Source organism: Limimaricola cinnabarinus (genome assembly GCF_002723615.1).
Taxonomy (GTDB): Bacteria; Pseudomonadota; Alphaproteobacteria; order Rhodobacterales; family Rhodobacteraceae; genus Limimaricola; species Limimaricola cinnabarinus_B.
In genome coordinates, this window is sequence record NZ_KZ304962.1 from 1 (window position 1) to 54,527 (window position 54,527).

The 54,527-nt window shown below is 69.0% G+C and carries 51 protein-coding genes, 2 tRNA genes and 2 pseudogenes (1 of these 55 running past the window's edge); 26 read left to right on the top strand and 29 right to left on the bottom strand.

Annotation, left to right across the window (positions count from 1 at the left end; translation table 11 throughout):
• The 6 genes and pseudogenes from CJ301_RS11870 to CJ301_RS11895 form a co-directional block, all read right to left on the bottom strand.
• Positions 1 to 1,182: hypothetical protein (locus CJ301_RS11870; protein WP_162620511.1), on the bottom strand; the 1,182-nt coding region annotated here is incomplete at its 3' end.
• A gap of 6 nt (positions 1,183 to 1,188) precedes the next feature.
• Positions 1,189 to 1,410 (bottom strand): annotated as a pseudogene (locus tag CJ301_RS19300) (DUF6538 domain-containing protein); the annotation flags it as partial.
• 89 nt (positions 1,411 to 1,499) lie between these two features.
• A tRNA-Gln gene (locus CJ301_RS11880) sits at positions 1,500 to 1,574 on the bottom strand.
• Between the two features lie 141 nt (positions 1,575 to 1,715).
• Positions 1,716 to 2,549: a 3-deoxy-8-phosphooctulonate synthase gene (gene kdsA / locus CJ301_RS11885; RefSeq protein WP_099277569.1), complete on the bottom strand. Its 834-nt coding sequence runs from the start codon at positions 2,547 to 2,549 to the stop codon at positions 1,716 to 1,718.
• Positions 2,550 to 2,628: 79 nt separating this feature from the next.
• A complete protein-coding gene (locus tag CJ301_RS11890; RefSeq protein WP_173812358.1) occupies positions 2,629 to 4,296 on the bottom strand; it encodes a capsule biosynthesis protein in 1,668 nt (555 codons plus the stop codon).
• Positions 4,280 to 4,933 carry an ABC transporter ATP-binding protein gene (locus CJ301_RS11895; protein ID WP_099277573.1) on the bottom strand — a complete coding sequence of 218 codons (654 nt, stop codon included), beginning with the start codon at positions 4,931 to 4,933 and terminating at the stop codon, positions 4,280 to 4,282. The genes CJ301_RS11890 and CJ301_RS11895 overlap by 17 nt, the downstream gene beginning before the upstream one ends.
• A 371-nt stretch (positions 4,934 to 5,304) precedes the next feature.
• Between CJ301_RS11895 and CJ301_RS11900 the strand changes: the two genes are divergently transcribed.
• Positions 5,305 to 5,892 (top strand): uracil-DNA glycosylase family protein, encoded by a 588-nt coding sequence (locus tag CJ301_RS11900; RefSeq protein ID WP_099277575.1) that lies wholly within the window; start codon positions 5,305 to 5,307, stop codon positions 5,890 to 5,892.
• Positions 5,893 to 5,894: 2 nt separating this feature from the next.
• Positions 5,895 to 6,674, top strand: a complete 780-nt coding sequence (locus tag CJ301_RS11905; protein WP_099277578.1) for an SseB family protein — start codon at positions 5,895 to 5,897, stop codon at positions 6,672 to 6,674.
• A 3-nt stretch (positions 6,675 to 6,677) separates the two neighbouring features.
• Here the strand turns inward: CJ301_RS11905 and CJ301_RS11910 are convergent, their stop codons facing one another.
• The 8 genes from CJ301_RS11910 to CJ301_RS11945 form a co-directional block, all read right to left on the bottom strand.
• A complete protein-coding gene (locus tag CJ301_RS11910; RefSeq protein WP_099277580.1) occupies positions 6,678 to 7,604 on the bottom strand; it encodes a 2-hydroxyacid dehydrogenase in 927 nt (308 codons plus the stop codon).
• Position 7,605: 1 nt separating this feature from the next.
• Entirely contained in the window at positions 7,606 to 8,745 is a 1,140-nt protein-coding gene (gene rodA, locus CJ301_RS11915; RefSeq protein ID WP_099277583.1) for a rod shape-determining protein RodA, read from the bottom strand.
• Position 8,746: 1 nt separating this feature from the next.
• Positions 8,747 to 10,687: a penicillin-binding protein 2 gene (gene mrdA / locus CJ301_RS11920; RefSeq protein WP_099277586.1), complete on the bottom strand. Its 1,941-nt coding sequence runs from the start codon at positions 10,685 to 10,687 to the stop codon at positions 8,747 to 8,749.
• The gene (locus tag CJ301_RS11925) at positions 10,684 to 11,214 is read right to left on the bottom strand and encodes a rod shape-determining protein MreD (RefSeq protein ID WP_099277588.1); all 531 of its coding nucleotides are present in this window, start codon (positions 11,212 to 11,214) and stop codon (positions 10,684 to 10,686) included. The genes mrdA and CJ301_RS11925 overlap by 4 nt, the downstream gene beginning before the upstream one ends.
• Complete coding sequence (gene mreC / locus CJ301_RS11930) at positions 11,207 to 12,160, bottom strand: rod shape-determining protein MreC (protein WP_099277590.1); 954 nt, start codon at positions 12,158 to 12,160, stop codon at positions 11,207 to 11,209. The genes CJ301_RS11925 and mreC overlap by 8 nt, the downstream gene beginning before the upstream one ends.
• Positions 12,161 to 12,234: 74 nt before the next feature.
• Positions 12,235 to 13,272: a rod shape-determining protein gene (locus CJ301_RS11935; protein ID WP_099277592.1), complete on the bottom strand. Its 1,038-nt coding sequence runs from the start codon at positions 13,270 to 13,272 to the stop codon at positions 12,235 to 12,237.
• Positions 13,273 to 13,454: 182 nt separating this feature from the next.
• On the bottom strand, positions 13,455 to 15,038 hold the full coding sequence (locus CJ301_RS11940; protein ID WP_099277593.1) for a 2-isopropylmalate synthase: 1,584 nt from the start codon (positions 15,036 to 15,038) through the stop codon (positions 13,455 to 13,457).
• A gap of 192 nt (positions 15,039 to 15,230) precedes the next feature.
• The gene (locus tag CJ301_RS11945; RefSeq protein ID WP_099277595.1) at positions 15,231 to 16,031 is read right to left on the bottom strand and encodes a glutathione S-transferase family protein; all 801 of its coding nucleotides are present in this window, start codon (positions 16,029 to 16,031) and stop codon (positions 15,231 to 15,233) included.
• A gap of 92 nt (positions 16,032 to 16,123) precedes the next feature.
• Here CJ301_RS11945 and CJ301_RS11950 point away from each other — a divergent pair, with 92 nt between their 5' ends.
• The gene (locus tag CJ301_RS11950; RefSeq protein WP_099277597.1) at positions 16,124 to 16,837 is read left to right on the top strand and encodes an SDR family oxidoreductase; all 714 of its coding nucleotides are present in this window, start codon (positions 16,124 to 16,126) and stop codon (positions 16,835 to 16,837) included.
• The gene (locus CJ301_RS11955) at positions 16,827 to 17,492 is read left to right on the top strand and encodes an SDR family NAD(P)-dependent oxidoreductase (RefSeq protein WP_099277598.1); all 666 of its coding nucleotides are present in this window, start codon (positions 16,827 to 16,829) and stop codon (positions 17,490 to 17,492) included. Before CJ301_RS11950 ends, CJ301_RS11955 begins: the two co-directional genes overlap by 11 nt.
• Positions 17,493 to 17,496: 4 nt before the next feature.
• Here the strand turns inward: CJ301_RS11955 and CJ301_RS11960 are convergent, their stop codons facing one another.
• A complete protein-coding gene (locus CJ301_RS11960; RefSeq protein ID WP_099277599.1) occupies positions 17,497 to 19,095 on the bottom strand; it encodes a 2-isopropylmalate synthase in 1,599 nt (532 codons plus the stop codon).
• A 193-nt stretch (positions 19,096 to 19,288) separates the two neighbouring features.
• On the opposite strand from CJ301_RS11960, the gene CJ301_RS11965 reads away from it, so the two are divergent.
• Positions 19,289 to 19,717, top strand: a complete 429-nt coding sequence (locus tag CJ301_RS11965; protein ID WP_099277720.1) for a DUF1801 domain-containing protein — start codon at positions 19,289 to 19,291, stop codon at positions 19,715 to 19,717.
• A 26-nt stretch (positions 19,718 to 19,743) separates the two neighbouring features.
• Entirely contained in the window at positions 19,744 to 21,189 is a 1,446-nt protein-coding gene (locus CJ301_RS11970; RefSeq protein ID WP_099277600.1) for an MFS transporter, read from the top strand.
• Here CJ301_RS11970 and CJ301_RS11975 read toward each other — a convergent pair whose 3' ends face one another.
• Both CJ301_RS11975 and CJ301_RS11980 read right to left on the bottom strand, forming a co-directional pair.
• Positions 21,190 to 22,119 (bottom strand): MBL fold metallo-hydrolase, encoded by a 930-nt coding sequence (locus CJ301_RS11975; protein ID WP_099277602.1) that lies wholly within the window; start codon positions 22,117 to 22,119, stop codon positions 21,190 to 21,192.
• Positions 22,120 to 22,202: 83 nt separating this feature from the next.
• On the bottom strand, positions 22,203 to 22,622 hold the full coding sequence (locus CJ301_RS11980; RefSeq protein ID WP_099277605.1) for a metallopeptidase family protein: 420 nt from the start codon (positions 22,620 to 22,622) through the stop codon (positions 22,203 to 22,205).
• Positions 22,623 to 22,683: 61 nt separating this feature from the next.
• On the opposite strand from CJ301_RS11980, the gene gltX reads away from it, so the two are divergent.
• Entirely contained in the window at positions 22,684 to 24,003 is a 1,320-nt protein-coding gene (gltX, locus tag CJ301_RS11985; RefSeq protein WP_099277610.1) for a glutamate--tRNA ligase, read from the top strand.
• A gap of 68 nt (positions 24,004 to 24,071) precedes the next feature.
• Positions 24,072 to 24,962, top strand: a complete 891-nt coding sequence (locus tag CJ301_RS11990; protein WP_099277611.1) for an NAD(P)/FAD-dependent oxidoreductase — start codon at positions 24,072 to 24,074, stop codon at positions 24,960 to 24,962.
• A gap of 1 nt (position 24,963) precedes the next feature.
• On the opposite strand, the gene CJ301_RS11995 is transcribed toward CJ301_RS11990, so the two are convergent.
• Both CJ301_RS11995 and CJ301_RS12000 read right to left on the bottom strand, forming a co-directional pair.
• Positions 24,964 to 27,489, bottom strand: a complete 2,526-nt coding sequence (locus CJ301_RS11995; RefSeq protein WP_099277612.1) for an ABC transporter permease — start codon at positions 27,487 to 27,489, stop codon at positions 24,964 to 24,966.
• A complete protein-coding gene (locus CJ301_RS12000) occupies positions 27,486 to 28,157 on the bottom strand; it encodes an ABC transporter ATP-binding protein (RefSeq protein WP_099277613.1) in 672 nt (223 codons plus the stop codon). Before CJ301_RS12000 ends, CJ301_RS11995 begins: the two co-directional genes overlap by 4 nt.
• Positions 28,158 to 28,209: 52 nt before the next feature.
• On the opposite strand from CJ301_RS12000, the gene CJ301_RS12005 reads away from it, so the two are divergent.
• Positions 28,210 to 28,881 carry an arylesterase gene (locus CJ301_RS12005; RefSeq protein ID WP_254050144.1) on the top strand — a complete coding sequence of 224 codons (672 nt, stop codon included), beginning with the start codon at positions 28,210 to 28,212 and terminating at the stop codon, positions 28,879 to 28,881.
• 120 nt (positions 28,882 to 29,001) lie between these two features.
• On the opposite strand, the gene CJ301_RS12010 is transcribed toward CJ301_RS12005, so the two are convergent.
• Positions 29,002 to 29,208, bottom strand: coding sequence for a cold-shock protein (locus CJ301_RS12010; protein WP_099277615.1), 207 nt, complete (start codon positions 29,206 to 29,208; stop codon positions 29,002 to 29,004).
• A gap of 329 nt (positions 29,209 to 29,537) precedes the next feature.
• On the opposite strand from CJ301_RS12010, the gene CJ301_RS12015 reads away from it, so the two are divergent.
• On the top strand, positions 29,538 to 30,164 hold the full coding sequence (locus tag CJ301_RS12015) for a nicotinate-nucleotide adenylyltransferase (protein ID WP_099277616.1): 627 nt from the start codon (positions 29,538 to 29,540) through the stop codon (positions 30,162 to 30,164).
• Positions 30,165 to 30,223: 59 nt separating this feature from the next.
• Complete coding sequence (gene dacB, locus CJ301_RS12020; protein ID WP_254050145.1) at positions 30,224 to 31,744, top strand: D-alanyl-D-alanine carboxypeptidase/D-alanyl-D-alanine endopeptidase; 1,521 nt, start codon at positions 30,224 to 30,226, stop codon at positions 31,742 to 31,744.
• Between the two features lie 27 nt (positions 31,745 to 31,771).
• On the opposite strand, the gene CJ301_RS12025 is transcribed toward dacB, so the two are convergent.
• Both CJ301_RS12025 and CJ301_RS12030 read right to left on the bottom strand, forming a co-directional pair.
• A complete protein-coding gene (locus CJ301_RS12025) occupies positions 31,772 to 31,951 on the bottom strand; it encodes a PLD nuclease N-terminal domain-containing protein (RefSeq protein ID WP_099277619.1) in 180 nt (59 codons plus the stop codon).
• A 60-nt stretch (positions 31,952 to 32,011) separates the two neighbouring features.
• Entirely contained in the window at positions 32,012 to 32,428 is a 417-nt protein-coding gene (locus CJ301_RS12030; RefSeq protein WP_099277621.1) for a tellurite resistance TerB family protein, read from the bottom strand.
• A gap of 90 nt (positions 32,429 to 32,518) precedes the next feature.
• Between CJ301_RS12030 and CJ301_RS12035 the strand changes: the two genes are divergently transcribed.
• From CJ301_RS12035 to CJ301_RS12055, 5 genes are all read left to right on the top strand, one after another.
• Positions 32,519 to 34,099, top strand: coding sequence for a lysine--tRNA ligase (locus tag CJ301_RS12035; protein WP_099277623.1), 1,581 nt, complete (start codon positions 32,519 to 32,521; stop codon positions 34,097 to 34,099).
• Between the two features lie 156 nt (positions 34,100 to 34,255).
• Positions 34,256 to 34,666, top strand: a complete 411-nt coding sequence (locus CJ301_RS12040) for a DUF4864 domain-containing protein (RefSeq protein WP_099277625.1) — start codon at positions 34,256 to 34,258, stop codon at positions 34,664 to 34,666.
• A 177-nt stretch (positions 34,667 to 34,843) separates the two neighbouring features.
• Complete coding sequence (locus CJ301_RS12045) at positions 34,844 to 37,120, top strand: glycosyl hydrolase family 28-related protein (RefSeq protein ID WP_099277627.1); 2,277 nt, start codon at positions 34,844 to 34,846, stop codon at positions 37,118 to 37,120.
• An 80-nt stretch (positions 37,121 to 37,200) separates the two neighbouring features.
• Positions 37,201 to 37,521: an antifreeze protein gene (locus tag CJ301_RS12050; RefSeq protein WP_162620512.1), complete on the top strand. Its 321-nt coding sequence runs from the start codon at positions 37,201 to 37,203 to the stop codon at positions 37,519 to 37,521.
• Between the two features lie 160 nt (positions 37,522 to 37,681).
• The gene (locus CJ301_RS12055) at positions 37,682 to 37,927 is read left to right on the top strand and encodes a hypothetical protein (protein ID WP_099277631.1); all 246 of its coding nucleotides are present in this window, start codon (positions 37,682 to 37,684) and stop codon (positions 37,925 to 37,927) included.
• Between the two features lie 143 nt (positions 37,928 to 38,070).
• On the opposite strand, the gene CJ301_RS12060 is transcribed toward CJ301_RS12055, so the two are convergent.
• The 3 genes from CJ301_RS12060 to CJ301_RS12070 form a co-directional block, all read right to left on the bottom strand.
• Positions 38,071 to 38,146, bottom strand: a tRNA-Ala gene (locus tag CJ301_RS12060).
• A 112-nt stretch (positions 38,147 to 38,258) separates the two neighbouring features.
• Entirely contained in the window at positions 38,259 to 38,927 is a 669-nt protein-coding gene (locus CJ301_RS12065) for a hypothetical protein (RefSeq protein WP_162620513.1), read from the bottom strand.
• A 62-nt stretch (positions 38,928 to 38,989) separates the two neighbouring features.
• Complete coding sequence (locus CJ301_RS12070; protein WP_099277635.1) at positions 38,990 to 39,472, bottom strand: YdcF family protein; 483 nt, start codon at positions 39,470 to 39,472, stop codon at positions 38,990 to 38,992.
• 114 nt (positions 39,473 to 39,586) lie between these two features.
• Between CJ301_RS12070 and CJ301_RS12075 the strand changes: the two genes are divergently transcribed.
• Positions 39,587 to 39,859, top strand: coding sequence for a GlsB/YeaQ/YmgE family stress response membrane protein (locus CJ301_RS12075; protein WP_099277637.1), 273 nt, complete (start codon positions 39,587 to 39,589; stop codon positions 39,857 to 39,859).
• 13 nt (positions 39,860 to 39,872) lie between these two features.
• On the opposite strand, the gene uvrB is transcribed toward CJ301_RS12075, so the two are convergent.
• Positions 39,873 to 42,080 (bottom strand): excinuclease ABC subunit UvrB, encoded by a 2,208-nt coding sequence (gene uvrB / locus CJ301_RS12080; RefSeq protein ID WP_099277639.1) that lies wholly within the window; start codon positions 42,078 to 42,080, stop codon positions 39,873 to 39,875.
• A gap of 131 nt (positions 42,081 to 42,211) precedes the next feature.
• Between uvrB and CJ301_RS12085 the strand changes: the two genes are divergently transcribed.
• The 7 genes from CJ301_RS12085 to CJ301_RS12115 all read left to right on the top strand — a co-directional run bounded on the left by CJ301_RS12085 (position 42,212) and on the right by CJ301_RS12115 (position 50,680).
• Positions 42,212 to 42,523: an ETC complex I subunit gene (locus CJ301_RS12085; protein WP_099277721.1), complete on the top strand. Its 312-nt coding sequence runs from the start codon at positions 42,212 to 42,214 to the stop codon at positions 42,521 to 42,523.
• Between the two features lie 153 nt (positions 42,524 to 42,676).
• Complete coding sequence (locus CJ301_RS12090; RefSeq protein WP_099277641.1) at positions 42,677 to 43,639, top strand: MYG1 family protein; 963 nt, start codon at positions 42,677 to 42,679, stop codon at positions 43,637 to 43,639.
• A gap of 165 nt (positions 43,640 to 43,804) precedes the next feature.
• Entirely contained in the window at positions 43,805 to 45,136 is a 1,332-nt protein-coding gene (locus CJ301_RS12095) for an aspartate aminotransferase family protein (protein ID WP_099277643.1), read from the top strand.
• Positions 45,133 to 45,675: a carboxymuconolactone decarboxylase family protein gene (locus CJ301_RS12100; RefSeq protein ID WP_099277645.1), complete on the top strand. Its 543-nt coding sequence runs from the start codon at positions 45,133 to 45,135 to the stop codon at positions 45,673 to 45,675. The genes CJ301_RS12095 and CJ301_RS12100 overlap by 4 nt, the downstream gene beginning before the upstream one ends.
• A gap of 111 nt (positions 45,676 to 45,786) precedes the next feature.
• Entirely contained in the window at positions 45,787 to 46,755 is a 969-nt protein-coding gene (locus CJ301_RS12105) for a TAXI family TRAP transporter solute-binding subunit (protein ID WP_099277647.1), read from the top strand.
• 108 nt (positions 46,756 to 46,863) lie between these two features.
• Positions 46,864 to 49,503 (top strand): TRAP transporter permease, encoded by a 2,640-nt coding sequence (locus CJ301_RS12110; RefSeq protein WP_099277649.1) that lies wholly within the window; start codon positions 46,864 to 46,866, stop codon positions 49,501 to 49,503.
• A gap of 127 nt (positions 49,504 to 49,630) precedes the next feature.
• Entirely contained in the window at positions 49,631 to 50,680 is a 1,050-nt protein-coding gene (locus tag CJ301_RS12115) for a YihY/virulence factor BrkB family protein (RefSeq protein ID WP_162620514.1), read from the top strand.
• 57 nt (positions 50,681 to 50,737) lie between these two features.
• Here CJ301_RS12115 and CJ301_RS19015 read toward each other — a convergent pair whose 3' ends face one another.
• Positions 50,738 to 51,127 (bottom strand): septal ring lytic transglycosylase RlpA family protein, encoded by a 390-nt coding sequence (locus CJ301_RS19015; protein WP_216823289.1) that lies wholly within the window; start codon positions 51,125 to 51,127, stop codon positions 50,738 to 50,740.
• A 404-nt stretch (positions 51,128 to 51,531) separates the two neighbouring features.
• Between CJ301_RS19015 and CJ301_RS12125 the strand changes: the two genes are divergently transcribed.
• Together CJ301_RS12125 and xylA are read left to right on the top strand one after the other, a co-directional pair.
• Positions 51,532 to 52,572, top strand: coding sequence for a LacI family DNA-binding transcriptional regulator (locus tag CJ301_RS12125; protein ID WP_099277653.1), 1,041 nt, complete (start codon positions 51,532 to 51,534; stop codon positions 52,570 to 52,572).
• A gap of 141 nt (positions 52,573 to 52,713) precedes the next feature.
• A complete protein-coding gene (gene xylA, locus CJ301_RS12130; protein WP_099277655.1) occupies positions 52,714 to 54,015 on the top strand; it encodes a xylose isomerase in 1,302 nt (433 codons plus the stop codon).
• A 39-nt stretch (positions 54,016 to 54,054) separates the two neighbouring features.
• Here the strand turns inward: xylA and CJ301_RS12135 are convergent, their stop codons facing one another.
• Together CJ301_RS12135 and CJ301_RS12140 are read right to left on the bottom strand one after the other, a co-directional pair.
• The gene (locus CJ301_RS12135; protein WP_099277657.1) at positions 54,055 to 54,348 is read right to left on the bottom strand and encodes a hypothetical protein; all 294 of its coding nucleotides are present in this window, start codon (positions 54,346 to 54,348) and stop codon (positions 54,055 to 54,057) included.
• Positions 54,348 to 54,527, bottom strand: a pseudogene (locus CJ301_RS12140) (ATP-binding cassette domain-containing protein) (its annotated part continues 165 nt past the right edge of the window); the annotation flags it as partial. The gene CJ301_RS12135 and the pseudogene CJ301_RS12140, both read right to left, overlap by 1 nt.

Here is a 54,527-nt window from a genome sequence, read left to right on the forward strand (position 1 = left end):
GCGCAGGCGGCGGGTGGATCCGTGGCAGCCCGTCCAGACAGGATGCTCAAAAACCTTGCGGATCTCGCTAAGACTAAATGGCTTTCGGTCGTCCCGGGCTCGACGGTGGGATCGAACACGCAGCTTGTCTAGCTTAATGCTTGAGCTGACCGGAATGCCGTCGCTTTCCGCTCTGTCGAGCAACTGTTTCAGCAGGCCAAGATTGCGGTTGATCGTTGCAGCGCTCAGACCTCTTTTCTCGGCGGGCAGGTCCGCTGCAGCCTCGATGATCTGCGGCACCGTGAGGTCACGATCCTTCGGGCTTTTTCCCCAGCTTTTGGGAAGCTTGTAATGGGAATCCCTGAAGCGCGCGCAATGCCTATGGTTCAGGTTTCGGATATCGCTGATCCCTGTGACCTGCTGCAGGATTCGGGCTGCGGTCATGATCTGCGTTTGAAACTTCTCGTCGACGCCGTCACGACTTTTGTCATCGACCAAACGAGCACAGACTGCGTCAATCCGACTATCGTATTCGAGGTCATCGGAAGGCACGTCTTCCTTGGTTTCCATGGTCGTCAATGCAATGTCCGAGCGCTCAGTCGTGCAAGCCTCGTTACCTGCTGCGGGCTGGACTGGTAACGGGTTGGTACCGCGATCCATCGCAGGATCCGCGCAAGGAGGGGCATAGGCTGCGGTCATGGCCTCCCTCCTGATTTCAGCAGCGAGAGTGATCTCGGGGCTGATGTCGTCGGAAGCGTTCGCGGCTGCGCTTTCGAGGTAAGCCGCAGCGCGCCCCTTTAGAATGATCTGGCGGGCAGTGATCAAGTCGAGGGCTGACAGGTTCCGCCGACCAATGGCCTCGGAGGTCTTGCGACCGATCAGGCCCGTCCATGATCGAGAAAAATACGCGTCCCGCAGAACGTCCATATGGGCGACGACGGAGTTGCATTCCTCCTCGCTCAGTCCCTCCTGCGCAAGCGATTGCCGGTCCTGTTCGCTGAAGTGTGCCGACTGGCCACGGGTCGCCACTAGCCTATGCGCATGTCCCGATACGAGATCGGCCCGCCGTTCCGCCTCGACCGCGTTCGGCGCGCCATCTGCGAGAGCGAGAAGCTCATGCTTTGCAATCTGAGCCTGCGCGTCGCGCAAGCTATGCTCCAGCAGACGCCGGGCCTCTTCGGGGGAAAGGTTTTCGTGTTCCATGGCCCAAAATACAGCTTCGCTCTGCGCTGTCACAATAGCGGCGAGACGCCTAGCGGCCGGTAATCCACAGGTTTGTAAGCTCAATTGCATTACGGCAGGCGCTCCACGCCTGACCAGCGTGCGAGGCAGTCGACGGCGCCACGTATAGACGGCGCCTCTTCGGAAGACATGGTTCATTGCGGTCATGCCACCCTCCATCGAGAGCAGGCCGTCCGAGATCCCCGTCATCCAGTGCTGCACCGTGGTGTGACAGCTCTGTGTGACATGCCCCAGTCACGTTTAGGGGCATCAACAATATCAATGACTTAGGAAAAACCTGGCTGGGGTGGTAGGATTCGAACCTACGGTACACGGTACCAAAAACCGCTGCCTTACCACTTGGCTACACCCCAGCAGGTGTGGCGGCTGTCTAACCTTGTCCTGCGGGGGGTTCAAGAGCGGAAATCGCGGTTTGTGCAGCTTCCGCGAGGGCAATTTCACGGTGGCGGGGCGGGGGATCCTAGCTGGCGGAGTCCCCGCCCCGTATGGCGGGGTCAGACGCGGATCGGGTCGGTCTTGGCCAGCCGGTCGAACCCCATCAGCGTCTCGATCAGACGCGGCATCTGCTCCAGCGGCACCATGTTCGGCCCGTCGGAGGGCGCGGTATCGGGCGCTTCGTGCGTCTCGAGGAACACCGCCGCGATGCCCAGGGAGACGGCGGCGCGGGCCATGACGGGGGCGAACTCGCGCTGACCGCCCGAAGCGCCGCCAAGACCGCCGGGCTGCTGCACCGAATGGGTCGCGTCCATCACCACCGGGTAGCCGGTCTTCATCATCGTCGGCAGGGAGCGCATGTCGGCCACCAGCGTGTTGTAGCCGAAGGAGACGCCGCGCTCGGTGAGCAGGATGCGGCTGTTGCCGGTCGAGGCGATCTTCTCGGCGACATTGGCCATGTCCCAAGGTGCCAGGAACTGGCCCTTCTTGACGTTGATCGCGGCGCCGGTCTCGCCCGCGGCGATGAGCAGGTCGGTCTGGCGGCACAGAAAGGCCGGGATCTGCAGGATGTCGGCCACTTCGGCCACCGGCGCGCAGTGATCGGCGGCGTGGATGTCGGTCAGCACCGGGCAGCCGATGGCGCGCTTCACGTCGTCGAGCACCTTGAGACCGGCCTCCATGCCGAGCCCGCGCTTGCCCGAAAGCGAGGTGCGGTTGGCCTTGTCGTAGCTGCCCTTGAACACGAATTGCGCGCCATGCGCGGCGCAGGCCTCGGCCAGTCGGCCCGCGATCATCTGCGCATGGTCCGAGGATTCGAGCTGGCAGGGCCCGGAGATGAGGGTGAGGGGGCGGTCATTGCCGACCGTGAGGGGGCCTACTTGGACGTCGATCATGGGGCAGGGCCTTTCGCGTGCTGTCTGGCCCCGGTCTAGCGCGCAAGGCGGGCGGCGTCACGCGCCGCCCGCCGCCCGCTCAGCTCGAGACCTGCTCGCGCAGGATCGAGACGGTGAGCGACAGCATCAGGTAGATGCCCGAAAAGATCAGCAAGGCCAGCGCCGTGTTCTCGAGCGCCTTGGGATAGGTCGCCTCGTCGGGCGCCACCGGCTCGACCCCGAGCGACAGGTAGCGCACCTGCCGGTTGGCCTCGATCTGCGCGGCCTCCATCTGCTGCAGCGCCTGCTGCACCAAGAGCGTCTGGAAGCCGTAATCCTCCTCGGCCAGCCGCAGCTCGGTGTTGCGCGCGGCGAGCGATGAGCCCGCCTCCGAGGCTTCGGTCATCTCGCGGCGCAGATCGGTGATCAGCTCCTCGATGCCCGCGATCTGGCTCTTGATCGAATTCACCTGCGCCTCGTTGGGGCGACGCACGGCGAGCCGGGTCTGCAGCTCCAGCTGCAGCTGCTGGCGCTGCGTCTCGAGCGCCGAGATCTGCTGGGTGCGCGCCGCCGTCTCGCCCACCGGGTCGATCTGCTGCACCTCCTCCTGGATGCGCAGCCAGTTGGCCAGCGCCTCGGCCCGGCGCGCCTCGGCCGCCTCGTAGCTGTCGCGCGCGCCCTGCATCTGGTCGTTGCGCAGCCGCGCGGTGAGCTGGTCGACCTGCTCCTCGGCATAGCCCAAGAGCGCCTCTGAAAACCGCTGCGAGGTTTCGGGGTCGGGCGCGATCACCTCCATCTTCACGATCCCCTCGGTCGGATCGTAGGAGATCTTCACATGGTCCTGGTAGAGGTCGTAGGCGGCCTCGTTGGTGGCGGGCTGGTGGAGGCGTTGCAGCGGGTCGATCGCCGGGTCGGAGAACACCTGCTTGAAGCCTTCCTCCTCGTCGAGCCGCACCATCGCGGCGCGCGAGGTGAGGTAGGACTGCACGGTGATGCTGTCCTGCTGGGTCGCCATCGAGGTGCCCTGGAACAGCCCGCCCAGCCCTGCGCCGCTTTGCGGCTCGGCCTGCTGGATGACGAATTCCGAGCGGGTGGCGAACATCGGCGTGGCGACGGCGAAGAAGTAATACCCCGCCAGAACCGTCGGCAGCAGCACGAAGAGCATCAGCCGCAGGCCCAGAAGCGCCATCCGACGACGACGACGACGGGCGAGATCGCGCTGGATGCCGCGGATCTCGGAGGCGCGCTGCTCGGCCGGGTCGGCCCGCTCGGTCGAGGGCAGCTGCCGGTCGCCCTCCGGCACGGTCGAGGGCAGCTGCACGCGCGGCGCGGGCACGGGGGCGGACGCAGACGCGGACGCAGTCTTGTCCTGCTCCTGCTCGGGCACGACCAGCTCGATGATGTTCGAGCGCTGGAACGGGTCCACCCCGAGCGCGCGCAGCTGGCGCACCGCGTCGAAATCCGACGCCACCTCCAGCCCCTGCTTTTGCGCCACCCGTCGGGCCATGCGCAGCTGCCGGCCGGTCAGCCCCTCGCGGCGGATCTTGTCGATGTCGTGCTCGGCCTCGGTGGCGACAGCTTCCTCGACCGAGGCCTCCTGCTGCGGCAGGCGCTGCTGGAGCGGGTGCATCGTCACGGCGGCGGGGGCGGGGCGGGCCTCCATCGCGGCGGCGGCGGCGGCGCGCGCGGCCTCGGGATCGGCGGGCCGGGGTGCGAGCGGCGCGCCGGCGCGCAGCCGGTAACGGGTCACCTTAGGCGTGGTAGTCATAAAGCTCGCGCGCCTCCTCGAGACTGTCGAACATGTGCAGACGGCCATGCCGCAGCACCGCGGCCTGCCGGGCAAAGCGCTCCAGCGTCTGCGGCTGGTGCGAGACGATGATCACCGTCGTCGTCTCCAGCCGCTCGCGCAGGATTTCGCCGGCCTTGCGGTTGAAGGCGGCATCCGTGGTCTGCGGCATGCCCTCGTCGATCAGGTAGATGTCGAAATCCAGTGCCAGCATCAGCGAGAAGGTGAAGCGCGCGCGCATCCCCTGGCTGTAGGTGCCGACGGGCCGGTCGAAATATTCCTCGATGCCGCAGAGCCAGCGGCAGAAGGCCTCGACGTAGTCGGGATCGAGCCCGTAGAGCCGGGCGATGTAGCGCGCGTTCTCGCGCGCGCTGTGGCGCGGCACCACCCCGCCCATGAAGCCCAGCGGAAAGGAGATCCGGCAGCCGCGGATGATCTTTCCCTCGTCGGGCTTTTCCAGCCCGGCCATCATGTTGATCAGCGTGGTCTTGCCGGTGCCGTTGGAGGCAAGAATGCCGAGCGAGCGGCCCAGCTCGACCCGGAACGAGGCCCGGTCGAGGATGATCTTGCGCTGCTTGCCGGTCCAGAAGGACTTGCTGACCTGGTTGAATTCGAGCATGTGCTCCCCGCTTCGGCACCCGGCTGTCAATGCCACGACCGACCTTCGGGGTCGATCCGGGCTTCCATGATTCCGATCTAGGACCGGTTTATGGCGAAACGACGCCTAAATCCTTACCAAATCGGGGGAATGTTTCCGCGCAGGGGCGCATCCCGCGGCGGGGCCGCCCGGCGCCTGCCGTCCCGATGCGGCGAAACTTCCGCACCGCTCATGCGTTTGGAGGGCGAACCCCCTTCAGCCGAAAGGAACGTCATCATGCGCAAGTTCGTCAAGTATTTCGCCATCTGGAAGCTGGCTCGCAAGGTGCTGCGCGGCGGTCGCCGGGCGTGAGCCCGCATGTCGGCGGCGGGCGGGCCGCGAGGTAGGCGGCGATGGAGAAGCTGCATGCCGAGCTTTCCGCCTGCCGCCTGTGCGCCGACCGTTTCGCCGCCACCGCGACGCGGCACGCGCCGCGCCCCGTCGTCTGGTTTCGCCCCGGTGCAAGGCTCCTGATCGCGAGCCAGGCGCCGGGGCTTCGTGTGCACGAGGCGGGCACGCCCTTCTGGGACCGCTCGGGCAAGCGGCTGCGCGACTGGCTCGGCATGGACGAAGAGACCTTCTACGACCGCAGCCGCGTCGCCATCGTGCCGATGGCCTTCTGCTTTCCGGGATATGACACCAAGGGCTCCGACCTGCCGCCGCCGCCCATCTGCGCGCAGGTCTGGCGCGATCGCGTTCTGTCGGAACTGACCGACATCCGCCTCACCGTGCTGATCGGCGGCGCGGCGATGAACTGGCATCTGGGCCGCGGGCCGGGCGTGACCGAGCGGGTGCGGCAATGGCGCGACTTCGGCCCCGGCCTCTTTCCCTTGCCTCATCCCTCGTGGCGCAATACCGCGTGGATCAAGCGCAACCCGTGGTTCGAGGCGGAGGTTCTGCCCGCGCTCAAGGCGCGCGTGCGCGAGGTGATGGAGGATTGAGCATGGAAACCGGACTGGACGTGGCCTCGGCGGCCATGCAGGCCGCCCCCGAGGACGACGCGGCGCGGCTGCGCTATTACGGCCGTCTCGCGGATGCGGAGCTTTACCTGCTGCTCGCCGACGAGGCGGGCGAGGAAAGCGTGACCCCGGTGACCATCGAGGAGGCGGGGCAGAGCTATGCCGTGGCCTTCGACCGCGAGGAGCGGCTGTCCGAATACGCGGGCGCCGCCGCCTTTCACGCCGCCGTGCCGGGCCGGGCGCTGGCGCAGATCCTCGGCAGCCAGGGCCTCGGCCTCGCGCTCAACCCGCGCGTGGCCCCCTCGGCGCGGCTTTTGCCGCCCGAGGCGCTGACATGGCTGGCCGAGACGCTGACCCATGCGCCGCAGGAGGCGTCAGAGCGCCCCGTCGCGGTGAACCCGCCGCGCGACGTCTCGGAGGCCCTGCTCGCCGCGCTCGACGAAAAGCTGACCTCGGCGCGCGGGCTGGCGCGCGAGGCGTTCCTCGTCCGGGTCGAATATGCCGATGGCCGCGAGGCGCCGCTCCTGGCCTTTCTCGACCCCGCGCCCATGGCCGAGCGCGGCCTCGCCGTCGCGGTGGGCGAGGCGCTGACCTTTTCGGGGCTGGAGGAGGGCGCGCTCGACGTGACCTTCCTCGAAAGCCAGACGGAGACCGCGCGCCGCATCGCCCGCGCCGGGCTGCGGTTGAAGCTGCCGCAGCCGCATGTCACCCCCGGCCCCAAGGCGCCCGGCACCGACCCCGAAAAGCCGCCCCGCCTGCATTGAGGCTCAGTAGCCGCGCGCCCGGTCCACGAGGTGCAAAAGCGGCTCGCCCGCCTCGGCGCGGCGGATGTTCTCGACGATCACCTGTGCTGCGGTGGCGGGCCGCGTGGCCGAGGCGACATGCGGCGTCACGGTGACGCGCGGATGCGCCCAGTAGGGGTGGTCGCGGGGCAGCGGCTCGGTGCGGAACACGTCGAGCGTGGCATGGCCGATCCGGCCCGTGTCGAGCGCCGCGAGCAGCGCGTCATCGTCGATCAGCGGGCCGCGGCCGGGGTTGATCAGCGCGGCCCCCCGCGCGGGCAGGGCGAGGCGCGCCGCATCGAGCAGGTTCTCGGTCTCGGGCGTCAGCGGCAGCAGCGTCACGACGATCTGCGCGCCCTCCAGCGCCTCCGAAAGCCCATCCTCGCCCGACAGGCAGCGCAGCCCCTCGATCCGCTTTTGCGTCCGGCTCCAGCCCGTCACCGGAAAGCCCAAGCCCGCCAGCGCCTGCGCGCAGGCCCGGCCCAGCGCGCCGAGGCCCAGCATGGTGACGGGCCGGTCGGCGGCGAGAGGCGGCGCTTCGGGCGTCCAGTCCTGCTCGGGGTTCACCACATGCGCGTCCATCCCCAGATGATGGCGCAGCGCGTGGCCTGCCACGTATTCGACCATGCCGCGCTCCAGCCCGTCATCGACCATGCGGGCGAGCGGCTGGGTCAGCGTCGCGTTGCCGACGATCCGCTCCACCCCGGCCCAGAGCGACAGCACGGCGCGGGCGCGGATGAAGGGGGTGAAGTCGCGCAGATCGTCATTGGGCGCATAGACGATGTAATCGACCGTCCCGGGCGCGGCCTCGCGCACGACCTCGGCCTCGATGCCGGCGCGGGCCAGCGCGGAGGGGAGCAGGTCGCGGTAGTCGGCCCAGTTGCTTTCGGGGGCGGAGAACAGGATCTTCATGTTACCTCGGCTTGTGGACATGCGCGCTCTGCACCAGCCCGAAGGCCAGGAGCAGCACCAGCATCGCAGAGCCGCCATAGCTCACCAAGGGCAGCGGCACGCCGACGACGGGGGCAAGGCCCATCACCATCGACATGTTCACCGCGAAGAACAAAAAGAACGTCATGGTGATGCCGATCGTCAGCAGAGAGGCGAAGCGGTCGCGGTTGTTCACCGCGGAGGCGACGCAGAAGAAGATGATCAGCGCGTAGAGTGCCAAGAGCGTCGAGGCGCCGACGAAGCCCAGCTCCTCGGCCAGCGTGGTGAAGATGAAATCGGTGTGCTTTTCGGGCAGGAAATTGAGCCGGCTCTGCGTGCCCTGCATGAAGCCGCGCCCGGTCCAGCCGCCCGAGCCCAGCGCGATCTTGGCCTGTGTGATGTGGTAGCCCGCGCCCAGGGGGTCGTTCGAGGGGTCGAGAAAGGTGTCGATCCGGCGATACTGGTAGTCCTTGAGGAGCTGCCACGACGTTCCCCGTGAAACGAAGACGGCATAGACCGTGCCGACGCCGGCGGCGATCACGGTGGCGAAATAGGCCCAGTGGACGCCGGCGGCGAACATCACCGTCGCCCCGCCGATCAGCAGCAGAAGCGCGGTGCCGAGATCGGGCTGCGCCAGCGTCAGCAGCGTCGGGATCGAGATGAAGACCACCGGCAGCAGCACCCAGAAGATATGCGAGGTGCGCCTGAGCGGCAGCCAGTCGTAATAGGCGGCCAGCAGCATCACGAGGCTGACCTTCATCAGCTCGGAAGGCTGCAACCGGATCGGGCCGAGGTCGATCCAGCGCTGCGCGCCCATGCCGACCGTGCCGAACATGTCCACCGCCACCAGAAGCGCGAGCGAGCCGCCATAGGCCAGGAGCGCCATGTTGCGCCAGAACCAGATCGGCACCATGGCGACGATGATCATCGCCACCATGCCGACGCCGAAGCGCTTCATCTGCGGCTCCATCCAGGGCGTGGGCGAGCCGCCGGCCACCGAGTAGAGCATCAGGAAGCCGAAGCCGCAGACCGCCGAGATCAGCAGGATCACCGGCCAGTTGAGGTAAAGCAGCTTGCGAAACCCGGTGGGGACGAACTTGGCATTGGCTTCGAGGTAGCTCATCTCAGGCCCTGTCCGAGGAGGTCGTGCCGCGCGCGACGTGGTTCTCGATCCGCTTTTGCTGCGCGGCGATCTCGTCGCGCAGGTTCGACGGGTAGGCCTCGAGCGGCGGCGGGCCGTCATAGAGCGCCTGCAGCGTCACGTCCCGCGCGATCGGGGCCGCGACCGAGGAGCCGCCGCCGCCATGTTCGACGATGACCGACACCGCGAAGCGCGGGTTGTCATAGGGCGCGAAATTGACCCACAGCGCGTGGTCGCGCCGTTCCCATGGCAGGTCGGCGTTCGAGGTGACGCCGCGCGCGCGCTCCTCGGCGGTGATGCGGCGCACCTGGCTGGTGCCCGACTTGCCCGCCATCTGCATCCCCTCGGCCACGATGCGCGAGCGAAAGCCGGTGCCGCGCCGGGCGTTGGAGACGTCGTTCATCGCCGCGCGCACCCGGCGCAGGTAGTTCTCGTTGAGCCCCATCGGCTCGCCCGCGCCCGAAGGCTGGATCACGCCGCCGACCGAGTGGATCAGCCGGGGCCGCACGTCGCGCCCCGTCGCCAGCCGCGCCGTCATCACCGCGAGCTGCAAGGGTGTCGCCAGAACATAGCCCTGTCCGATCGAGGCGTTGACCGTGTCGCCGATGCGCCAGGCCTGGCCATAGCGGTCGCGCTTCCATTGGGTGTCGGGCGCCACGCCCGCGCTCACCGCCGACATCGGCACGTCATGCGCCACGCCGACGCCGAGCCGCCGCGCCATCTCGGCGATGCGGTCGATGCCGATCTTCTGGCTGACCTCGTAGTAATAGACGTCGCAGCTTTCCTGAAGCGAGCGGTGCATGTCGACATTGCCGTGCCCGCCGCGCTTCCAGCAGTGGAACCGCGTGCCGCCCACCTCGGTGTAGCCCGGGCAATACTCGGTGTCCTCGGGGCCGACGAGCCCCGATTCCAGCGCCGCCAGCGCCACCACCATCTTGAAGGTCGAGCCGGGCGGATAGGCGCCCTGCACGGTCTTGGCCGAAAGCGGGCGGTACTTGTTTTCGTTGAGCGCGCGCCAGTCTGGCCCCGAGATGCCGCGCACGAAGAGGTTCGGATCGAAGGTCGGGGCCGAGGCCACGGCGCGCAGGTCGCCGGTCTCCAGGTCCATCACCACCACCGAGGCGCTTTCGCCCTCGAGCCGCGCCTCGGTATAGCTTTGCAGCTTGCTGTCGAGGGTGAGCTGCAGGTCGGCGCCCGACTTGCCCTCCTCGCGGTCGAGCTCGCGCATCACCCGGCCCGTCGCGTTGACCTCGATCCGCTTGGTGCCGGCCGAGCCGCGCAGCTCCTCCTCGAACTTCGCCTCCACCCCGGTCTTGCCGATCTGGAAGCGCGGGATCTGCATGAGCGGGTCGGGGTCGTCCATCTTCGACAGGTCGTAATCCGAAACCGGCCCGACATAGCCCACCACATGCGCCGTGTCCGAGCCGCGCGGATAATGCCGCGACAGGCCCACCTCGGCGGTGATGCCGGGCAGGGCGGGGGTGTTGACGGTGACCTTGGCCACGTCGTCCCACGGCACGCGCTCGGCCACGGTGACGGGGACGAAGCCGGGGCGGCGCGCCATCTCGGCCTTGGCGTCCTCGATCGCCTCCTCGGGCAGCGAAATGAGCCGCGCCAGCCGGTCGAGCGTGTCGTCGACATCGCCCGCATCCTCGCGGGTGATGATGATGCGGTAATTCTGCTCGTTGACCGCGAGCGGCACGCCGTTGCGGTCGAAGATCAGCCCGCGCGAGGGCGGGATGAGCCGCATGTTGATGCGGTTTTCCTCGGCGAGATTGCGGTAGATCTCGCCCTCCTCGACCTGCATGGAGCGCATCCGCCAGCCCAGCACGCCGATCATGCCGAGCTGCGCGGTGCCGATCAGCAGGCTGCGCCGGGCGATGCGGCGGGTGCTTTCGGCGGTTTCCTTGGGCGGGCGTTTCATGCGGAGATCCTCCGGGTGTCGATCGGGCCGCGGGCGATGCCGAACAGCCAGCGCGCGGCAAAGGCGGCGAGCGGATAGGCCAGCGCCGTGGCGAGCGCCTGGCTCGCCACCAGCCCCGGCGGCGGGGCCGGGATCATGGCGATCAGCATCACCGCCTGCGCCGTGGCCAGTATGCCCGCCACCGCCAGCGCCGCCGCCGCCCATTCGACGCCGAAACCGCCGGCGCGCAGCCGCGGCTGCCTGCGGCGCAGCATCTCGGTGGCGATCACCGTCAGCGCGGCCATGAGACCGGGCGGGCGCTGGAACAGGAAATCGGCCAGCAGCACCACGCCCGCGATCAGCCAGACCGGCGCCAGCCGGGGGCGGCGCAGCGTCCACAGCAAGAGCACGGCAAGCAGCAGATCCGGCCCCGCCCAGCGCGGCGGCAGCGTGTCGAGCGGCAATAGCCGCGCGATGATCAGCACCAGCGCCAGCGCCGCAAGGCCCGCCCGGCCAAGCCAGAGCCGCGTGGGCCTCGGGCTAGCCATCCTGCGTCTCCGCATCATCGGCCGCCGTCTCGCCCACGGGCACGAGGCTCTCGGGCGCGGGGGCGGGCGGGCCAAAGACCTCGCGCGGCTCGGGCACGATCAGCCGGCCGGCCTCGTCCAGCACCTCGGCCTCGTGGCTCCTGAGCACGCGCAGGAACTCCAGCCGCTCGTAATCGGCGGCGAGCCTGATCCTGAGCCGCCCATCGGCGCTCATGGTCACCTGTCCCACCAGCAGGTCGGCGGGGAACATGCCGCCATCGCCCGAAGAGACGACACGGTCGCCGGGGCGCACGAGATCGGGGTTTTCCAGAAAGTCGATCGGCGGATAGATCGTGTTGTCGCCCGCGAGGATCGCGCGCTGCCCCGAGGGCTGGATCGTCACCGGGATGCGGCTCGAGGTGTCGGTGAGCAGCAGAACCCGGCTGGTGGACTGCCCCACGCCGGAAATCCGGCCAACGAGCCCGATCCCGTCCATCGCCGGCCAGCCATCGAGCACGCCGTCGCGCGCACCGACATTGAGCAGCACCGATTGCCGGAAGGGCGAGCCGCTGTCGGCCATGACTACGCCGGTGATGTAGGTCAGCTCGGGGTCGAGCCGGACCTTGTTGAGATCGAGAAGCTTGGCGTTCTCCTGTTCGAGCTGCAGCGCCGCCTCGCGCCAGGCGCGCATCTGCTGCAATTCGCGCCTGAGCTGGCGGTTCTGCTCGTGCAGATGCGCGTAGCTCTGGAAGTTGGACGCCATGGTGGCAAGCCCCGTGACCGGGGCGAGCGCCCAGTCGAAGGAGGGCAGCACCCGGTCGATCACCTCGGCGCGCATCCTCTCGACCCGCGGGCTGTCGATGCGCCACAGCGCGAAGAGCGCCAGAAGCGCAAGCACCAGGAGCCCGACCAGCAGCCTGCGGATCGGGCGGGCGAACTCCTCGCCGCTGTGACGTGATCTGGCCAAGGAGCGCGTACCCCCCCCGTGATATGGCATGTCGCCCCAATGCGGGGCAGGGCGCCCGCGGGCGGGCGCCGCGGTCAGCTGTCGTAGTCTATCACATGGCGCAGCTGTTTCTCGTATTCCAGCGCCTTGCCGGTGCCGAGCGCCACACAGTTGAGTGACTCGTCGGCCACCGAGACGGCAAGCCCGGTCTGCTCCCTGAGCGCAAGGTCGAGCTGGCCCAGCAGCGCGCCGCCGCCCGTCAGCATCACGCCGCGATCGACGATGTCGGCGGCGAGATCGGGGGGCGTGGCCTCCAGCGCGGTCATCACCGCCTCGCAGATCTGCTGCACCGGCTCGGCCAGCGCCTCGGCGATCTGCGCCTGTGAGATCTCGGTCTCCTTCGGCACGCCGTTGAGAAGGTCGCGGCCCCGGATATGCATCGACTGGCCGCGCCCGTCATCGGGCATGCGGGCGGTGCCGATCTGGGTCTTGATCCGCTCGGCCGTGGCCTCGCCCACCAGCAGATTGTGCTGGCGGCGCAGGTAGCTGATGATCGCCTCGTCCATCCGGTCGCCGCCCACCCGCACCGAGCGGGCATAGACGATGTCGCCGAGCGAGAGCACCGCCACCTCGGTGGTGCCGCCGCCGATATCGACGACCATGTTGCCGGTCGGATCGGTGATCGGCATGCCCGAGCCGATGGCGGCGGCGATCGGCTCGGCGATCAGGCCCGCGCGCCGCGCGCCCGCCGACATCACCGATTGCCGGATCGCGCGCTTTTCCACCGGGGTCGCGCCATGCGGCACGCAGACGATGATCTTGGGCTTGGAGAAGGTCGTCCGCTTGTGCACCTTGCGGATGAAATACTTGATCATCTCCTCGGCCACGTCGAAATCGGCGATGACGCCCTCGCGCATCGGCCGGATCGCCTCGATCGAACCGGGGGTCCGGCCCAGCATCAGCTTGGCGTCCTCGCCCACGGCGAGCACCTTCTTCACGCCGTCCTTGACGTGATAGGCCACGACCGAGGGCTCCGACAGCACGATGCCGCGGCCCTTGACATAGACCAGCGTGTTCGCCGTGCCGAGGTCGATCGCCATGTCAGACGAAAACAAGCTGCCCAATCCGAACATGGCGTGATCTATCCCGTAACCAGTGCTGTGATGATCCGCGACTCCGGCCTGCGGACCTCGGGCCTTATAGGCATGAGCGCCCGGCGCGGAAAGGCCCTGCAACCCAGACGGTCAGCGCATTTTCGCCGCCGCGACGCGGCGTTCGGGGGGCAGGGCCCGCATGGCCCCGCCCCCCGGCGCGCTCACTCGCCCGCATCCATGTAGCCCACGCCCTTGACGTCGGCATTCGGCGCGGTCTTCTCGCGCCGCACCAGCAGACGGTTGACCGCGTTGATATAGGCCTTGGCGGAGGCGACCACGGTGTCGGTGTCGGCGGACTGGCCGGTCGCGATCCGCCCGTCCTCCTCGAGCCGCACCGAAACGGTGGCCTGCGCATCCGTCCCTTCGGTCACGGCGGCCACCTGGTAGAGCTGCAGCCGCGCCTCATGCGGGAACAGCGCCTTGATCGCGTTGAAGGTGGCGTCTACGGGGCCGTCGCCGGTGGCGTCGACCGACTTCTCCGCGTCGTCGATGGTCAGCGTCATCTCGGCGTGCTGCGGGCCTTCGGTGCCGCAGATCACCTTGAGCGACTTGAGCCGGACCCGGTCGGAGACCGCCTCGTTCTGGCGCACCAGCGCGATCAGGTCGTCGTCATAGACCTCCTTCTTGCGGTCGGCCAGCTCCTTGAACCGCACGAAGGTGTCGTTGAGCTGGTTCTCGGCCATCTCGAAGCCCAGATCCTTGAGCTTGGCGCGCAGCGCCGCGCGGCCCGAATGCTTGCCCAGAGGCAGCGAGGTGCCCGCGAGGCCCACATCCTCGGGGCGCATGATCTCGAAGGTCTCGGCGTTCTTGAGCATCCCGTCCTGATGGATGCCGGACTCGTGCGCGAAGGCGTTCTTGCCGACGATCGCCTTGTTGAACTGCACCGGAAAGCCCGAAACGGTGGCGACGCGGCGCGAGATGTTCATGATCCTGCGGGTGTCGACGCCGGTGTCCCAGGGCATGATGTCGTGGCGCACCTTGAGCGCCATCACCACCTCTTCGAGCGCGGTGTTGCCCGCGCGCTCTCCGAGCCCGTTGATCGTGCATTCGATCTGCCGCGCGCCGCCCTCGACGGCGGCCAGCGAATTGGCCGTCGCCATGCCCAGATCGTTGTGGCAGTGGGTCGCGAAGATGATCTCGTCCGCGCCCGGCACCTCGGCGATCAGCCGGCGGATCAGGTCGGCGCTCTCGACGGGGGCGGTATAGCCCACCGTGTCGGGGATGTTGATCGTCGTCGCCCCGGCCTTGATCGCGATCTCGACCACGCGGGCGAGATAGTCCCACTCGGTGCGCGTCGCGTCCATCGGCGACCACTGCACGTTGTCGCACAGGTTGCGCGCATGGGTCACCGTGTCGTGGATGCGCTGGGCCATCTCGTCCTGGCTCAGGTTCGGGATGGCGCGGTGCAGCGGCGAGGTGCCGATGAAGGTGTGGATGCGCGGCGAGCGGGCCTGCTTCACCGCCTCCCAGCAGCGGTCGATATCCTTGTAGTTGGCGCGGGCGAGGCCGCAGATCGTGGCCTGCTTCGACTGGCGGGCGATCTCGCTCACCGCCTTGAAATCGCCCTCCGAGGCGATCGGAAAGCCGGCCTCGATGATGTCGACGCCCATCTCGTCGAGCAGCTCGGCGATCTCCAGCTTCTCGGCATGAGTCATGGTGGCACCGGGCGATTGCTCGCCGTCGCGCAGCGTCGTGTCGAAGATCAGGACGCGGTTCTCGGGGCGGGTGTCGGGCGTGGTGGTCATGTCGGAAATTCCTTCTGGTCCGGGTGCTTGGTCCGGCGCGTTCATCCCCTCTGAGCGGTCGCGCCGAATGGCACGCTCAGAGGCGCGTAAGGAGAAGGAGGGTCCGAAGCGCGGGCAGGGCCGCGGGGGACGAAAGGGTGACGTTCCGGCTCATGGGGCGGACTATATCGACCGAATCCGCGATGAAAACCCCTAAGCGTCCAGAAGTCCCAACTCCGCGTCAGAGGCCACGCGGTCATACTTGTCGGCGGGCGGCATGGGCCGGTCGCGCCAGTCGGGCGCGAAGGCGAAGCTCGACCTTTGCCGCCCCTCGGGCAGCGCGCCGTTGCCCGCGCCCACCGCGTAATCATAATAGAGCTTCACGATCTGATCATAGCGCACCTGCTGCGCCGCCTCGTGGCCGAGGCAGGCCGCGCGCCAGCGCGCGACGCGGGCAAATTCGGGCGTGTCGGGCAGGGCGAAGCCCTCGTAATGCTCCAGAAACCAGAACCGCATCATCAGCGGCGTGTAGACGATCTCGGCAAGGCCGAAGCGGTCGAACAGCCACGTGCCCTCCGGGTTGTGCCGCTCCAGCATCTCGTTCAGCCAGCGGTAATGCCCGAGCAGCGCCTCGCGCTTCTCGTCGGTCTTCGCACGGTCGGTGTTCATCACGTAGAGATATCCGGCCATGCCGAACGGCCCCTCGCGGGTGATGAAGAGCCGCTCGATCCCGCGCTCGAACGGGTCTTCGCGGGCGGTGCGCGGCTTGGCCCAGCGCTCCTCGACATAGCGCAGCAGGACGAGGCTTTCCTTCAGCACGCCGCCATTTTCGGTCTCCAGAACGGGAAGCGCCGTGGTGCCGCCGGTCTTTTCCAAAAGCCAGTCGGGCCGCGGTTCGGTGATGTCGATGACGTGGAACTCCACCGCCTCCGACAGCCCCTTGAGCGCCAGCAGGATCTCGACGCGCTGCGAAAACGGGCAGACGGGGATGTGGTAGATGACGGGGCGGTCCATGGCGATCCTCCTGCTTGCGGGCCCGATCATGCCACGCGCCGGGCGCTCCGTCACGGATTGACCGCGCGCCGCGCCCGGCTAGGTCGCGGCGCATGGCAGATGACATCAAGCGGGCGCTCGTCACCGGCGGCGCGAAGGGGATAGGGCGCGGCGTCGCGTGCCGGCTGGCGCGGGAAGGCTGGCAGGTCGCGGCGCTGGACCGCGACGCGGAGGCGCTCGCCGCCCTGCCGGACGGGGTGCGCGGGCTGGAGGCGGACGTCTCGGACGAGGGCTCGGTGCAGGACGCCGTGGCGGCGACCGGCTGGGACGGGCTCGATCTTCTGGTCAACAATGCGGGCATTGCCGACCCGGAGGTCGGCCCGGTCGAGGAACTGGCGCTCGAAATCTGGCGGGCCTATCTCGACACCAACCTCACCGGCGCGCTGCTGATGAGCAAGCATTGCGTGCCGCTGTTGCGCGCGCGGCGCGGCGCCATCGTCAACGTCACCTCCAGCCGCGCGCATCAATCCGAGCCGCAGACCGAGCCCTATGCCGCCGCCAAGGGCGGGCTGACGGCGCTGACCCACGCGCTCGCCGTCTCATTGGGCCCCGAGATCCGCGTCAACGCCATCGCCCCCGGCTGGATCGTCACCGAGGGCTGGGAGGAGCTGCGCGAGATCGACCACGCCCAGCACCCGGCGGGCCGGGCGGGCCGCCCCGAGGACGTGGCCGAGGCGGTGCTCTGGCTGGCGCAGGCGGGCTTCATGACCGGGCAGGAGGTGCTGCTCGACGGCGGCATGACGCGCAAGATGATCTATGCCGGGTGAGCGCGCGCTGGTGATCGGCGCCTCCGGCGGCATCGGCGCGGCGCTGGCCGAGGCGCTGGAGGCGCGGGGCGCGCAGGTCACCCGGCTGTCGCGCCGCGAGGACGGGTTCGACATCACCGATACGGGTTCGGTCGAGCGGAGGCTGGGCGCTCTGGAGGGGCCATATGATCTGATCCTCGTCGCCACCGGCATCCTCGCGCCCGAAGGGCAGGGGCCGGAGAAATCCCTTGCCGCGATCGATGCGCGCGCCATGGCCCGCCTCTTCGCCGTCAACGCCATCGGCCCGGCGCTGATCCTGCGGCATCTGCCCCGGCTTCTCGCTTCCGGCGGGCGGGCGGGGGTGCTTTCGGCGCGCGTCGGCTCGATCGGCGACAACGCGATCGGCGGCTGGCATTCCTACCGCGCCTCCAAGGCGGCGCTGAACCAGGTCGTGCATGGCGCGGCGATCGAGCTTGCGCGCCACGACCGCGCGGCCATTCTCGTGGCGCTGCATCCCGGCACGGTCGAGACGGGCTTCACCGCGGCCTATGCCGGGCGGCACCGCATGGTGCCCGGGGCGGAGGCGGCACGAAACCTGCTCGCCGTGATCGACGGGCTGGCGCCCGCGCAGTCGGGCGGGTTCTACGACTGGCGCGGCGAGGCGGTGCCCTGGTAGCGGCTCACTCCCGCGCCGGCGTGGTCTCGATCGTGACAGCGCCCGCATCGGGCGCGGCCTCGATGATCTGCGGGGCCTCCGGCGCGTCGGCATCCGGCTCCGCCTCGCCCGTCTCGCCCGTCTCGCCCGTCTCGGCCTGCGCGGCCGCCGCGTCGCCGCTCGTCTCCGCGTCGCCGCTCGTGTCCTCCTCGGGCAGGGTCACCCGCGGCCGCTCGACCGGCGCGTCGCCGACAAAGGCGCCGTCGCTCCAGCCGCCTTCCTCGGTCTCGCCTGTGGCATAGCGCATCACGCCCTGGCCCTGCCGCCGCCCGCCGCGGAACATGCCCTCATAGACGTCGCCATTGGCATAGGTCGCGACACCTTCGCCCTCGATCTCCCCATTCGACCATTCGCCCTCATAGGTGAAGCCGTCGGGCATGGTGATCTTGCCGGTCCCGTGCCGCTGCCCGTCCTCGAAGCCGCCCTCGTAGACGGTGCCGTCGGCATAGGTGGCGACGCCCTGTCCCTCGCGCTGGCCCTCGACCCAGTCGCCCTCGTAGCTGTAACCGTCGGCATAGGTCATCCTGCCCTGCCCGTGGTTCTGCGCATCGCGGAACTCGCCCTCATAGACGAGGCCGTTGGCATAAGTGGCCACGCCCGTCCCCTCGATCACGCCCTCGGACCAGTCGCCCTCATAGGTCGAGCCGTCGGTATAGGTGATCTTGCCGGTGCCATGGGCGAGGTCGTTCTCGAACTGGCCCACATAGACCGAGCCGTCGGGATAGGTGACCTCGCCCTCGCCCTCGATCCGCCCCTCGACCCAATCGCCCTCGTAGCGGTAGCCGTCGGTGCCGGTGAAGCTGCCCGTGCCGTGGCGGCGATCGTTCTCGAAGGCGCCTTCGTACACGTCGCCATTGGCGTATTCGACCCGGCCCTGTCCCTGCCGCTTTCCGGCGCTGAAGCTGCCGGTATAGACATCGCCGCCCGGCTGCTCCAGCCGGCCTTCGCCCTCGATCCGCCCATCGACCCAGCCGCCCTCATAGACCAGACCGTCGGGCATGGTGAGCCGGCCCTCGCCGTCGCGCTCGCCGCCCTTGAGCGTGCCTTCGTAGACCGCGCCGTCGGGATAGGTGATCTTGCCTTCGCCCTCCTTGACGCCGTTGATCCACTGGCCCTCGTAGACATAGCCGTCGGGGCTGGTCAGCGTGCCGATGCCGTGATGCATGGCGTTGCGGAATTCGCCCTCGTAGCGGCTGCCATTGGCGTATTCGGCGGTGCCGCGGCCGGTGATCTTGCCGTCCTCCCATTCGCCCTCATAGGTGCCGCCATCGGCGAAGGTGATCCGGCCCACCCCCTCGGGCTTGCCGCGCGCGAACTGGCCCTCATAGACCGAACCGTTGGGAAAGGTGGCCTGGCCCTCGCCGCGGATCTCGCCCTCGAACCATTCGCCGACATATTCGTAGCCATTGGGCAGCCGGTAGCTGCCCTGGCCGTGCTGGCGGCCATTGAGGAAGGTGCCCTCATAGACGCCGCCATCCTCGTATTGCTTGGTGGTGATCTCCTGCGCGAGGGCGAAAGGCACCTGCGCGAATCCCATTGCCGCCGCGAGAGTGAACGCGCGCATGGCTCCTGCCGACATGACCGATTGCCCCCGATCGCCGGGACCGGTTCGCCCGGGCCCTGTTTCCGCTTTGGCGACAGAGTAGCCGCGGGCCGGGGGCAAGACAACCTGCGCGGCACGCCGGGCGGCGCGGTCTTGCACCGTTGCATCGGCCCGCTAGGCTGGGCCCTGTGCCCGGCGGCAAAGGGGGATGGAGATGAGCGGAAACAAGACCATGCCCACGCAAGAGAGCGTCGCGGCGTTTCTCGGCGCGGTGACGCCCGACCGCCGGCGCGAGGACGCCCAAGCGCTCGATGCGCTGTTTCGCGAGGTGACCGGTTTCGTGCCACAGATGTGGGGGCCCTCCATCATCGGCTACGGCGCTTACGACTATGTCTATGACAGCGGCCGCTCGGGGCGCTTTCTCGCCACCGGGTTTTCGCCTCGAAAGGCGCATCTGGTGCTCTACATCATGCCCGGCTACGACGAGGCCAACCCGATCCTTGCCCGCCTGGGCAAGCATCGCACGGGCAAGTCGTGCCTTTACATCAACAGGCTCGCCGATGTGGATCGCGGCGTTCTGGCGGAGCTGATCCGGCACGGGCTCGACCGGCTGGAGAGCTACTGGCCGGTGCATCCGATCTGAAGGCCGGGCGCAGGCCGGGACAAGAGATGACCGAGGACGACACACCGCTCAGGGGCCGCTGGATCGCCATGGCGGCGCTTCTGGTGGCGGGCTTCATGAACCTGATCGACGTGACCATCGTCAATGTCGCCATCCCGTCGCTGCAGGCGGCCTTCGACGCCACCGACAGCCAGATCGAATGGGTCGTCGCCGCCTATATCCTGAGCTTCGCGCTGTTCCTGCTGCCCGCGGGCCGCTTGGGCGACGTGGTGGGCCGCAGGCGGATGTTCGTGATCGGGGTCACGGTCTTCACCATCGCCTCGGCGCTGTGCGGCCTCGCACCCGGCATCGGCAGCCTCGTGGCGGCGCGCGTCCTGCAAGGCATCGGCGGCGCGATGATGACGCCGCAGACGCTGGCGCTGGTGCCCGCGCTGTTTCCGCCCCGCGAGCGCGGCGCGGCCTTCGCGCTGTTCGGGCTTTCGGCGGGGCTGGCGAGCGTGACCGGGCCGGTGCTGGGCGGGTTCCTGATCGGGGCCGACATCGCGGGGCTCGACTGGCGGCCGATCTTTCTCGTCAACATCCCCGTCGGCGTGATCGCGGTTCTGGGGGCGATGCGATACGTGCCGAAGATCCCCGGCGACGCGGCGCTGCGGCTCGATCTCGTCGGCATGGCGCTGGCGGGCACGGGGCTGATGCTCCTGCTGTTTCCGCTGATCGAGGGGCGGCAGCTCGGCTGGCCGGCCTGGATCTTCGCGATGATGGCGGCGGCGCTGCCCATGGGCGTGGCCTTCGTGCTGTGGCAGCGCCGGCAGGCGCGCAATGGGGCGCCGCAGCTCATCCCGGCGAGCCTTCTGGCCAATGCCGATTACGTCACCGGCTCCGCGCTCGCCACGCTGCTCTTCGCGGGCATCCCCGGCTTCTTTCTCGTCTTCGCGATCTTTTTGCAGGTCGGCTTCGGGCTGACGCCGCTGGAATCGGGGATCACCACCATGCCGTTTTCGCTCGGCGTGCTGGGGGCTTCGGCCCTGTCGGGGCGGCTTGGCACGCGCTGGCCGCGCCTGCGGATCACGGCGGGGGCGATACTCTTGGTGATCGGCATGACCGCGCTGGGGCTGGTGCTGCCCGAGGCGGGCGGGGCGCTGTCGCGCATGGCCTTCATCGCGCCGCTCGGGATCGCGGGGCTGGGGCTCGGCACCGCCGTCTCGCCGCTGTTCCAGACGGTGCTGGCCAATGTCGCCGACCGCGACACCGGCGCGGGCTCGGGCGCGCTGCAGAGCTTCCAGCAGGTCGGCGGCGCGCTGGGCGTGGCGGTGATGGGGCAGATCTTCTTCGGCATGCTGCGCGGCGGCGGCGATTACCCGGAGGCGATGGCGGCCGCGCTGTGGTTCAACGCGGCCGCCTTCGTCGCCGTGGCGCTTCTGGTCTGGCGGTTGCCCGAGCCGCGCCTCGTGCCCGATACCGGGCAGGAGGCGGACCCGACCCCGGCGGAGTGATCACATCATCAGCTGGTAGCTGTGCGGCACCCAGCGAAAGCCCTCGCCCTCGGCGGCAACGAAGCCGAGGCCGGGGAAGGGCATGTGGTAGCCCATCACCGCCATCCTCTCCTCGGCGGCCATCGACAGCACCCGGCGGCGCGTTTTTACGGCCATCTCCTTGTCGACGTCGAAGCTCACATGCCAGCCGGGCTGGCCGACCGACCAGACCGGATGGTTCGCCAGATCGCCCATGAGCAGCAGCGCATGATCGCCGCCCTGCGCGGTGAAGACGAGATGGCCCGGCGTGTGGCCGAAGGCCTCCATCGTGGTCAGCGGCCCGACCGTGTCGCCCTCGGACAGGAAGGTCAGCTCGCCTTCGAGTGGACGCATCTTGGCCTCGAAGGCGTCGTTCTCCTGCCCGGCCCAGTAATCGAACTCGACCCGGCCCGCGTGATGCGCGGCATTGGCAAAGGTCTTCTCGCCGCTTTCGGTCATCAGGCCGCCGATATGGTCGCCATGCATGTGGGTCAGCACGACATGGGTGATGTCGGAGGGGGCTTTGCCCGCCGCTTCCAGCGCCGCGGTGATGCCCGCGGCATCGGTGCCGGTATCGACGAGAATGACGTCGCCGCCGGCTTCGATCATCACCGGGTTGAAGAAGAACCGCGCCGCGTCCGCGGGGATGAAATGCGCCTCGCTCACCTGCGCGAAGGTCTCGTCATCGACATTGAGCCCGAAGATCGAATGCGGATCGGGCACGATGCGGCTGCCGGCGAGCAGGTCGGTCACCTTGATGTCGCCGAGCATGAACACCCGGTGCGTCGGCAGCTCCAGACCGTCGCTGCCGGAGGGCTGGGCGTGGGCGGCGCGGGGCAGGCCGAGCCCCGCGGCGAGCGGCAGGGCGGCCCCGGCCATGAGCGCCGCGCGGCGGCTGATCGAATGGGACATGTCGCGTCTCCTCTGGGAATGTGTCTGGGGCTGTGTCCCGCCAGAGGGTAGCGCGGCCATGGCCCGCGCCTAGCGCCGGGGCGTCAAAGCCACCACTGGTCGATCGCGGCGATGTCGTCGTCGGACCAGCCGAAATGATGCGCGAACTCGTGCACCGTCACATGCGCGACCATCTCGGCCACGCTGACATCGCCCCGCTCGGCCCATTCGTCGAGGATCGGCCGGCGAAACAGCCAGACCACGTCGGGCCCGTGCGGCACGTCCCAGTTGGATTTCTCGGTCATCGGAATGCCCTCGTAGAGCCCGGTCAGATCGAAGGGCTCCATCTCCATCTGGTCGAGGATCTCCTCGGGCGCGAAATCGACGACGCGCAGCGCCACCTCGGCGGCGGCCTTGCGGAACGGCTCCGGCAGGGTGGCGATGACGTGGCGCGCGATGGTCTCGATCTCGTCGAGAGAGGGCGCGAGGGGGCTGCCCGCGAAGGGGTCGGATGTGCTGTCCATGCCCCTGATATGGACAAAACGCCCCGCCTGTGAAAGAGCCCATGGCGAACAGGAGAGCCCCATGACAACGACCCGCTTCGCCCCGTCCCCCACCGGCTGGATGCATATCGGCAACCTGCGCGCCGCGCTGTTCAACCACGCCATCGCCCGCCAGCAGGGCGGCGAGTTCATCCTGCGCATCGACGACACCGACCAGGAACGCTCGAAGCCCGAATATGTCGACGGCATCCTCGACGCGCTCGACTGGCTGGGGATCACCCATGACCGGGTGGAGCGGCAATCCGACCGGCTCGACCGCTACGAGGCGGCGCGCGAGAAGCTGATCGCCGACGGGCGGCTCTACGAATGCTTCGAGACGCCCGCCGAGCTCGATCTCAAGCGCAAGAAGCAGCTCAACATGGGCAAGCCGCCGGTCTATGACCGCGCCGCGCTCGACCTCACCGACGCGGAGAAGGACCGCCTGCGTGCCGAGCGCGGCAGCCATTGGCGCTTCAAGCTCGACCGCGAGCGGATCGAGTGGGAGGACGGCATTCTCGGCCCCGTCTCGATCGACGCGGCCTCGGTCTCCGACCCGGTGCTGATCAAGGAAAGCGGGCAGGTGCTCTACACCTTCGCCTCCTCGGTCGACGACGCCGAGATGGGGATCACCGACGTGGTGCGCGGCTCCGACCACGTCACCAACACCGCGACGCAGATCCAGATCATCCGGGCGCTGGGCTTCGAGCCGCCGCGCTTCGCGCATCACTCGCTGCTCACCGGCCCGCAGGGTGAAGCGCTCTCCAAGCGGCTCGGCACATTGTCCCTGCGCGACCTCAAGGAGGCGGGGATCGAGCCGATGGCGATCCTGAGCCTGATGGCGCGTCTGGGCTCTTCGCAGCCGGTGGAGCTGCGCCAGACGCCGCAGGAGGTGATCGAGGGCTTCGACATCGCCACCTTCGGCTCGGCGCCCACCAAGCTCGACCCCGCCGATCTGGAGCCGCTCACCGCGCGCTGGCTGTCGCAGCAGCCGCTCTCGGAAGTGGCCGATGACGTGGCGGCGGCGGGCGTGCCCGACGATCTAGCCGCGCCCTTCTGGGAGGCGGTGCGCGAGAACCTCAAGACCCGCGCCACCATTGCCGAATGGTGGGCGGTGTTCCGCGACGGCCGGGCGGGCCGCGCCGCGCCCGAGGATGCCGAGTTCGTGGCGCAGGCGCTGGGCCTTCTGGGCGAGCCGCCTTACGGCCCCGAGACGTGGAAGCAGTGGACCGATGCGGTGAAGGCCGAGACGGGGCGCAAGGGCAAGGGGCTGTTCCTGCCGCTGCGCCGTGCTGTCACCGGCATGGATCACGGCCCCGACATGGGCGGGGTCATGGCGCTGATGCAGGTCAAGCCCAAGCTCTGAAGCGCCGCCGGGCTGGACCGGCCCGCCCTGCGCCATATCTTCCGCCTCTGGATCACCGGAGGCGGATCATGCGCGACTGCATCATCGTGGGCGGCGGCCCGGCGGGGCTCTCTGCCGGGATCTACATGGCGCGGTTCCTGCGCGACACGGTGCTGTTCGACGCGGGCCGCCCGCGCGCCGACCGCATCCCGCGCAGCCGCAACCTGCCGGGCTATCCCGACGGCGTCACCGGGCCGGAGCTGCTCGACGGCATGCGCCGCCAGCTCGATCACTACGACGTCGAGATCCGCCGCGACCGCGTCACCAGCGCCCATCGCATCGAGGGCGGCTTTCGCGTCGAGGCCGAGGGCGGCGCGGTCGAGGCGCGGGCGCTGATCCTCGCCACCGGCGTGACCAACCGCCCGCCGCGCATCCCCGAGGATCTGCATGACGAGGGCGTGGCGCGCGGGCTGATCCGCTACTGCCCGATCTGCGACGCCTACGAGGTGCGGGGCCAGAAGGTCGCCATCCTCGGCTCGGGGCCACATGCCGTGGCCGAGGGGCGCTTCGTGAAGCATTACGCCGAGGACGTGACCGTGGTGCGCCCCGAGCACGCGCCGCTCGATAATGACGGCGAAAAGGCGCTGTCGCAGGCGGGGCTGAAGATCCTGCCTTCGCATCGCCGCGACATCCGGCTCGACGATGACGGGATCGTGGTCGAGATGGAGGACGGGCGCGAGGAGCGCTTCGACACGCTCTATGTCGCGCTCGGCACCGATCCGCATTCCGACCTCGCCCGCGATCTCGGCGCGGAGCTGACGGAAGCCGGCTGCATCCCGGTCGATGCCCATTGCGAAACCAGCATCGAAGGGCTCTTCGCCATCGGCGACGTGGTCGCCGGGCTCGACCAGATCGCTTACGGCATGGGCCACGCGGCGGTGGCCTGCACCGAGATCCACAACCGGCTGCTCGGGTGCTAGCTCAGTCCTGCGCGCGCAGCACCTGCGCGGGCCGCACCTTCAGGGGCCGCCACGCGAAGGCGAGGCCCGCCAAGAGGCTCGCCGTCGCGCCGCCCGCGACGATGCCGATGGCCGAGGGCCAGATCACCGCGAACTCCGTCTCCATGACGAAGCGCGACACGGCCCAGCCGCCAAGCACGCCTGCGCCCAGCGCCACGAGGCCTGCCGCCGCACCCAGAAGCGCCGCGCGCAGCGCGAAGCTCGCGAGGATGCGGGCGCGCGAGGCGCCCAGCGTCTTGAGCACCGCCGCCTCGTAGGTGCGCGATCGCTCGCCCGCCGCCGCGGCCCCGATCAGCACCAGAAAGCCGGTGAGCAGCGTCGCCGCCGCGCCGTAGCGCGTGGCCGCGGCGATGCCGTCGACCACCCGCGTCACCTGCGCGATGGCGTCGCGCACCCGGATCGCGGTGATGTTGGGATAGGCATCGGCCAGATCGCGCAGGATCGCGGCCTCCGCCTCTTCCTCGGCATAGACCGTGGCGATCCAGCTATGCGGCGCACCGGCGAGGGCCGAAGGATTCATCGACATCACGAAGGCGATGGCGGCGGAGCCGAAATCGACGCGGCGCAGATTGGCGATGGTGGCGGTCACGTCGCGGCCCAGCACGTTGACGGTGATCTCGTCACCGACCCCGAGCCCGATCTCCAGCGCCTCCTCCTCGGCAAAGCTCACCAGCGGGGGGCCGTCATAGCCGGCCTCCCACCATTCGCCCGCGACGATCTCCTCGCCCTCGGGCGGGCTCGCGGAATAAGTCAGGCCCCGGTCGCCATGCAGCACCCAGTGATCGGCCACCTCGCGCGCGGGCCGCCCGTTGATCTCGGAGAGGATGCCGCGCAGCATCGGCGCGCTGTCGACGCGGGAAACCTGCGCATCGCCGTCGAGCCGCGCGCGGAAGCCCTCGATCTGGTCGGGCTGGATGTCGACGAAGAAATAGGCGGGCGCGACCTCTGGCAGGTCGCTCTCGATCGCGCGGCGCAGATTGCCGTCGATCTGGCCCACCGCGGCCAGCACCGACAGGCCGAGCCCGAGCGAAAGCACCACCGAGCCCGTCTCGCCGCCGCGCTTGCCGATCGCGCCCAGCGCCAGCCTGAGGCCGGGCCGCCCGCGCAATCCGCGCCCGGCGCGGCGCGACAGCGCCTGCACACCCAAGGCGGCGAGGGTCAGGAGCAGCAAGGCCCCCGCGATGCCGCCCGCGGTCGAAAGCGTCAGCCGCCACGTGCCCGAAAACAGCACCGCCGCGCCCAGAAGCACCGCCAGCAGCCCGAGGATCGCGCCCATGTAGCGTCGCCGGGGCAGGGCGCGGCCCGCGTCCATCGCGTCGCGAAACAGCGTGGCGGCGCGCACGTTCTCGGTCCGCGCCAGCGGCCAGAGCGTGAATATCCCCGCCACCAGCGCGCCGTAGAGCGCCGCCTCGATCAGCGGGCGGGGGTAGAGGCCGAACTCCGCCGGGATCGGCAGCCGCGCCGTGATCAGCGGCGCAAGCGCCAGCGGCAGCAGCGCGCCCAGCGCCAGGCCGATGACGAGGCCCAGGAGCGTCAGCGCGCCGATCTGTAGAAAATAGGTGAGAAAGATCGTCGCCCGCGTCGCCCCCAGCGTCCTGAGCGTGGCGATGGTCGCGGTCTTGCCCGAAAGATAGGCGCGCACCGCCGCCGAGATGCCGACGCCGCCCACCGCGAGGCCCGACAGGCCGATCAGCACCAGAAACGAGCCCAGCCGGTCGATGAAACGCTCGGTGCCGCCCGCGCCGCGGCGCGCGTCGCGCCAGCGCAGCCCGCTGCCCTCGAACCGCGCCTCCGCCTCGTCCTCCAGCGCCTGCAGATCCGCCGTCTCGGGCAGGTCCATGCGGTACATGGTCGAAAACAGCGTGCCCTCGGACAGAAGCCCCGAGGCGGCGAGATCCGCGCGCAGAACGAGGCTGCGCGGACCGAAGTCGAAGCCGCCCGCCGCGCTGTCGGGATAGCGCGCGAGAATGGCGGAGAGCACGAAATCCTGCGTGCCGAGCCGCACCCTGTCGCCGGGGCTGAGCGCCATCCGGTCGGTCAGCGCCCGCTCCATGACGATGCCGGGCAGGCCCTCCGCGCCCGCGAAGGCCCGATCAAGCGGCATCTCGGGCTCCAGCCGGACCGCGCCCACCAGCGGATAGGCCCCGTCCACCGCGCGCACCTGCGTCAGCGCGCGCTCGCTCTCCCCGCCGCGCTCGATCACCGCCATGGAGCGGAAATCCACCGCCTCCGAAACCGTGTCGGCGACGCTCTGCATCCAGGCCAGCTCTTCGTCGCTGGCGTAACGATAGGTCAGCTCGATCTCGGCATCGCCGCCGAGGATCGCGGCGCTTTCGCGCTCCAGCCCCGACTGGATCGCGGAGCGGACCATGCCGACGGCGGCGATGGCGGCGACGCCGAGCGCGAGGCAGGCGAGAAAGATCCGAAAGCCGCGCAGCCCGCCGCGCAGCTCGCGCCGGGCAAAGCGGGCCGACAGCGCGAGGCTCATGCCGAGACCCGCCCGTCGGTCAGCCGCACCACCCGGTCGCAGCGCTCGGCCAGCTCGGGCGCATGGGTCACCATCACCAGCGTCGCGCCATGCCGGTCGCGCAGATCGAACAGCAGCTCCATGATCGCCGCGCCATTGGCGGCGTCGAGATTGCCGGTGGGCTCGTCGGCCAGAAGGATCTTGGGGTGCGGCGCGGTGGCGCGGGCCAGCGCCACGCGCTGCTGCTCTCCGCCCGAGAGCTGGCCGGGGTAATGCCCCGCGCGGTGACCGAGCCCCACGGCGGCGAGCTGCGCCTCGGCGCGCTCATGCGCGTCGCGCGCGCCCGCAAGCTCAAGAGGAATTGCGACGTTTTCCAGCGCCGTCATGGTCGGGATCAGGTGGAAGGACTGGAACACCACCCCCATATTGTCACGGCGGAACCGCGCGAGCGCGTCTTCGCCCAGCGCGGTGAGATCATGGCCCAGCGCCATGACCGTGCCGCCGGTGGCGCGCTCCAGCCCGCCCATGAGCATGAGGAGAGACGATTTGCCAGAGCCACTCGGACCGATGAGCCCCAATGTCTCGCCCGGCGTCACGTCGAGCGTGATCCCGTGCAGGATCTCCACCGGCCCGGCATTGCCCGAGAGCGTCAGCTCGGCGTCGTGGAGGGAGAGAACCGGATCGGTCATGCGGGGGGCCTTCCTTCGTGCGCGCCCCGAGCGATATGGCACGCCGCTCGCGATGCGCAAGCTGCTCGCGCCGCTGCTGATCGTCGCAGCGCCGCTCGCCGCCGGGCCCGCGCTGGCCGACGAGGTCGTCATCGCGGCGCTGGGCGACAGCCTGACCGCGGGCTACGGCCTGCCGCAGGGCGAGGGGCTGGTGCCGCAGCTGCAAGGCTGGCTCGATGCGCAGGGCGCGGAGGTTCGGTTGATCAATGCGGGCGTGTCGGGCGACACCTCGGCGGGCGGGTTGTCGCGCACCGACTGGACGCTGACGCCCGAGGTCGACGCGATGATCGTGGCGCTGGGCGGCAACGACTTCCTGCGTGGGCTCGACCCCGAGACGATGCGCGAGAACATCGACGGCATCCTCGGCAAGGCCGAGGCGGCGGGCATCGAGACGCTGCTGGTGGGGCTGAAGGCCGGGCCGAATTACGGCCCCGACTACGCGGAGGCGTTCGACGCCGCCTATGCCGATCTGGCCGAGGCGCATGACGTGCCGCTCTACCCGGACATCTTCGCCGCTTTGCAGGAGGGGCGGGACGTGGAGACGGCGCGGCGCGATTACCTGCAGTCCGACGGTCTGCACCCCAACGCCCGAGGCGTGGCGCTGATCGCCGCCGAGCTGGGGCCGCATGTGCTCGATCTGGCCAAGCGGGCCTCGGGCGAGGAGGCGCGGGCCGAGGCGCGCTAGGCGCTTGCGGCATCGCGGCAGGCGAAAGCGGCGGGGGGCCGGAACGGAAACGGGCGCGGGCCTCGCAAGGCCCGCGCCCGTTCTATCTCGTGGCGAAGGGGCGGCTTGCGCCCCCGCGGCTCAGAGCGGCTTGAGGTTCACGGCCGACTCGCGGCCGTCACGGCCGGCTTCGATGTCGAAGCTGATCTTCTGGTTGTCGGCGAGGCCGGTCAGGCCCGAACGCTCAACCGCGGAGATGTGGACGAAGACGTCCTTGCTGCCGCCGTCGGGAGCGATGAAGCCGAAGCCTTTGGTGGTGTTGAACCATTTCACGGTGCCGGTAGCCATCGTGCTGTCTTCCTTAACAAGTGTCCGCTCGCGGTATTGCAGCGGTATTCGGCTCTGTCAGTGCTGATCGAGGGACTGAGGCCGTAAAGGAGACAGTGGTCGATAGAGGTAACGTCGCCTTGTCCAGTTAACCCGAATCGGACAGAAAATCAATTCGCATTCGGAGGCGCCAACCCGGATCGGCGGCGCGTTTTGCCCCCGTCGGCGGTGTCCCGCCGCTTGCCTGAAGGGAGCGCGACGATGATCGAGATCTGCAACCACCGGCGCGGCGCCATGCCCGCAGGGGGCCGCGCGCCCGCTTTCGCTTTCGCCCACTTCCGAGGCCCGGCATGAGCATGGGCTGGCCGAGCGCGCGGGCCGGGCAGGCGGTGGGGCTTTTGGGCGGCTCCTTCGATCCGGCGCATGAGGGGCATCTGGCGATCACGCGCGAGGCGATCCGCCGGTTCCGGCTCGACCGGGTCTGGTGGATGGTCAGCCCCGGCAATCCGCTGAAGGAACGCCGCCCCGCGCCGATGGCGCAGCGCATCGCGCAGGCCGAGACCGTGGCGCGGCACCCGAAGATCTGCGTCACCCCGATCGAGACCCTGCTCGGCACGCGCCACACCGCCCAGACCCTCGACCGGCTCAGGGCGCGCTATGTGGGCGTGGATTTCGTCTGGCTGATGGGGGCCGACAACCTCGTGCAGCTGCATGAATGGCGGGACTGGCACCATATCGTGCAGACCGTGCCGATGGGGGTCTTTGCCCGGCCCGGCGACCGGCTGGGCGCGCGGCTGTCGCGCGCGGCGCGCATCTATCGCGGCGCGCGGCTGCCGATGCGCGCGGCGCCCCTGCTGGCCCGCGCGCCGGCCCCGGCCTGGTGCTTCGTGAACCTGCCGATGTCGTCGGCCTCCTCCACCGCGATCCGCGCGGCGGGCAACTGGTCGCCCTGCATGCGAAAACTTGTGAAAGCGTGAGGCGCGGGGCGTTGCCCCGGCGGGCGGACGCGCTCTATTTATGCCCCATGAAAGCAAGTTTGACCCGACGCGGGCTGCTCATGGGCGGCCTTTCCCTGACCGCCTCGGCCGCGATGGCGCAGCCGCTCACCTCGCTGCGCCCCGAGGCCCGGCCCGGTGGGCCGGTGGCGCTCGATGCGCGGCCCTCCGGGCTGCGCCCGCGCCTGCGCGATTCGACCGCCCGCTTCGTCGAGGAAGCGCGGCTGGGCGGGCGCACCGGCTTCGTGGCGCTCGACGCCCGCTCGGGCGAGATCCTCGACCAGCACGACGCCTATACCCGGCTGCCGCCCGCCAGCGTCGCCAAGGCGATCACCGCGCTCTACGCGCTCGAGGCGCTGGGCGGGGACCACCGCTTCGAGACCCGCCTCGTCGCCACCGGCCCGATCGAGAACGGCATCGTGCAGGGCGACATCGTGCTGGAGGGGACGGGCGATCCGACGCTCGACACCGATGCGCTGGCCGAGATGGCGATCGAGCTCAAGGCGCTGGGCGTGCGCGGCGTCTCGGGCGATTTCGCGGTCTGGGGCGGGGCCGTGCCGCAGCAAAGCCAGATCGACCCGGTGCAGCTGCCGCATCTGGCCTACAACCCGGCCGTCTCGGGGCTCAACCTCAACTACAACCGCATCTATTTCTCATGGGCCCGCGAAGAGGGCGATTATGCGCTGTCGCTCGATGCGCGCGGCGCCGATGCGCGGCCCGAGGTGGCGGTGGCGACGATCGAGGCGGTGGATCGCGGCACGCCGGTCTATACCTATGCGCAGCAGGACGGCATCGACGTCTGGACGGTGGGACGGCGCTATCTGGGCGACAGCGGCTCGCGCTGGCTGCCGGTGCGGCGGCCCGCGCTTTATGCGGGGCAGGTCTTTGCCGAGCTGGCCGAGGCGCAGGGGATCGCGCTCGGGCCGGTGACCGAGGCGGGCGCGGCCCCGCGCGGCACGGTGCTGGTGCGCCACCGCAGCGCCGATCTCACCAAGCTCGTCCGCGACATGCTGCTTTATTCGACCAACCTCATCGCCGAGCAGATCGGCCTTGCCGCCTCGGTCGCGCGCGGCGCGGGCGTGACCGACCTGCCCGGCTCGGGCCGGGCCATGTCCGAATGGGTCGAGGCGCGGTTCGGCGTGACGCCCGACCTCGTCGATCATTCGGGGCTGGGCGGGGCGAGCCGGATCAGCGCCATGCAGATGGGCAAGATCCTCGCCACGCCGCTGGCGCGCGAGACGCTGCGCCCGCTGTTGAAATCCATCCGTCTCTACGGCCCGCGCGGCGAGGGGCTGGCGCGCCCGCCCGGTGTCGTGGTGGCCAAGACCGGCACGCTCAACTTCGTCAGCGCGCTGGCGGGATACGAGCGCACCATCGGCGGGCGCGACATCGCCTTTGCGATCTTCTCGGGCGACGTGGAGCGCCGGATCGACGCGCAGGACGACGAGGAGGAGCGCCCCGAGGGCGCGCGCGGCTACAATGGCCGCGCCAAGTGGCTGCAGCAAAGGCTGTTGCAGCGCTGGGGCATCGCCTATTCCGCGCCGGAAGCGAACCAGGGCTGAGGCGTCAGGCCCCGGCCCAGCGCCCGCTCAGACCTTGGCCCCGCGCCCGCGCGGCCCCATGAAGAACCACACGATCAGGCCGAGCACCGGCAGGATCAGGATGGCCAGCGTCCAGATCACCTTCTTGCCCGTCGAGGCCGAGGAGGTGATGACGTTCCAGATGGCGTAGAGATCGAGCAGGAAGACGATCAGTCCGAAGATGCGCATGGCATGGCCCTTTCTTGGCTATGCCGAAGGAACGCCCGCCCGGACCGATCGGGTCCGTTGCTACAGCGTCATGTGCCGCGCCCGCGCGCCGCGCTCGATCGCGGCGGCATGCAGCCGGTCGATCGAAAGCTCGTAGCGGATCTCCTCGAGCATCCGCCCCTCGCCCTCGGTGACGTTGCCATCGGCGGCGGCGACGTCGCAGGCCAGCGCATAGGCCGTCTCGAACAGCCGCTCGGGCAGGGTCTCGCGGATGAGGCCGAACAGCGCGTCGAGCCCGTCCTCCTGCTCCAGCAGGTCGAACACGGTGCTGGAGATGCCCGACAGGTCGTCGCCATAGTCGGAGAAGACCGGCAGGTGATTGACCATGTTGGTGATCTTGACCAGCTCCGAGGTGCGGATCGTCTCGTCCGAGGCCGAGACGGCGATCATCAGCGCCACCAGCGCATCCTGCGCGGTCAGGGGAGGGGTGTCGCTCATGGGTCTTGGCTCCTTGTATTCGAGGCCAATTTATTGACGCCGTGCCCCCCCGGCAATAGGAGAGCCGGATCATTCCCAAGAGGTGACACGATGTCCGAGATGCGCGACGCGGCGATGCAGAGCAAGGCCTGGCCCTTCGAAGAGGCGCGCGCGCTGCTCAAACGTCTGGGCGGCAAGGACCCCGAAAAGGGCCACGTGCTGTTCGAAACCGGCTACGGCCCGTCGGGCCTGCCGCATATCGGCACCTTCGGCGAGGTGCTGCGCACCACGATGATCCGCCGCGCCTTCGAGGCGATCTCGGACATCCCCACGCGCCTCGTCTGCTTCTCGGACGATCTCGACGGCATGCGCAAGGTGCCCGAGAACGTGCCTGAGCAGGAAATGATGCGCGAGAACCTGCAAAGGCCGCTCACATCCGTGCCCGACCCCTTCGGCACGCATGACAGCTTCGGCGGGCACAACAACGCCATGCTGCGCCGCTTCCTCGACACCTTCGGCTTCGATTACGAGTTCGTCTCCGCGACCGAGTTCTATCGCTCGGGCAAGTTCGACGACACGCTGCGGCTGGCGACCGAGCGCTATGACGACATCATGGCCATCATGCTCAAGAGCTTGCGCGACGAGCGGCGCGAGACCTATTCGTGTTTCCTGCCGATCCACCCCGAGACCGGCCGCGTGCTCTATGTGCCGATGAAGCATGTCGATGCCAAGGAGCACACTGTCACCTTCGACGACGAGGAGGGGCGCGAATGGACGCTGCCCGTCACCGGGGGCAATGTGAAGCTGCAATGGAAGCCCGATTTCGGCGCGCGCTGGGCCGCGCTCGGCGTCGATTTCGAGATGTATGGCAAGGACCACTCGACCAACACGCCGATCTATGACGGCATCTGCAAGGTGCTGGGCGGCCGCGCGCCGCATCACTTCACCTATGAGCTGTTCCTCGACGATCAGGGCCAGAAGATCTCCAAGTCCAAGGGCAACGGCCTGACCATGGATGAGTGGCTGAGCTATGCTTCGACGGATTCCCTGAGCTACTTCATGTATCTCAAGCCCAAGACCGCCAAGCGGATGCATTTCGACGTCATCCCCAAGATGGTGGACGAGTATCACCAGCAGCTGCGCGCCTATCCCGGTCAGGACCTCAAGGCGCAGCTCGCCAACCCGGTGCATCACATCCACCAGGGCGAGGTGCCCGCCTCCGACATGGTCGTGCCGTTCCAGATGCTGCTCAATCTCGTGAGCGTGTCGGGTGCCGAGGACAAGGGTACGCTGTGGGGCTTCATCCGCCGCTACGCGCCCGAGGCCGCGCCCGAGACGCATCCCGGCCTCGACGACGCGGCGGGCTTTGCCATCCGCTACTACGAGGATCGGGTGAAGCCGACCAAGACCTACCGCGCGCCCACGGATGAGGAGCGCGCCGCACTCGAGGATCTGCGCGCGCGGCTCGCGGCGTGGGAGGGCGGCGCCGATGCCGACGGGCTGCAATCGGAGGTCTTCGCGGTGGGCCGCGAGCGGCAGTTCGAGCCGATGCGCGCCTGGTTCAAGGCGCTCTACGAGGTGCTTCTGGGGGCTTCCGAAGGCCCGCGTTTCGGCGGCTTCGTCGCGCTTTACGGCGTCGAGAACACGATTGCGCTGATCGACCGGGCGCTAGCGGGCGAGCTGGCGGGCTGAGGCCGCTTCGCGCCCACGGCTCGCGCTGACGTGATGCCGGGAAAGACCCGTCTTTCCCGGCGGTTCGGCCATGGAGACCGCAGGGGTGTCGATAGGGGTGAAACCGATCGGCGCATGCGGTCGTAGCTTCTCCACACGCAGCGGGGAGGAGCATCCATGCGCAACGCAATCACGGCCCTTCTGCTGTCGGCCGCGCTTTCGGGCACGGCGGCGGCGCAGGAGAGCGAAGGCGCGGCCATCGCGGCGGTGATCGACGACCAGCTCGCCGATTTCACCGCGCGCGATCTCGACGGGGCCTATGAGCATGCCAGCCGGACCATCCGGCGCATCTTCGGCAGCGCCGGGAATTTCGGCGCCATGGTCGAACAGGGCTACCCGATGGTCTGGGACAATGCCGGCGCGCGCTATCTGGCCTTGCGCGAAGAGGGCGATGTCTGGTGGCAGCGGGTGCTGCTGCGCGATGCGCGCGGCGTGCCGCATCTTCTCGATTACAGGATGATCGAGACGCCGCAGGGCTGGCGCATCGACGGCGTCTCGCTCGTGGCGGGGCCGGATGTCGGCGTCTGAGCCGTTGCGCGGCGCGGGCCTGCGGCGCGCGCTTCGGTGGCGGGGGCTTCACGCCTCGGCGCTATAGCTGTCGGTCGTCCGGTGCCGCGGCCCGGACAGGACCGGGCGGGCCGGTGCGGCGCGGGGCAGGGGGGCCTTGGTGCCCCCGACCCGCCCCACAGCGACAGGGGCCACGCCATGCCGATCACCGAAGCACTCAAGCCGACACCCTTCGCCGCCGGGCTGGAGGTCTGGTCGAGCGGCGACGGCACGCCGGGCTCGGACACCTATGCGCAGTCGGGAGCGGGGGTCTTCGTGCCCGCCGATCAGGATTTCGGCGGCGCGCTGGAGATCCTGAAGACCAATTCGGTGCAAAAGCTGCGCTACATGGGCGAGACGCCGGTGCGGCCGGGGCTCTATATCCGCGTCACCGCGCGGGCAAAGGCGCTGTCGGGGCCGCTGCCGGGGCTGCGCATCGCGGGCTGGGCCGGGCGCGAGAGCGGCGCGCATCTGGGCGGGGTGGACGAGGCGGGCCCGGTGACCGAGCTTGCCGCCTACGGCGAGGTGGTCGAGGTTTCGGCCATCATCGGGCCGGGGCTGCAGGAGGGGGTGGATCTGATCTGGCCGCAGGCGGATTACGGCCATCTCGGGCTGGACCTGACCGGGGCCTCGGGCGGGGTGGTGCGGATCGACGACATCGAGATCGAGGATGTGACCCATCTTTTTGCCGCCGATCTGGCGGGGGTGGTCGATGTGCGCGATTACGGCGCGCGCGGCGATGGCACCGGCAACGAGGCCACAGCCTTCGCCGCCGCCGACGCGGCGGCGGCGGGCCGGACGGTGCTGGTGCCCGAGGGGCGCTACCGCATCGCGTCCGATGTCACCTTCCGCAGCCATGTGCGCTTTGTCGGCACGGTCGAGCCGGTGGGCGCGACCAAGCTGATCCTGCAGCGCGATTTCCGCTTCGGCGCCTATCTCGACGCGCTGGGCAACGAGGAGCTGGCCTTCACCAAGGCGTTCCAGGCGCTGCTGAGCTTCTCGGACCACGAATCGCTCGATCTCGAAGGGCGGCGGATCGGCCTCACCAAGCCCTTCGACATGGCCGCCGCCGTGCCCGACCGCGAGACCTTCGCCACCCGCCGGGTGGTGCGCAACGGCCAGTTCCAGCCGATCGACGGCGCGGCCTGGACCCCGGCCACCGTGACATCGCGCGCGAGCTACGCCGCGGCCAATCCCTACCGGCTCGACAACGTGGCCAAGGCGGGCTCGATCGCGCCCGGAAGCCTCGTGACCGGCAACGGGGTGGGACGCGAGGTCTATGTCAAATCGGTCGATGCCGCCAATGACCGGGTGGTGCTGAGCCAGCCGCTTTACGACGCCGAGGGGGTGCAGATCTTCACCTTCACCCGGTTTCGCTACCTGATCGACTTTTCGGGCTTCAGGGATCTCAGCCAGTTCGTCTTCGACGACATCGAGTTCCAGTGCAACGGCGTCGCCTCGGGCCTCATCCTACCGCCCGCCGGGCTCACCTTTCATTTGCGCGACTGCTTCGTGACCAAGCCGCGCGACCGCGGGCTCACCTCGCATGGCGGCGGTTGCCAGGGGATGATGATCGACCGCTGCCAGTTCTTGTCGAACGAGCAGGGGCTGCCGGTCGAGCAGAGAAAGACGCTGTGCTTCAACGCCAACGCCAATGACGTGAAGATCCGCGATTGCCGGATCGTGCTGTTCGAGCATTTCTGCGTGCTGGCGGGCACCGGCAACCTGATCTCGAACAATCACTGGTTCCACGGCGATTCCTCCTCCGACGGCGTGCGCAAGGGCGGCATCATCCTGACCCGGCCCAACCCGGCCTCGCTGATCGTCGGCAACTACATCGACAACAACTTCATCGAATGGAGCAACGAGCACGATGAAAGCCCCGCGCGCGGCACGCAGTTCAGCTTCGGCGGGCTGACGGTGACGGGCAACATCTTCATCTGCACCGATGCCGCGCGCTGGTTCAACTGGATCGTGATCAAGCCGCGCGGGCCGGGGCATTACATCCACGGGCTGCACGTCACCGGCAACGTGTTTCGCACCTTCAACGGCAATATCGACCGGGTCGAGCGGGTCGATACCAGCTTTGCCGATCTCGATTACGGGCGGATGCGCGACATCACCTTCGAGAGCAACGCCTTTCACGGCATCAACGAACCCGCGCGCAACCCGGCGAGCCTGAGCCACCGGGAGGCCGCGGCGACGCGGGTCTGGGTGATCAACAGCGCGCCGCTTCTGCCCTTCGGGGGGCGGGCGCGGGTGGTGGAGGCGGCGCTGCCCGAGGGGCGGCTGGAGGACGCCTCGGGCGGGACCGTCCATGAAAGCCCTTGGATCGACCCCGAGCACGGGGCCGGCGGGCGGAAGTTTCGCGTGCTGTGGAGCAGGCCGGTCGCCGGGCGGATGCGCTGCCGGGTGCGGATGGATCAGCCGGGATAGCCTTCGGGGGGAACCGGGCAGGGGGCTGGCGCGTCTGGGATGTGGCCCCCTGCGGATCGGGCTGTCCCATGGAGACGATGATGAACACGATCGCGACCCCCGCCGAACTGGTACGAACTTCCGTGACCTTCTGGACCCTGATGGCGGAGACGCAGGCGGTCATGGCCTACCGGATGATGGGCATGGCCGGTCTTTGGGCCGTCACCGGCTCGGAAAACCGGCTCATGGTCGACGAGAAGGCCCCGGCCTTTGCCGAGGCGATGATGGCGGGCAGCCGGGCGATGATGTCGGGCCAGCGGCCCGACCAGATCGCGCTTGCGGCGATGACGCCGCTGCAGCGGCAGACCGGGCGCAACAATCGCCGCCTTGCGCGGCGCGGTCCCAATTTCCTCAAGCCATAGGGCGAAAACCGGCGGCTTTGCGCCGAGGCCGCGCCGGTGGCCCAACCGCCCGGAACGCCCGGGGCCGCCGGGCGGTTGGGCGGTTGGGCGGTTGGGCGAGGCCATTCCCCCATCAAGGCCCCATCAAGGCCCGATCAAGGCCCGATCAAGGACAGCGATCATGACCTCTCCCTATGCGTTTTCCCTGCAGGCCTGGCGCAGCGGGCTTTCGCTGTGGCAGGCGGGCTTCGAGATGCAGCTTTCGATGCTCCGCGGCTTTTACGGCCTCGCTCCGGCCCGCCATGAGGCGGCCGACCCCTCCCGGCGGCAAGCGGACTCGGACGCGCCGGCTGTCGATTTCGCCAAGCGGGCCGCGCAGGGCATCGAAGCGGCCCAACCGCCGCAGACCGACGATCTGCCCGTCTGACATGCCGGTCCCGAGTGCTGCGGGGCAGGGAGGCGCGCCCTTGCCGCTGCGGGCCGGGATGATGCCCGAATGCCGGACCACCGGGCGCGGGCCGCGAAGCGGCCGCGTTTCGCGCCGGAGCGCAAGATCGGATGGTGTGGAATTGGTGGAGTCGAGGGGGATCGAACCCCTGACCTCGTCATTGCGAACGACGCGCTCTCCCAACTGAGCTACGACCCCACTGCGCGCGTATCTGGCCTGTCTGCCGGGAAGTGTCAAGCGCCGCGCCCGAGTTTTTCGACATCCTTCTCCCGCAGTGCCGGGCGCGGGGCGCGCGCCTTGCCGATCCGGCCTAGAAGCGCCACCAGCTTTCCAGGGTGAGCCCGCCGCCGCGGTCGCCGGTCAGCGCGCGGGTCAGGCCGAGCCGCAAATCGAGCGTTTCGCTTGCCTGCCAGACGAGCGAGCCGCCGGTCTTGGCATAGATGTCGCCCGAAAGCCCGTAGCCCGCCTGGGCCTGGATCAGGCCGGTCCAGCGCGGCGCAAGCTCGCGGCCCCATGTGCCCTCGATCTTGGCCTGGTGCGACAGCCGGGTGACGCCGAGCTGGCCCTGCGCATCGAGCGCGAGCCAGCCATTCCCGAGCCCGCGGCCCCAATGCAGGCCGAGCCGGCCGGTCGCCTCGTGGTCGCCATCCGGGAGCAGCGTCACCCCCAGCCCGGTCGAGACCGCCCAGACATCGCCCTCAAGCTCGGGCCGCCAGGGCAGGCGTATCCAGGCGAAAAGGCTTCCGGCCGTGCCCGCATCGGCGGCGTAGCCGTCGATCCCGAAGGTCAGCCGCGGCGTGATGCCGTGTTCGAGATAGAGCGTCGGGTCGTAATGCACCGGCCGGGTCGCGCCGTCGAACAGCGCCACGTTGCCCCCGAGCGACAGGAAGCTCGTGCCTTCCTCGCGCGGCCAGGCCCCGGCATGGGCCATCCCCGCCCAGAGGGCGAAACACAGTGTCAGCATGAGCCTGCGTCGCATCCGCCCTCCGCTCGCCCGAATGCCCCGTCTTCGAGGCTGGGCAAGAGCGGTTAAGGGGGGCGTTAATGGTGCCGCAACCGCCACAGATAGGCGCCATAGGCGGGGATTTCGCGCAGCGCGAGCTTGAGCTGCGGGACGAGCCGCGCGCCCTGCGGCGGCGCATGGCCGCGCGCATCGAGGCCGAAGCGGCGCGCCACGAGCCGCGCGCGCGGCAGATGCGCGGCGTCGCTGACAAGGATGACGCGACGCGTGCCGAGCCGGTCGAGTATCGGCAGGGCGAGGCGGATATTGTCGAGCGTGTCGCGCGAGGCGGTTTCGGGGTGGATCGCGTGCTCCGGCACGCCCGCTTCGATCAGGAGATCCCGCATCGCCTCGCCCTCGCTCGGCGGATGCCGCCCCAGCCCGCCGCAGGGCACCAGATAGGTCACCTCGCCCGCATGCCACAGCGCGGCCCCGTGCATGGCGCGGCGGCGCAGGGTGGGGGAGGGGCCGGTCTCCCAGACGGCGGCACCGAGGATCAGCGCGGCGGTGATCGGCTCTGTCATGGCGAGGCTCTTTGCTGCTGGCGCGGGGCTCGATCTAGCGCGGCGGACAGCCGCGGCACCTTTCCCGCGCGCGCCCGCGCGCTAGGCTTGCAGGCAACACGAAGGGGAAACGTGATGGAAGAACTGCTGCAGGGGATCGGCATCGCCGTTCTCGTCATTCTGGCGCTGGTGGGCCTGGCCGTGGGCTGGCTGGCAAGCGCGCTTTCGGGCGGGCGCAGGCGGGCGCTCTACATGGTGGTCGGCGCGCTCGCGGCGATGGCCACGCCCTTCGTCCTTGCGGCGCTGGGCGTGACCGTTCTGGCGGCGGGCGGGCTTCTGCTCGTCGTCGTGGTGGCGCTGATCGGCGCGGCGCTGGTCCTGGCGCTGGTGCGCGCGATCGCGAAGTGAGGGCAGGCCGCGCCTAGCGCGGCTTGCGGTTCTTGCGGCGGTCGACATTGCCGCCGCGCTGGCCGGGCTTGCCGGCGGTGGAGCGGCCCGAGGCCTTGGTCGCGGCCTCCGAGGCGCGCTCCACCGCCTGCTGGCGCGCCATGGGGTCGTCCGAGACCATCAGGTCCACCGCCTCCAGCCGCTTCACCTCGTCGCGCAGCCTTGCCGCCTCCTCGAATTCGAGGTTCTCGGCGGCCTTGCGCATGTCGGTCTTGAGCCCGTCGAGAACGGCCTGCAGGTTGGCACCCGCCAATGGCTTGTCGACCTTGGCGGTGACGCGGTTCATGTCGACATCGCCCTTGTAGAGACCGGCGAGGATGTCCTCGACGTTCTTCTTCACCGTCTCGGGCGTGATGCCGTGCTCGGTGTTGTAGGCGATCTGCTTCTCGCGCCGCCGCTCGGTCTCGGCCATGGCGCGCTCCATGGAGCCGGTGATCCGGTCGGCATACATGATGACCCGGCCTTCGGCGTTGCGCGCGGCGCGGCCGATGGTCTGCACCAGCGAGGTCTCGGAGCGCAGGAAACCCTCCTTGTCGGCGTCGAGGATCGCCACCAGCCCGCATTCGGGGATGTCGAGCCCCTCGCGCAGGAGGTTGATGCCGATCAGCACGTCGAAGGCCCCGAGCCGCAGGTCGCGCAGGATCTCGATCCGCTCGATCGTGTCGATGTCGGAATGCATGTAGCGCACCTTGATGCCCTGCTCATGCAGGTATTCGGTCAGGTCCTCGGCCATGCGCTTGGTCAGCGTGGTGCACAGCGTCCGGTAGCCCTTGGCCGTCACCCGGCGGATCTCGTCGAGAAGATCGTCCACCTGGGTCTTCACGGGGCGGATCTCGATCTGCGGATCCAGCAGCCCGGTGGGGCGGATCACCTGCTCGGTGAAGACGCCGCCCGCCTGATCAAGCTCCCACGCCGCGGGCGTGGCGGAGACGAAGATCGATTGCGGGCGCATCGCGTCCCATTCCTCGAATTTGAGGGGGCGGTTGTCCATGCAGGAGGGCAGGCGGAAGCCATGCTCGGCCAGCGTCATCTTGCGCCGGAAGTCGCCCTTGTACATGCCGCCGATCTGCGGGACCGAGACGTGGCTCTCATCGGCGAAGACGATGGCGTTGTCGGGGATGAATTCGAACAGGGTCGGCGGCGGCTCGCCCGGGGCGCGGCCCGTGAGATAGCGCGAATAGTTCTCGATGCCGTTGCACACGCCGGTGGCCTCCAGCATTTCGAGGTCGAAATGCGTGCGCTGTTCGAGCCGCTGCGCCTCCAGCAGCTTGCCCTCGCCCTGAAGCTGGTCGAGCCGCTGCTTCAGCTCCGCCTTGATGCCCTTGATCGCCTGCGCCATGGTCGGGCGCGGCGTGACGTAGTGGCTGTTGGCATAGATGCGGATGCGGTCGAACTCGTCGGTCTTGGAGCCGGTCAGCGGATCGAACTCGGTGATGCTTTCGAGCTCGTCGCCGAAGAAGGAGAGCCGCCAGGCGCGATCCTCGAGGTGGGCGGGCCAGACCTCGAGGCTGTCGCCGCGCACCCGGAAGGAGCCGCGCCCGAAGGCCGCGTCGTTGCGCTTGTATTGCTGGGCCACGAGATCGGCCATCACGGCGCGCTGCTCGTACGTGTTGCCCTTGTGCAGGTCGACCGTCATCGCGCCGTAGGTCTCGACGGAGCCGATGCCGTAGATGCACGACACCGAGGCCACGATGATCACATCGTCGCGCTCGAGGAGCGCGCGGGTGGCCGAGTGGCGCATCCGGTCGATCTGCTCGTTGATCTGGCTTTCCTTCTCGATGAAGGTGTCCGAGCGCGGCACATAGGCCTCGGGCTGGTAGTAGTCGTAATAGCTGACGAAATACTCGACCGCGTTGTCCGGGAAAAAGCCCTTGAACTCGCCGTAGAGCTGGGCGGCGAGGGTCTTGTTGGGGGCGAGGATGATCGCCGGGCGCTGCGTCTCCTCGATGATCCTGGCCATGGTGAAGGTCTTGCCGGTGCCGGTCGCGCCCAGGAGGACCTGGTCGCGCTCGCCCGAGGTGATGCCGCCCGCCAGCTCGACGATGGCGGTGGGCTGGTCGCCCGCGGCGCTGAACTCGGTCTGCATGCGGAAGCGCTTGCCGCCCTCGAGCTTTTCGCGCGCCTTCACGTCGGGCGCGGGGGCGTGCAGCATCGGCATCTGTTCGGGCGAATTGTTGTGCATGGGCGGACTCCTCGAGGCCGAACCAATCTGGCCTCTTTTCGTTCCTGTACAAGAGGGGTGCGGCGTCTTTGCCGCCTTGCATGGCAGTGCGGTTTTGCCGATAACGCCGATCAGATCAGAAGGGACCAATGATGCGCGCACGGATCTACAGACCCGCCCGGACCGCCACCCAGTCGGGCACCGCCAAGACCGAGGCCTGGATCCTCGAATACGCGCCCGCCTCCAAGCGCGAGATCGACCCGCTGATGGGCTGGACCAGCTCGACCGACACGCAAAGCCAGGTGCGGATGTATTTCGACAGCCGCGAGGCGGCGGTGGCCTATGCCGAGAAGCACGGGCTCGACGCGATCGTGCAGGAGCCGCATGTGCGCAAGCACAACATCCGCCCCGGCGGCTATGCCGAGAACTTCTCGAACTCGCGCCGCGGGGCCTGGACGCACTGATTTTGTCAATCCGACTCAAGTTGAGGCGGTTTGGCGGTCGAGATCCGGCGAAGGGGCCGGACGACGCAGCATCGAGTGTCCAACCAACTCGGACGACATAGACTTCTACCAAGGGCGGCCCGAGGGCCGCTCGTTTCGTTTCAGGGATCAGCCATGACCATCACCCATCTCGTCACCCATTCGGGCGGCTTTCACGCCGACGAACTTCTCTCCTCGGTCATCCTGACCCGGCTGTTTCCCGAAGCCGAGCTGGTGCGCAGCCGCGACAAGGCCTGGATCACACCCGCAGAGGGGCGGATCATCTATGATGTGGGCGGGCAGTATGACGCCGAGGCGCGGATCTTCGATCATCACCAGAAGCCCAACCCCCTGCGCGAGGATGGCCAGCCCTACAGCTCCTTCGGGCTGATCTGGGCGCAATACGGGCGCGATTACCTGCGCGCGCTGGATGTGCCCGAGCAGGATGTCGAGAAGATCCACGCCTCCTTCGATCGCGGCTTCGTGCTGCCGGTCGACCTGCTCGACAACGGCGCGGTGGATGCCTCCGCCGCGGGGCCGCTGTATTCGGGGCTGACGCTGCCGGCGCTGCTGGAAAGCCTGAAACCCGCCTTCGACGACCGCGAAGAGGGGGCCGACGACCGCGCCTTTGCCGCCGCCGTTCCGGTCGCGCGCGCCTTCGTCGAGGCCCGCATCCGCCGCTCGGCGGCGAAATACCGCGCCGAGGCGATGGTGCTGGCGGCGATCGAGGCGGCGGGCGAGGGGCGCGTCCTCGAGCTGCCCATGGGCATGCCGTTCCGCGCCGGAATCGAGGCGGCGGGGGCCGATCACCTGCTCTTCGTCGTCCATCCGCGCGGCGCGGACTGGGCGCTGACGACGATCCGCACCGGCGACGACACCTTCGCCACACGCGCCGACCTGCCCGCCGCCTGGGCGGGGCTGACGGATGCGGCGCTGGAGGCCGCGTCGGGCGTGGCGGGGGCGAAGTTCTGCCATAATGGCCGGTTCATCGCCGTGGCGTCGAGCCGGGAGGCGATCATGGCGATGGCGGAGCTGGCGGTGACGGAGGCATCGAGGTCCGATGCGGCGCAGAACGCGGCCTCCCGGCCCGCCGGATGACCCGAAGCGGAGGGCCGGGGCTCATCGGTCTTCCGCTTTCAGCCAGGGCCCGCCCGGCCTTCGCGCGGCTTCGGTCATGAAGGCGGCGGTGTCCGGCTTCGATGGTTGCGCGAGGCGCTGACGAGGCGCATGACTCGTCCAGATTCGAAACCCTCGGAAGCCGTCATGACCCATCTTCTTCATCGTTCCACGCGCCTTCAGCCACGCCGGGCCGTCGCGGCGAGCGGGCTGACCATCACCGACAGCGAGGGGCGCGACTATATCGACGCCTGCGGCGGTGCCGCCGTCTCCTGCCTGGGCCATGGGCACCCGGACGTGATCGCCGCGCTGCACAAGCAGGCCGACACCGTCGCCTATGCCCATACCGGCTTCTTCACCACCGAGGCCGCCGAGCGTCTGGGCGACCGGCTGGTGGCCGACGCGCCCGAGGGGATCGGGCACGCCTATCTCGTCTCGGGCGGCTCGGAGGCGGTCGAGGCGGCGCTGAAGCTCGCGCGGCAATACGCGACCGAGCGCGGCGAGGAGAGCCGCCGCCACGTGATCGCGCGGCGCCAGAGCTATCACGGCAACACGCTGGGCGCGCTGGCGGCGGGCGGCAATGAATGGCGCCGGGCGCAGTTCCGCCCCCTTTTGATCGAGACGCATCACATCGCGCCCTGCTTTGCCTATCGCGAGCAGCGCGAAGCCGAGAGCGACGCCGATTATGCCGCCCGCGCGGCGGGGGAGCTGGAGCAGAAGATCGCCGAGCTCGGGGCCGAGAACGTGCTGGCCTTCGTGGCCGAGCCGGTGGTGGGGGCCACGGCGGGGGCGGTGCCGCCGGTGGGCGACTATTTCAAGCGCATCCGCGAGATCTGCGACCGGCACGGCGTGCTTCTGATCCTCGACGAGGTGATGTGCGGCATGGGCCGGACCGGCACGCTGCATGCCTGCGAGCAGGAGGGGATCGCGCCCGACCTGATGACCGTGGCCAAGGGGCTTGGCGGTGGCTACCAGCCGGTCGGCGCGGTGCTGCTGAGCGAAAGGATCTATGAGGCCATTTCCGGCGGCTCGGGCTTCTTCCAGCACGGCCACACCTATATGGGCCACCCGATGGCGGCGGCTGCCGCGCTGGCGGTGCAGGAGGTGATCGCGCGCGACGACCTGCTGTCCAATGTGCGCGAGATGGGCGCGCATCTGCGCGCGCGGCTGGAGGAGGCTTTCGGCAGCCATGCCCATGTCGGCGACATTCGGGGCAGGGGGCTGTTCCAGGCGATCGAGCTGGTCGCGGACCGCGAAAGCAAGGACCCCTTCGACCCCGCGCACAAGCTGCATGCCCGGATCAAGGCGGCGGCGATGGAGCGCGGGCTGATGGTCTACCCGATGGGCGGCACGATCGATGGGGTGCGCGGCGATCACGTGCTTCTGGCGCCGCCCTTCATCGTCGGGCGCGAGGATGTCGACCGCATCGTCGCGCGGCTGGCGAAGGCGGTCGAGGCGGCGCTGGGAGAGATCGCATGACCGCGCTGGCACCGCTGACCGACGCCGACTGGCCCGGCGGGATCGCCGACATGCTGCCGGGCTTTGCGGGGAAACTCGATATCTACCGCGTCATGGCGCATCACCCGCGGCTTTTGCGCGCGTGGTCGGATCTGCGCCAGCACGTGGTGGTCGACACCACGCTGGGGCTGGAGCGCAGCGAGGTGGTGATCCTGCGCACCGGGCTGCGGCACGGCTCGGATTACGAATGGGGCCACCATGTCAGCCGCGCGCGCAAGCTCGGCATGGAGGAGGCGCGCATCGCCTCGATCAGGGGGCCGCTCGAGGCGATGACGCCCGAGGACGCCACGCTGGCGGGCGCGGTGGACGCGCTTCTGGAGACGTCGCGGCTTTCGCTCGCGCAGCAGGCCGGGCTCGAGGCGCTGGTCGGCCGCGAGGGGATGTTCGACCTGATGGCGACGGTGGGGTTCTACACGGTTCTGGCCTTCATCGCCAACAGCGCGGAATTGGCTCTCGACGCCAACATTCGGGCGGAGTTGGAGAAAACGCCCGCGCCGTAACCTGTTGACAGCGGCGGGCTGTTGACTTTCATCGGTGGTGCAGCAGGCTCAGTCGGAGCCTGATCGCCAAGGCGACCAACGAACATCAAGAAACCTCAAGGGAGAGAGCCCATGAAAACCTATCTCGTCGGAGCCGCGACCGCGCTGACCCTCGCCGCGGGCGGAGCCGCCGCGCAGGACGGCCAGCAGTTCATCTCGATCGGCACCGGTGGCGTGACCGGCGTCTACTACCCGACCGGCGGCGCGATCTGCCGCCTGGTGAACCGCGGCCGCGCCGATCACGGCATCCGCTGCGGCGTCGAGTCGACCGGCGGATCGGTCTACAACATCAACGCCGTGCGCTCGGGCGAGCTCGAGTTCGGCGTCGCCCAGTCCGACTGGCAGTTCCACGCGATCGAGGGCACCTCGCAGTTCGAGGAGCAGGGCGCGTTCGAAGACCTGCGCGCGGTGTTCTCGGTCCATCCCGAGCCCTTCACCGTCGTCGCCCGCGCCGATGCCGGCATCGAGACCTTCGAGGATCTCAAGGGCAAGCGCGTCAATGTCGGCAACCCCGGCTCGGGCCAGCGCGGCACCATGGAGGTGCTGATGGAGGCCATGGGCTGGACCATGGACGACTTCCAGCTCACCTCCGAGCTGCAGGCCGCCGAGCAGTCCCAGGCGCTGTGCGACAACAACATCGACGCCATGGTCTACACCGTCGGCCACCCCTCGGGCTCGATCCAGGAAGCGACCACCGCCTGCGACGCGGTGCTGGTCGATGTCTCGGGCGAGGCCGTGGATCAGCTCGTCGAGGAAAACCCCTATTACCGCACCGCCACCATTCCGGGCGGCATGTATCGCGGCAATGACGAGGACACCTCGACCTTCGGCGTCGGCGCGACCTTCGTCTCCTCGGCCACCGTGCCCGAGGATGTCGTCTACGAGGTGACCAAGGCGGTGTTCGAGAACTTCGACCAGTTCAAGAGCCTGCACCCGGCCTTTGCCGAGCTGACCAAGGAAGAGATGGTCGCCGACGGTCTCTCCGCGCCGCTGCATGCGGGTGCCGAGAAATACTACCGCGAGGCCGGGCTGATCGAGTGATCGCCACGCCTGGCTGAACGACCTGCCGGGGCGCGCCCGATCGCGCCCCGGCCTTCGCCGTCCCGAAGGGGCGGCTTTTCGAAATGATCGAACAGGGGGACGCGTCCGATGGGCGACCAGCGCGAGGACCGGGACGACCGGCAATATTCGGACGACGATCTTCAGGACCTCGTCACCAGTTCGGATTCGGGCGCCCGCGCCCCTGTGAACCGCGCCACGGCGATGCTGATCGCCGGCACGGCGATGGCATGGTCGCTGTTCCAGCTCTGGATCGCCCAGCCGCAGCTGTGGTTCGGCGCCTACCTGCCGGTGCTCAACTCCTCGCAGACCCGGCCCATCCACCTGATGTTCGCGATCTTCCTCGCCTTTCTCGCCTATCCGGCCTTCAAGTCGAGCCCGCGCGAGCGCATTCCGCTGGTCGATTGGGGCCTCGCGCTGATCGGCGCCTTCTGCGCCTTCTACGTCTTCTGGTTCTCGGACCATCTCGCCATGACCGCCCGCTCGGGCCTGCCGACGCAGACGCAGGTCATCATCGGCTCGGTCGGCCTCGTGGTGCTGCTCGAAGCCTCGCGCCGGGCGCTGGGGCCGGCGCTGACCATCGTGGGCGGGCTGTTCCTCGCCTATGCCTATTTCGGCACGGGCTGGCTGATCCCCAACCTGATCGAGCATGAGGGTCTCTCCTTCACCTCGCTGATCAACGCGCAGTGGCTCGACACGGCGGGCGTCTTCGGCATCCCGCTTGGCGTCTCGACCGCCTTCGTCTTTCTCTTCGTGCTGTTCGGCTCGCTTTTGGACAAGGCGGGCGCGGGCAACTATTTCATCCAGCTCGCCTTCGCGGGGCTGGGGCATCTGCGCGGCGGCCCGGCCAAGGCCGCCGTGGTCGGATCGGCCATGACCGGTCTCATCTCGGGCTCGTCCATCGCCAACGTGGTGACCACCGGCACCTTCACCATCCCGCTGATGAAGCGCGTGGGCTTCTCGCGCGAGCAGGCGGGCGCGGTCGAGGTGGCCTCGTCGGTCAACGGCCAGATCATGCCGCCGGTCATGGGGGCGGCCGCCTTCCTCATGGTCGAGTTCATCGGCATTTCCTATCTGGAGGTGATCAAGCACGCCTTCATCCCGGCGGTGATCTCCTACATCGCGCTGGTCTACATCGTGCATCTCGAAGCGCTGAAGCGCGAGATGCCGGCGCTGGGCGAGAGCAAGAGCTTTGCGGGGATGCTGGTGAAGTTCGCGCTCGGCTTCGTGGTGGCGGGCATCGGCTTCACCGCGCTGATCTACGGCGTCGAGGCGCTGGAATCCGCGCTGCCCTCGCTCACCGCGCCGATCATGATGCTGGCGCTGGCGGCGGTCTATCTCGGTCTCGTCTGGGTCGCGGCCAAGCGGCCCGATCTGCATATCGACGACCCCTCCGACGAAGAGATCAAGCTGCCCACCGTGGCCGAGGTCTATGCCACCGGCCTGCATTACGTGCTGCCGATCCTCGTTCTCGTCTGGTTCCTGATGGTGGAGCGGCAGAGCCCGGCCAAATCGGCCTTCTACGCCACCTGCCTGATGCTGCTGATCATCGTCACCCAGCGCCCGATCAAGGCGCTGTTCCGGGGCGAGGGCAGCCGGATCGCGCATGAATTCGGCGCGGGCCTGCACGATCTGCGCGACGGCCTCGTCGCGGGTGCGCGCAACATGATCGGCATCGGCGTCGCCACGGCGGCCGCCGGCATCATCGTCGCCACCGTCACCAAGACCCCGATCGGCACCGAGCTTGCCGGCCTCGTCGAGCAGCTTTCGGGCGGCATCCTGATCCTGATGCTGATCTTCGTGGGTCTGTTCTCGCTCATCCTCGGCATGGGGCTGCCGACCACCGCCAACTACATCGTGGTGTCGTCGCTGATGGCCTCGGTGGTGGTGAATCTGGGCGCGCAGGAGGGGCTGATCGTGCCGCTGATCGCGGCGCATCTCTTCGTGTTCTACTTCGGCATCATGGCCGATGTGACGCCGCCCGTGGGTCTGGCGAGCTTTGCCGCCGCCGCCGTCTCTGGCGGCGATCCGATCAAGACCGGCTTCACCGCCTTCTTCTACTCCCTGCGCACCGTCGCGCTGCCCTTCCTGTTCATCTACAACCCGGCGCTGATCCTCTACGGCATCGACCTCGGGACATGGGCCGGGATGGGGCAGGCGGCCTTCATCTTCGTGGTGGCGACCTTCGCGATGCTGCTCTTTGCCGCCGCGACGCAGGGCTATTTCCTCGCGCCGTCGAAGATCCACGAATCCGCCGCGCTCCTGCTGGTGGCCTTCACGCTCTTCGTGCCGGGCTTCTGGCTCAACCAGCTGCAAAGCCCGTTCCAGACCTACGCGCCCTCCGAGTTCGAGACGGCGGTGTCCGAGGCCGATCCGGGCGATACGCTGCGGCTCAAGATCCAGGGGCCGGATTTCAACACCGGCGAGATGGCCGAGACGACGCTGGTGATGCAGGTGGCCGAGGGTGCCGTGGCCGAGCGGATCGACGCCTCGGGGCTGCTGCTCTACCCCGAGGGCGAGACGATGCGGCTCGACGAGCCGATGTTCGGCACCACCGCGGCCGAGAAGCTGGGCGATTTCGACTTCTACGCCGAAACGCCGGTGGAGCTGGCGCAGGTGCAGGCGCCGCGCGAGCGGATCACGAAATACGTGTTCTACATCCCGGCCCTGCTGCTTCTGGGCGTGGTGGTGCTGTTGCAGCGCCGCCGCCAGACCGTCCCCGCCTTCTGAGGGGGAGCGCCGGCCCTCACCTCGACCCGAAGGGAGAAAGAGAACACAAAGGCCGGACCAGTGTCCGGCCTTTGCGCGTTCCATGTCATGGGGCATTCGGGCTCATGCGCGAAGGAGGGCGAAAGGCATGAAACAGCGAGATGGCGAAAGGCCCGGCCCGGGCAACGAGGCGGCATCGCGGCACGAAGGCGCGCATCCGGCCGAACCGGCCAGGCCCGAACAGGCCGAAGGCGAAAGCGAGCGGGGGCGCGAGGCATGGCGGCCCCGGCAGATCCAGCCGCCGGGCTGGCGCGACATCGCCCTCAGGGTGGGGCGCAGGATCGGCCGGGATCTCGTCCCGCTGGTGGCGGCCGGGGTCGCCTTCTTCGGCATGCTGGCGCTGTTTCCCGCGCTTGCGATGCTGGTTTCGCTCGCGGGGCTGTTCTTCGAGCCGGAGCTTGTCCTGCGGGAGGTCGACACGTTGCAGGGGCTCGCGCCGGCGGAGCCCTTGGCGGTGGTGCGCGACCAGCTGGGCGAACTCGTGGGGCAGGCCCCGGGACAGGCCACGGCGACCGCGACGATCAGCTTCGTGCTGTCGCTGTTCTGGGCCTCGCGCGGGATCGACAACCTGGTGAGCGGCATCAACATGGCGCATGTCGAGACCGAGACGCGCAACATCATCTCGCGCAACCTGGTGTCGCTGGGGCTGACGGCGGTGCTGACGGCGATGGCGCTCGCCGCGCTGGCGCTGGCCGTGGCGGTGCCCGCGGCACTCGAGACGCTGGGGCTGTCGGGCCCGGCCGACACCATCATCCGCATCGGCCGCTGGTCGGTGCTGGGGCTGTTGTCGATGCTGGCGCTCGGCCTGCTCTATCGCTACGCGCCCGCGCGCCGGGCGCCGAGATGGAGCTGGGTCACGCCGGGCGCGGTGCTCGCCACGGCGCTGTGGCTGGGCAGCTCGGTGCTGTTTGCGCTCTTCGTGCGCAATTTCGGAAGCTACCAGCCGACCTACGGGGCGCTGGCCGGTGTGGTCATCCTGCTTCTCTACATCTGGATGACCGCCTTCGTCGTGCTGCTCGGCGCCTTGCTCAACGCCGAGATGGAGCACCAGTCCCGCCGGGACACGACGCGCGGACCGGTGCGGCCGATGGGCGAGCGCGACGCGCAGATGGCCGATACGCTGGGGCGCAAGCCATGAGCCGGGCAAGCGCCCTTCGCGGCGGGAGAGAGGCCCCACCGCGAAGGGCCGGATGGCTCAGCCGTTGGCGAGCACCTCGACCGTGACATGGCCGACACCGCTGGCGATCAGGCCGATATTGCCCGCAGCCCCCTTCGACAGGTCGATGATGCGGCCCCCCGCATAGGGCCCGCGATCGTTGATCCGCACCACGACCGACTTGTCGGTCGCCTCGTTGGTGACGCGCACCCGCGTGCCGAAGGGCAGGTCGGGATGGGCGGCGGTGAGGCTGTTCATGTCGTAGGTCTCGCCATTGGCGGTGAGCCGCCCGTGGAACCCCGGCCCGTACCAGGAGGCGGCGCCTTCGAAGGTCCGGGTGACGCTGTCCGAATGGGCGATGGCGATCGGTGCCGCCAGCAGGCAGGTCGCGGTCAGCAGGGTACGGAGCAGGGCGTTGGGCTTGATCAAGGGTCCGTCCTTCGATTGTGGTCCTCGTCTCTGCGCCCCATCTGCGCGGCCCGCCGCCGCGATGCAACGGCCGAGGCGGCCCGGTTCCCTCGTGGGCAGAAAGCGGGCGAAGGCTCGCCATTTCACGCGGTCCTTGCGGCGTGCATCCGCCGAAATCGGCAATTCCGGGCCCGTTTTGCCTCCGGGGTCTTGCAATGACGGCGGGATTCCCGATTTCAGGCGGTCCGCTTCGAGGCAGGTCTCCTGTCGCCCCCTTCGAAAGCGCGGCCTCGATCCGCGCGTCATGGCTGGCGGCGAAGGTCGCGGCGGGCGGCATGGGGATGACGGGCGCGGGCGTGCGCGCGGTTTGCCCAACAGGCGGGCTTGGGCTAACCACGAGGGCGAAGCAGCGCGGGAGCCGCCCTATGTTACGTCCGACGGTGCATGATGTGGCCCGCGTGGCCAATGTCAGCCTTTCGACCGTCGACCGCGTGCTCAACGGCCGCGACGGGGTGCGCGCGGCCACGCGCGAGCGGGTGCGCGCGGCGATGCGCGAGCTGGGCTACGAGCGCGACATCATGGCCGCCAACCTGTCGCGCAAGCGGGTCTACAAGGTGCATTTCACCCTTCCCGAAGGGTCCAACAGCTTCATGCGCAACCTCGCCGAAGAGGTGCGCGCCCAGGCGCGCGAGGCCGCGCGCGACCGCACCCGGATCAGCATCTCCACGGTGCCGCCCTTCGACGGGCGCGCGCTCGCGGCCGATCTGCGCCGCCTGCGCGACGCGGCCCCCGAGGCCGTCCCGGACGGGGTGGTGGTGGTCGCCACCGATGCCGCCGAGGTCCGGCAGGCGGTCTCGGAGCTGCGGGGGGCGGGCATCGAGGTGATCACGCTGGTCTCTGACCTGCCGGCCTCGGCGCGCAGCCGCTTCGTCGGGATCGACAACGTCTCGGCCGGGCGCACGGCGGCGGGGCTTCTGGGCCGGTTCTGCCGGGGGCAGAAGGGCCGGATCGCGATCGTCGCGGGCTCCATGCTGCTGCGCGACCATGTCGAGCGCAGGCTGGGCTTCGAACAGGTGATGCATGCCGAGTTCGCGCATCTTGCGCCGATGCCGCCGATCGAGGGGCGCGATGCCGCCGATGAGGTGGAGCGGCGGGTAAGCGAGGCGCTCGAGGCGCGGCCCGACATCACCGGGATCTACAGCCTTGGCGGCGGCAATGGTGGTCTGCAAAGGGCGCTGCTGCGCGTCTCTCCCACGCCGCGCCCGATGGTGGTGGCGCATGAGCTGACCGAGCAATCGCGCCACGCGCTGCAGGACGGGGTGTTCGACGCGGTGCTGCACCAGGATATCGGCCACGAGGTCCGCAGCGCGCTCGACATCCTGCGCGCGCTGATCGACGCCACGCCGGTCGAGGCGGGCAGGGGGCTGATCCGCACCGAGATCTTCTTGCGCGACAACCTGCCCTAGCTTCCGGCGCGGAGAGGCGGAGGGAATGGTTTGCGCATGAAGGTTTTTGATGTACGTTAATCAAAATTCAGTCGCACCGGCGGGGCGGCCCGTTCATCGGCCCCTCCGCGAAGCGCGGGGCGCAAGGGAGAGCGAGAGACCATGACAGATTTCTTCAAGGGGATCCCGGCGATCCGCCATGGCGGCCCCGAGGCCGACGGCGATTTCGCCTTTCGCCATTACGACCCGGACGAGGTGGTGATGGGCAAGCCGATGAAGGCGCATCTGCGCTTCTCGGTCGCCTATTGGCACAGCTTCGCCTGGGAGGGGGGCGACCCTTTCGGCGGCCAGACCTTTGATCGGCCCTGGTTCGGCGAGGGGATGGAGAAGGCCAGGCTCAAGGCCGACGTGGCCTTCGAGATGTTCGAGATCCTCGGCGCGCCCTATTTCTGCTTTCACGACGTCGATGCGCGGCCCGAGGGCGCGGATTTCGCCGAGAACACCCGCAACCTGCGCGAGATCACCGACTACTTCCAGGGCAAGATGGAAGAGACCGGCACCAGGCTCCTGTGGGGCACGGCGAACCTGTTCTCGCACCGGCGCTACATGTCGGGCGCGGCGACCAACCCCGACCCGGATGTCTATGCCTTTGCCGCCGCGACGGTGAAGTCCTGCATCGACGCCACGCATCAGCTCGGCGGCGAGAACTACGTGCTGTGGGGCGGGCGCGAGGGCTACGAGACGCTGCTCAACACCGATATGGGGCGCGAGCGGCAACAGGCGGGGCGCTTCCTCGCGCAGGCCGTCGAATACGCCCGCAAGATCGGCTTTGACGGCACCATCCTGATCGAGCCCAAGCCGCAGGAGCCGACCAAGCACCAATACGACTACGACGTCGCCACGGTCTACGGCTTCCTCAAGGAGTTCGGGCTGGAGAAGGACGTGAAGGTCAATATCGAGCAGGGCCACGCGATCCTCGCCGGTCACAGCTTCGAGCACGAGCTGGCGCTGGCGCGCGAGCTGGGCATCTTCGGCTCGATCGACATGAACCGCAACGATTACCAATCGGGCTGGGACACCGACCAGTTTCCCAACAACGTGCCGGAGATGGCGCTGGCCTATTACGAGGTGCTGCGCGCGGGCGGCTTCACCACCGGCGGCACCAATTTCGACGCCAAGCTCAGGCGCCAGTCGCTCGACCCCGAAGACCTGATCCTCGCCCATGTCGGCGGCATGGATGCCTGTGCGGCGGGCTTCAAGGCGGCGGCGAAGATGCTGGAGGACGGCAAGCTCGAGGCCGCGCGCGAGGCGCGCTACGCGGGCTGGGACAGCCCCGAGGCCAAGGCGATGCTGGACGGCGGGTTCGAGGAGATCGCCGCGCGGGTCGAGGCGGAGGGGATCAACCCCGCGCCGCGATCCGGGCGGCAGGAGCGGCTCGAAAATCTCGTGAACCGCTACCTCTGAGGCAAGGCGGCGGCCCCGCCGGGGGCCGCCGCATCCCCGTCAGAACGGGCTGTCGGGGAAGTAGTAATCCTCGGCATTCTCGGGCGTCACCAGCTCCGCGTGCCCCTTGGCGGCCAGATCGCGCAGGAAGGCGTAGATCTGCTGCTTGGTGCCGATGTCTATGCCGCGGGTCGGCTCGTCGACGAGGAGAATGCGCGGCTCCGACAGCATGGTCTTGGCCAGCAGCAGTCCGCGCAGCTTGCGATCCTCGGTCAGGTAGCACAGCCCCCGCGCCAGCGCGTCCGAGGGGCGGCGGATCACGGCAGGCGCGCCCTCGATCTCCAGCGTCTCCATCCGCGCCGGATCTCGCGGCCCAGAAACACGTTCTGCTCGACGGTGAGCTGCTCGGCGAGGTTGAACTCCTGGTGGATCATCACGATCCCGGCCTCCTCGCCCTCATGCAGGCTGGCAAACCGCGCCTCCTGTCCGTCGAGTTCAATGCGCCCGGAGGAGGGGGGCTGGTAGCCCGCCAT

Coding starts and splice junctions, on each gene's coding strand:
- CJ301_RS11905 (WP_099277578.1), top strand. CDS start 5,895: ATGGAAACCGGACTGGACGTGGCCTCGGCGGCCATGCAGGCCGCCCCC.
- CJ301_RS12000 (WP_099277613.1), bottom strand. CDS start 28,157: ATGACCGATCCGGTTCTCTCCCTCCACGACGCCGAGCTGACGCTCTCG.
- CJ301_RS12090 (WP_099277641.1), top strand. CDS start 42,677: ATGACCATCACCCATCTCGTCACCCATTCGGGCGGCTTTCACGCCGAC.
- CJ301_RS11995 (WP_099277612.1), bottom strand. CDS start 27,489: ATGAGCCTCGCGCTGTCGGCCCGCTTTGCCCGGCGCGAGCTGCGCGGC.
- CJ301_RS12065 (WP_162620513.1), bottom strand. CDS start 38,927: ATGCGACGCAGGCTCATGCTGACACTGTGTTTCGCCCTCTGGGCGGGG.
- gltX (WP_099277610.1), top strand. CDS start 22,684: ATGACAACGACCCGCTTCGCCCCGTCCCCCACCGGCTGGATGCATATC.
- CJ301_RS12105 (WP_099277647.1), top strand. CDS start 45,787: ATGAAAACCTATCTCGTCGGAGCCGCGACCGCGCTGACCCTCGCCGCG.
- CJ301_RS11970 (WP_099277600.1), top strand. CDS start 19,744: ATGACCGAGGACGACACACCGCTCAGGGGCCGCTGGATCGCCATGGCG.
- CJ301_RS11910 (WP_099277580.1), bottom strand. CDS start 7,604: ATGAAGATCCTGTTCTCCGCCCCCGAAAGCAACTGGGCCGACTACCGC.
- CJ301_RS12055 (WP_099277631.1), top strand. CDS start 37,682: ATGACCTCTCCCTATGCGTTTTCCCTGCAGGCCTGGCGCAGCGGGCTT.
- CJ301_RS11980 (WP_099277605.1), bottom strand. CDS start 22,622: ATGGACAGCACATCCGACCCCTTCGCGGGCAGCCCCCTCGCGCCCTCT.
- CJ301_RS12045 (WP_099277627.1), top strand. CDS start 34,844: ATGCCGATCACCGAAGCACTCAAGCCGACACCCTTCGCCGCCGGGCTG.
- CJ301_RS11945 (WP_099277595.1), bottom strand. CDS start 16,031: ATGGACCGCCCCGTCATCTACCACATCCCCGTCTGCCCGTTTTCGCAG.
- CJ301_RS12085 (WP_099277721.1), top strand. CDS start 42,212: ATGCGCGCACGGATCTACAGACCCGCCCGGACCGCCACCCAGTCGGGC.
- CJ301_RS12115 (WP_162620514.1), top strand. CDS start 49,631: ATGAAACAGCGAGATGGCGAAAGGCCCGGCCCGGGCAACGAGGCGGCA.
- CJ301_RS11955 (WP_099277598.1), top strand. CDS start 16,827: ATGCCGGGTGAGCGCGCGCTGGTGATCGGCGCCTCCGGCGGCATCGGC.
- CJ301_RS12035 (WP_099277623.1), top strand. CDS start 32,519: ATGTCCGAGATGCGCGACGCGGCGATGCAGAGCAAGGCCTGGCCCTTC.
- CJ301_RS11895 (WP_099277573.1), bottom strand. CDS start 4,933: ATGCTCGAATTCAACCAGGTCAGCAAGTCCTTCTGGACCGGCAAGCAG.
- CJ301_RS12005 (WP_254050144.1), top strand. CDS start 28,210: ATGCGCAAGCTGCTCGCGCCGCTGCTGATCGTCGCAGCGCCGCTCGCC.
- CJ301_RS12110 (WP_099277649.1), top strand. CDS start 46,864: ATGGGCGACCAGCGCGAGGACCGGGACGACCGGCAATATTCGGACGAC.
- CJ301_RS11960 (WP_099277599.1), bottom strand. CDS start 19,095: ATGCGCGCGTTCACTCTCGCGGCGGCAATGGGATTCGCGCAGGTGCCT.
- uvrB (WP_099277639.1), bottom strand. CDS start 42,080: ATGCACAACAATTCGCCCGAACAGATGCCGATGCTGCACGCCCCCGCG.
- CJ301_RS11940 (WP_099277593.1), bottom strand. CDS start 15,038: ATGACCACCACGCCCGACACCCGCCCCGAGAACCGCGTCCTGATCTTC.
- mrdA (WP_099277586.1), bottom strand. CDS start 10,687: ATGAAACGCCCGCCCAAGGAAACCGCCGAAAGCACCCGCCGCATCGCC.
- CJ301_RS11975 (WP_099277602.1), bottom strand. CDS start 22,119: ATGTCCCATTCGATCAGCCGCCGCGCGGCGCTCATGGCCGGGGCCGCC.
- CJ301_RS12095 (WP_099277643.1), top strand. CDS start 43,805: ATGACCCATCTTCTTCATCGTTCCACGCGCCTTCAGCCACGCCGGGCC.
- CJ301_RS11935 (WP_099277592.1), bottom strand. CDS start 13,272: ATGTTCGGATTGGGCAGCTTGTTTTCGTCTGACATGGCGATCGACCTC.
- kdsA (WP_099277569.1), bottom strand. CDS start 2,549: ATGATCGACGTCCAAGTAGGCCCCCTCACGGTCGGCAATGACCGCCCC.
- CJ301_RS12025 (WP_099277619.1), bottom strand. CDS start 31,951: ATGCGCATCTTCGGACTGATCGTCTTCCTGCTCGATCTCTACGCCATC.
- CJ301_RS11965 (WP_099277720.1), top strand. CDS start 19,289: ATGAGCGGAAACAAGACCATGCCCACGCAAGAGAGCGTCGCGGCGTTT.
- CJ301_RS12010 (WP_099277615.1), bottom strand. CDS start 29,208: ATGGCTACCGGCACCGTGAAATGGTTCAACACCACCAAAGGCTTCGGC.
- CJ301_RS12030 (WP_099277621.1), bottom strand. CDS start 32,428: ATGAGCGACACCCCTCCCCTGACCGCGCAGGATGCGCTGGTGGCGCTG.
- CJ301_RS12100 (WP_099277645.1), top strand. CDS start 45,133: ATGACCGCGCTGGCACCGCTGACCGACGCCGACTGGCCCGGCGGGATC.
- CJ301_RS12075 (WP_099277637.1), top strand. CDS start 39,587: ATGGAAGAACTGCTGCAGGGGATCGGCATCGCCGTTCTCGTCATTCTG.
- CJ301_RS12135 (WP_099277657.1), bottom strand. CDS start 54,348: ATGGAGACGCTGGAGATCGAGGGCGCGCCTGCCGTGATCCGCCGCCCC.
- CJ301_RS12125 (WP_099277653.1), top strand. CDS start 51,532: ATGTTACGTCCGACGGTGCATGATGTGGCCCGCGTGGCCAATGTCAGC.
- CJ301_RS12050 (WP_162620512.1), top strand. CDS start 37,201: ATGAACACGATCGCGACCCCCGCCGAACTGGTACGAACTTCCGTGACC.
- CJ301_RS11890 (WP_173812358.1), bottom strand. CDS start 4,296: ATGACTACCACGCCTAAGGTGACCCGTTACCGGCTGCGCGCCGGCGCG.
- CJ301_RS11900 (WP_099277575.1), top strand. CDS start 5,305: ATGGAGAAGCTGCATGCCGAGCTTTCCGCCTGCCGCCTGTGCGCCGAC.
- CJ301_RS11990 (WP_099277611.1), top strand. CDS start 24,072: ATGCGCGACTGCATCATCGTGGGCGGCGGCCCGGCGGGGCTCTCTGCC.
- CJ301_RS12040 (WP_099277625.1), top strand. CDS start 34,256: ATGCGCAACGCAATCACGGCCCTTCTGCTGTCGGCCGCGCTTTCGGGC.
- xylA (WP_099277655.1), top strand. CDS start 52,714: ATGACAGATTTCTTCAAGGGGATCCCGGCGATCCGCCATGGCGGCCCC.
- CJ301_RS12070 (WP_099277635.1), bottom strand. CDS start 39,472: ATGACAGAGCCGATCACCGCCGCGCTGATCCTCGGTGCCGCCGTCTGG.
- CJ301_RS11925 (WP_099277588.1), bottom strand. CDS start 11,214: ATGGCTAGCCCGAGGCCCACGCGGCTCTGGCTTGGCCGGGCGGGCCTT.
- CJ301_RS12015 (WP_099277616.1), top strand. CDS start 29,538: ATGAGCATGGGCTGGCCGAGCGCGCGGGCCGGGCAGGCGGTGGGGCTT.
- rodA (WP_099277583.1), bottom strand. CDS start 8,745: ATGAGCTACCTCGAAGCCAATGCCAAGTTCGTCCCCACCGGGTTTCGC.
- CJ301_RS11950 (WP_099277597.1), top strand. CDS start 16,124: ATGGCAGATGACATCAAGCGGGCGCTCGTCACCGGCGGCGCGAAGGGG.